The sequence below is a fragment of the Aliihoeflea sp. genome (assembly GCF_052435475.1).
Taxonomy (GTDB): domain Bacteria; phylum Pseudomonadota; class Alphaproteobacteria; order Rhizobiales; family Rhizobiaceae; genus Aliihoeflea.
Genome location: NZ_JBQVMV010000009.1, coordinates 1 through 55,158, shown reverse-complemented (window position 1 = coordinate 55,158; position 55,158 = coordinate 1). Strand labels below are relative to the sequence as shown.

Annotated in this window: 56 protein-coding genes and 1 tRNA gene (1 of these 57 only partly in view); 27 read left to right on the top strand and 30 right to left on the bottom strand. The window is 64.9% G+C overall.

Annotated elements, in window-relative coordinates:
- The 6 genes in view from ACT6QU_RS11900 to ACT6QU_RS11875 are tightly spaced (at most 56 nt apart) and all read right to left on the bottom strand, a layout consistent with a single transcriptional unit that may run on beyond the window.
- Positions 1-692, bottom strand: the 5' portion of a protein-coding gene (locus tag ACT6QU_RS11900) for a DeoR/GlpR family DNA-binding transcription regulator (protein WP_444564652.1). The gene continues 73 nt to the left of window position 1, outside the view; only the first 692 of its 765 coding nucleotides appear in the window; its start codon is at positions 690-692; the stop codon falls past the left edge of the window.
- 56 nt (positions 693-748) lie between these two features.
- Complete coding sequence (locus ACT6QU_RS11895) at positions 749-1,756, bottom strand: aldose epimerase family protein (protein WP_444564653.1); 1,008 nt, start codon at positions 1,754-1,756, stop codon at positions 749-751.
- A complete protein-coding gene (locus ACT6QU_RS11890; protein WP_444564654.1) occupies positions 1,753-2,757 on the bottom strand; it encodes an Ldh family oxidoreductase in 1,005 nt (334 codons plus the stop codon). The genes ACT6QU_RS11895 and ACT6QU_RS11890 overlap by 4 nt, the downstream gene beginning before the upstream one ends.
- A complete protein-coding gene (locus tag ACT6QU_RS11885; protein WP_444564655.1) occupies positions 2,754-3,686 on the bottom strand; it encodes a hydroxyacid dehydrogenase in 933 nt (310 codons plus the stop codon). Before ACT6QU_RS11885 ends, ACT6QU_RS11890 begins: the two co-directional genes overlap by 4 nt.
- Before the next feature lies 1 nt (position 3,687).
- Positions 3,688-4,869, bottom strand: coding sequence for a UxaA family hydrolase (locus tag ACT6QU_RS11880; RefSeq protein WP_444564656.1), 1,182 nt, complete (start codon positions 4,867-4,869; stop codon positions 3,688-3,690).
- Between the two features lie 10 nt (positions 4,870-4,879).
- Positions 4,880-5,167 carry a UxaA family hydrolase gene (locus tag ACT6QU_RS11875; RefSeq protein ID WP_444564657.1) on the bottom strand — a complete coding sequence of 96 codons (288 nt, stop codon included), beginning with the start codon at positions 5,165-5,167 and terminating at the stop codon, positions 4,880-4,882.
- Positions 5,168-5,299: 132 nt separating this feature from the next.
- Here ACT6QU_RS11875 and ACT6QU_RS11870 point away from each other — a divergent pair, with 132 nt between their 5' ends.
- Genes ACT6QU_RS11870 through ACT6QU_RS11860 form a run of 3 tightly spaced genes read left to right on the top strand, consistent with a single transcriptional unit; the run spans position 5,300 to position 6,649 of the window.
- Positions 5,300-6,082 (top strand): GntR family transcriptional regulator, encoded by a 783-nt coding sequence (locus ACT6QU_RS11870; RefSeq protein WP_444564658.1) that lies wholly within the window; start codon positions 5,300-5,302, stop codon positions 6,080-6,082.
- 47 nt (positions 6,083-6,129) lie between these two features.
- Positions 6,130-6,420, top strand: coding sequence for a BrnT family toxin (locus tag ACT6QU_RS11865; protein WP_444564659.1), 291 nt, complete (start codon positions 6,130-6,132; stop codon positions 6,418-6,420).
- On the top strand, positions 6,386-6,649 hold the full coding sequence (locus ACT6QU_RS11860) for a BrnA antitoxin family protein (protein WP_444564660.1): 264 nt from the start codon (positions 6,386-6,388) through the stop codon (positions 6,647-6,649). The genes ACT6QU_RS11865 and ACT6QU_RS11860 overlap by 35 nt, the downstream gene beginning before the upstream one ends.
- A 10-nt stretch (positions 6,650-6,659) precedes the next feature.
- Here the strand turns inward: ACT6QU_RS11860 and ACT6QU_RS11855 are convergent, their stop codons facing one another.
- From ACT6QU_RS11855 to ACT6QU_RS11840, 4 genes are read right to left on the bottom strand one after another with little or no spacing between them, the layout of a single operon-like run.
- Complete coding sequence (locus ACT6QU_RS11855) at positions 6,660-7,772, bottom strand: Gfo/Idh/MocA family protein (RefSeq protein ID WP_444564661.1); 1,113 nt, start codon at positions 7,770-7,772, stop codon at positions 6,660-6,662.
- Between the two features lie 10 nt (positions 7,773-7,782).
- Complete coding sequence (locus ACT6QU_RS11850; RefSeq protein WP_444564662.1) at positions 7,783-9,180, bottom strand: L-fucose/L-arabinose isomerase family protein; 1,398 nt, start codon at positions 9,178-9,180, stop codon at positions 7,783-7,785.
- The gene (locus ACT6QU_RS11845) at positions 9,180-10,220 is read right to left on the bottom strand and encodes a tagatose 1,6-diphosphate aldolase (protein ID WP_444564663.1); all 1,041 of its coding nucleotides are present in this window, start codon (positions 10,218-10,220) and stop codon (positions 9,180-9,182) included. The genes ACT6QU_RS11850 and ACT6QU_RS11845 overlap by 1 nt, the downstream gene beginning before the upstream one ends.
- Positions 10,217-11,122, bottom strand: coding sequence for a PfkB family carbohydrate kinase (locus tag ACT6QU_RS11840; protein WP_444564664.1), 906 nt, complete (start codon positions 11,120-11,122; stop codon positions 10,217-10,219). The genes ACT6QU_RS11845 and ACT6QU_RS11840 overlap by 4 nt, the downstream gene beginning before the upstream one ends.
- A 179-nt stretch (positions 11,123-11,301) precedes the next feature.
- Between ACT6QU_RS11840 and ACT6QU_RS11835 the strand changes: the two genes are divergently transcribed.
- The 5 genes from ACT6QU_RS11835 to ACT6QU_RS11815 all read left to right on the top strand — a co-directional run bounded on the left by ACT6QU_RS11835 (position 11,302) and on the right by ACT6QU_RS11815 (position 17,979).
- The gene (locus tag ACT6QU_RS11835; protein ID WP_444564665.1) at positions 11,302-12,390 is read left to right on the top strand and encodes an ABC transporter ATP-binding protein; all 1,089 of its coding nucleotides are present in this window, start codon (positions 11,302-11,304) and stop codon (positions 12,388-12,390) included.
- A gap of 51 nt (positions 12,391-12,441) precedes the next feature.
- On the top strand, positions 12,442-13,701 hold the full coding sequence (locus ACT6QU_RS11830) for an ABC transporter substrate-binding protein (protein ID WP_444564666.1): 1,260 nt from the start codon (positions 12,442-12,444) through the stop codon (positions 13,699-13,701).
- A gap of 227 nt (positions 13,702-13,928) precedes the next feature.
- Complete coding sequence (locus tag ACT6QU_RS11825; protein WP_444564667.1) at positions 13,929-14,777, top strand: carbohydrate ABC transporter permease; 849 nt, start codon at positions 13,929-13,931, stop codon at positions 14,775-14,777.
- 1 nt (position 14,778) lies between these two features.
- Positions 14,779-15,609 (top strand): carbohydrate ABC transporter permease, encoded by an 831-nt coding sequence (locus tag ACT6QU_RS11820; protein ID WP_444564668.1) that lies wholly within the window; start codon positions 14,779-14,781, stop codon positions 15,607-15,609.
- 93 nt (positions 15,610-15,702) lie between these two features.
- A complete protein-coding gene (locus ACT6QU_RS11815; protein WP_444564669.1) occupies positions 15,703-17,979 on the top strand; it encodes a mechanosensitive ion channel domain-containing protein in 2,277 nt (758 codons plus the stop codon).
- Between the two features lie 6 nt (positions 17,980-17,985).
- On the opposite strand, the gene ACT6QU_RS11810 is transcribed toward ACT6QU_RS11815, so the two are convergent.
- From ACT6QU_RS11810 to ACT6QU_RS11795, 4 genes are read right to left on the bottom strand one after another with little or no spacing between them, the layout of a single operon-like run.
- Positions 17,986-19,995: a response regulator gene (locus ACT6QU_RS11810; RefSeq protein ID WP_444564670.1), complete on the bottom strand. Its 2,010-nt coding sequence runs from the start codon at positions 19,993-19,995 to the stop codon at positions 17,986-17,988.
- A gap of 1 nt (position 19,996) precedes the next feature.
- Positions 19,997-20,440: a response regulator gene (locus ACT6QU_RS11805; protein ID WP_024588813.1), complete on the bottom strand. Its 444-nt coding sequence runs from the start codon at positions 20,438-20,440 to the stop codon at positions 19,997-19,999.
- On the bottom strand, positions 20,409-22,646 hold the full coding sequence (locus ACT6QU_RS11800; protein WP_444564671.1) for an ATP-binding protein: 2,238 nt from the start codon (positions 22,644-22,646) through the stop codon (positions 20,409-20,411). Before ACT6QU_RS11800 ends, ACT6QU_RS11805 begins: the two co-directional genes overlap by 32 nt.
- A 37-nt stretch (positions 22,647-22,683) precedes the next feature.
- Complete coding sequence (locus ACT6QU_RS11795) at positions 22,684-23,292, bottom strand: biliverdin-producing heme oxygenase (protein WP_444564672.1); 609 nt, start codon at positions 23,290-23,292, stop codon at positions 22,684-22,686.
- Positions 23,293-23,482: 190 nt separating this feature from the next.
- Between ACT6QU_RS11795 and ACT6QU_RS11790 the strand changes: the two genes are divergently transcribed.
- The 4 genes from ACT6QU_RS11790 to ACT6QU_RS11775 all read left to right on the top strand — a co-directional run bounded on the left by ACT6QU_RS11790 (position 23,483) and on the right by ACT6QU_RS11775 (position 26,858).
- Positions 23,483-23,713, top strand: coding sequence for a hypothetical protein (locus tag ACT6QU_RS11790; RefSeq protein WP_444564673.1), 231 nt, complete (start codon positions 23,483-23,485; stop codon positions 23,711-23,713).
- A 151-nt stretch (positions 23,714-23,864) separates the two neighbouring features.
- Positions 23,865-25,355, top strand: a complete 1,491-nt coding sequence (locus tag ACT6QU_RS11785; RefSeq protein WP_444564674.1) for a sensor histidine kinase — start codon at positions 23,865-23,867, stop codon at positions 25,353-25,355.
- A gap of 31 nt (positions 25,356-25,386) precedes the next feature.
- Positions 25,387-25,800, top strand: a complete 414-nt coding sequence (locus tag ACT6QU_RS11780; RefSeq protein WP_029660726.1) for a response regulator — start codon at positions 25,387-25,389, stop codon at positions 25,798-25,800.
- Between the two features lie 5 nt (positions 25,801-25,805).
- Complete coding sequence (locus ACT6QU_RS11775) at positions 25,806-26,858, top strand: sensor histidine kinase (RefSeq protein ID WP_444564675.1); 1,053 nt, start codon at positions 25,806-25,808, stop codon at positions 26,856-26,858.
- 16 nt (positions 26,859-26,874) lie between these two features.
- Here the strand turns inward: ACT6QU_RS11775 and ACT6QU_RS11770 are convergent, their stop codons facing one another.
- Positions 26,875-28,047: a DNA topoisomerase IB gene (locus ACT6QU_RS11770; RefSeq protein WP_444564676.1), complete on the bottom strand. Its 1,173-nt coding sequence runs from the start codon at positions 28,045-28,047 to the stop codon at positions 26,875-26,877.
- A gap of 73 nt (positions 28,048-28,120) precedes the next feature.
- On the opposite strand from ACT6QU_RS11770, the gene ACT6QU_RS11765 reads away from it, so the two are divergent.
- Both ACT6QU_RS11765 and ACT6QU_RS11760 read left to right on the top strand, forming a co-directional pair.
- On the top strand, positions 28,121-28,351 hold the full coding sequence (locus ACT6QU_RS11765) for a hypothetical protein (protein WP_024588821.1): 231 nt from the start codon (positions 28,121-28,123) through the stop codon (positions 28,349-28,351).
- Between the two features lie 115 nt (positions 28,352-28,466).
- On the top strand, positions 28,467-29,888 hold the full coding sequence (locus tag ACT6QU_RS11760; protein ID WP_444564677.1) for an amidase: 1,422 nt from the start codon (positions 28,467-28,469) through the stop codon (positions 29,886-29,888).
- A 20-nt stretch (positions 29,889-29,908) separates the two neighbouring features.
- Here the strand turns inward: ACT6QU_RS11760 and ACT6QU_RS11755 are convergent, their stop codons facing one another.
- Positions 29,909-30,640 (bottom strand): SIMPL domain-containing protein, encoded by a 732-nt coding sequence (locus tag ACT6QU_RS11755; protein WP_024588823.1) that lies wholly within the window; start codon positions 30,638-30,640, stop codon positions 29,909-29,911.
- Between the two features lie 119 nt (positions 30,641-30,759).
- Here ACT6QU_RS11755 and ACT6QU_RS11750 point away from each other — a divergent pair.
- Positions 30,760-30,835: transfer RNA gene (locus ACT6QU_RS11750), tRNA-Ile, on the top strand.
- Between the two features lie 100 nt (positions 30,836-30,935).
- On the opposite strand, the gene ACT6QU_RS11745 is transcribed toward ACT6QU_RS11750, so the two are convergent.
- Positions 30,936-32,960 (bottom strand): transcriptional regulator, encoded by a 2,025-nt coding sequence (locus ACT6QU_RS11745; RefSeq protein WP_444564678.1) that lies wholly within the window; start codon positions 32,958-32,960, stop codon positions 30,936-30,938.
- Positions 32,961-33,203: 243 nt separating this feature from the next.
- Between ACT6QU_RS11745 and ACT6QU_RS11740 the strand changes: the two genes are divergently transcribed.
- From ACT6QU_RS11740 to copM, 3 genes are all read left to right on the top strand, one after another.
- Complete coding sequence (locus ACT6QU_RS11740) at positions 33,204-34,289, top strand: PLP-dependent cysteine synthase family protein (RefSeq protein ID WP_444564679.1); 1,086 nt, start codon at positions 33,204-33,206, stop codon at positions 34,287-34,289.
- Between the two features lie 19 nt (positions 34,290-34,308).
- Positions 34,309-35,802 carry a pyridoxal phosphate-dependent decarboxylase family protein gene (locus ACT6QU_RS11735; protein ID WP_444564680.1) on the top strand — a complete coding sequence of 498 codons (1,494 nt, stop codon included), beginning with the start codon at positions 34,309-34,311 and terminating at the stop codon, positions 35,800-35,802.
- 108 nt (positions 35,803-35,910) lie between these two features.
- Positions 35,911-36,285 carry a CopM family metallochaperone gene (gene copM / locus ACT6QU_RS11730; RefSeq protein WP_444564681.1) on the top strand — a complete coding sequence of 125 codons (375 nt, stop codon included), beginning with the start codon at positions 35,911-35,913 and terminating at the stop codon, positions 36,283-36,285.
- 74 nt (positions 36,286-36,359) lie between these two features.
- Here the strand turns inward: copM and ACT6QU_RS11725 are convergent, their stop codons facing one another.
- From ACT6QU_RS11725 to ACT6QU_RS11710, 4 genes are all read right to left on the bottom strand, one after another.
- On the bottom strand, positions 36,360-36,716 hold the full coding sequence (locus ACT6QU_RS11725) for a hypothetical protein (protein ID WP_444564682.1): 357 nt from the start codon (positions 36,714-36,716) through the stop codon (positions 36,360-36,362).
- Positions 36,717-36,830: 114 nt separating this feature from the next.
- A complete protein-coding gene (locus ACT6QU_RS11720) occupies positions 36,831-37,430 on the bottom strand; it encodes a GNAT family N-acetyltransferase (protein WP_444564683.1) in 600 nt (199 codons plus the stop codon).
- Between the two features lie 3 nt (positions 37,431-37,433).
- Positions 37,434-37,847 (bottom strand): ketosteroid isomerase-related protein, encoded by a 414-nt coding sequence (locus tag ACT6QU_RS11715; RefSeq protein ID WP_444564684.1) that lies wholly within the window; start codon positions 37,845-37,847, stop codon positions 37,434-37,436.
- A 67-nt stretch (positions 37,848-37,914) separates the two neighbouring features.
- Positions 37,915-38,361, bottom strand: coding sequence for a YcgN family cysteine cluster protein (locus tag ACT6QU_RS11710; RefSeq protein WP_444564701.1), 447 nt, complete (start codon positions 38,359-38,361; stop codon positions 37,915-37,917).
- Positions 38,362-38,540: 179 nt separating this feature from the next.
- Here ACT6QU_RS11710 and ACT6QU_RS11705 point away from each other — a divergent pair, with 179 nt between their 5' ends.
- Complete coding sequence (locus ACT6QU_RS11705) at positions 38,541-40,466, top strand: OmpA family protein (RefSeq protein WP_444564685.1); 1,926 nt, start codon at positions 38,541-38,543, stop codon at positions 40,464-40,466.
- Positions 40,467-40,734: 268 nt separating this feature from the next.
- On the opposite strand, the gene ACT6QU_RS11700 is transcribed toward ACT6QU_RS11705, so the two are convergent.
- Positions 40,735-42,396 (bottom strand): Na/Pi cotransporter family protein, encoded by a 1,662-nt coding sequence (locus ACT6QU_RS11700; protein WP_024588835.1) that lies wholly within the window; start codon positions 42,394-42,396, stop codon positions 40,735-40,737.
- A gap of 269 nt (positions 42,397-42,665) precedes the next feature.
- Between ACT6QU_RS11700 and dnaG the strand changes: the two genes are divergently transcribed.
- Both dnaG and rpoD read left to right on the top strand, forming a co-directional pair.
- Entirely contained in the window at positions 42,666-44,585 is a 1,920-nt protein-coding gene (gene dnaG / locus ACT6QU_RS11695; protein WP_444564686.1) for a DNA primase, read from the top strand.
- Positions 44,586-44,912: 327 nt separating this feature from the next.
- The gene (gene rpoD / locus ACT6QU_RS11690; RefSeq protein WP_024588837.1) at positions 44,913-46,931 is read left to right on the top strand and encodes an RNA polymerase sigma factor RpoD; all 2,019 of its coding nucleotides are present in this window, start codon (positions 44,913-44,915) and stop codon (positions 46,929-46,931) included.
- A 66-nt stretch (positions 46,932-46,997) separates the two neighbouring features.
- Here rpoD and ACT6QU_RS11685 read toward each other — a convergent pair whose 3' ends face one another.
- The 4 genes from ACT6QU_RS11685 to ACT6QU_RS11670 all read right to left on the bottom strand — a co-directional run bounded on the left by ACT6QU_RS11685 (position 46,998) and on the right by ACT6QU_RS11670 (position 48,449).
- Complete coding sequence (locus tag ACT6QU_RS11685; protein WP_444564687.1) at positions 46,998-47,138, bottom strand: hypothetical protein; 141 nt, start codon at positions 47,136-47,138, stop codon at positions 46,998-47,000.
- On the bottom strand, positions 47,138-47,395 hold the full coding sequence (locus tag ACT6QU_RS11680) for a hypothetical protein (RefSeq protein WP_444564688.1): 258 nt from the start codon (positions 47,393-47,395) through the stop codon (positions 47,138-47,140). The genes ACT6QU_RS11685 and ACT6QU_RS11680 overlap by 1 nt, the downstream gene beginning before the upstream one ends.
- Positions 47,395-47,655, bottom strand: a complete 261-nt coding sequence (locus ACT6QU_RS11675; RefSeq protein ID WP_444564689.1) for a hypothetical protein — start codon at positions 47,653-47,655, stop codon at positions 47,395-47,397. Before ACT6QU_RS11675 ends, ACT6QU_RS11680 begins: the two co-directional genes overlap by 1 nt.
- Positions 47,656-47,858: 203 nt before the next feature.
- Positions 47,859-48,449: a helix-turn-helix domain-containing protein gene (locus tag ACT6QU_RS11670; RefSeq protein WP_444564690.1), complete on the bottom strand. Its 591-nt coding sequence runs from the start codon at positions 48,447-48,449 to the stop codon at positions 47,859-47,861.
- 68 nt (positions 48,450-48,517) lie between these two features.
- Between ACT6QU_RS11670 and ACT6QU_RS11665 the strand changes: the two genes are divergently transcribed.
- The 5 genes from ACT6QU_RS11665 (at position 48,518) to ACT6QU_RS11645 (ending at position 50,334) form a co-directional block, all read left to right on the top strand.
- Complete coding sequence (locus tag ACT6QU_RS11665) at positions 48,518-48,940, top strand: VOC family protein (protein ID WP_444564691.1); 423 nt, start codon at positions 48,518-48,520, stop codon at positions 48,938-48,940.
- A 111-nt stretch (positions 48,941-49,051) separates the two neighbouring features.
- A complete protein-coding gene (locus tag ACT6QU_RS11660; protein WP_444564692.1) occupies positions 49,052-49,342 on the top strand; it encodes a GYD domain-containing protein in 291 nt (96 codons plus the stop codon).
- A gap of 53 nt (positions 49,343-49,395) precedes the next feature.
- Positions 49,396-49,824, top strand: coding sequence for a GFA family protein (locus tag ACT6QU_RS11655; RefSeq protein ID WP_444564693.1), 429 nt, complete (start codon positions 49,396-49,398; stop codon positions 49,822-49,824).
- 56 nt (positions 49,825-49,880) lie between these two features.
- Positions 49,881-50,159 (top strand): HlyU family transcriptional regulator, encoded by a 279-nt coding sequence (locus ACT6QU_RS11650; RefSeq protein ID WP_024588844.1) that lies wholly within the window; start codon positions 49,881-49,883, stop codon positions 50,157-50,159.
- Complete coding sequence (locus ACT6QU_RS11645; protein ID WP_444564694.1) at positions 50,152-50,334, top strand: hypothetical protein; 183 nt, start codon at positions 50,152-50,154, stop codon at positions 50,332-50,334. The genes ACT6QU_RS11650 and ACT6QU_RS11645 overlap by 8 nt, the downstream gene beginning before the upstream one ends.
- Positions 50,335-50,615: 281 nt before the next feature.
- Here ACT6QU_RS11645 and ACT6QU_RS11640 read toward each other — a convergent pair whose 3' ends face one another.
- Entirely contained in the window at positions 50,616-51,065 is a 450-nt protein-coding gene (locus ACT6QU_RS11640) for a GatB/YqeY domain-containing protein (RefSeq protein ID WP_444564695.1), read from the bottom strand.
- A 296-nt stretch (positions 51,066-51,361) separates the two neighbouring features.
- Here ACT6QU_RS11640 and carA point away from each other — a divergent pair, with 296 nt between their 5' ends.
- Positions 51,362-52,561, top strand: coding sequence for a glutamine-hydrolyzing carbamoyl-phosphate synthase small subunit (gene carA, locus ACT6QU_RS11635; protein WP_444564696.1), 1,200 nt, complete (start codon positions 51,362-51,364; stop codon positions 52,559-52,561).
- Between the two features lie 45 nt (positions 52,562-52,606).
- Here carA and ACT6QU_RS11630 read toward each other — a convergent pair whose 3' ends face one another.
- The 3 genes from ACT6QU_RS11630 to ACT6QU_RS11620 form a co-directional block, all read right to left on the bottom strand.
- Entirely contained in the window at positions 52,607-53,146 is a 540-nt protein-coding gene (locus ACT6QU_RS11630) for a hypothetical protein (protein WP_444564697.1), read from the bottom strand.
- Positions 53,147-53,245: 99 nt separating this feature from the next.
- Positions 53,246-54,148: a KPN_02809 family neutral zinc metallopeptidase gene (ypfJ, locus tag ACT6QU_RS11625; RefSeq protein WP_024588849.1), complete on the bottom strand. Its 903-nt coding sequence runs from the start codon at positions 54,146-54,148 to the stop codon at positions 53,246-53,248.
- A gap of 58 nt (positions 54,149-54,206) precedes the next feature.
- Positions 54,207-55,022 (bottom strand): 2-keto-4-pentenoate hydratase, encoded by an 816-nt coding sequence (locus ACT6QU_RS11620; protein ID WP_444564698.1) that lies wholly within the window; start codon positions 55,020-55,022, stop codon positions 54,207-54,209.
- Between the last annotated feature and the right edge of the window lie 136 nt (positions 55,023-55,158).

Here is a 55,158-nt window from a genome sequence, read left to right as displayed (position 1 = left end):
TCGGTGACGAAGCTCGAAACCTGAGACAGATGCGCGATCCGCACTGGGGCGGTGCGCTCGAACTTGGTGGAGTCGGCGACGAGGATGACGTGCCGCGCATTGGCGATGATCGCCTGCGCGACTTTCACTTCACGAAAGTCGAAATCGAGCAGCGCTCCATCCTCGTCGATCGCCGATGCGCCAATCACCGCATAGTCGGCCTTGAACTGGCGGAAGAAGTCGACCGCCGCCTCGCCCACCACGCCGCCATCCGAGCCGCGCACCACGCCGCCCGCGATCACCACCTCGATGGAGGGCTGCACCCGCATCCGGTTGGCGACGTTGATGTTGTTGGTGATGACCATCAGCCCCTTATGGTCGCCCAGCGCCTCGCTGACGGCCTCGGTCGTGGTCCCGATATTGATGAAGAGCGACGCATTGTCGGGGATCAAGGTCGCGGCGGCACGGCCGATCCCCTGTTTCTCGTCGGCAGCGATCCGGCGCCGCGCCTCATATTCCATGTTCTCGATGCCCGAGGGGATCACCGCCCCGCCATGGATGCGCGCGAGAAGCCGCTTGTCGCAAAGCTCGTTCAGATCCTTGCGGATCGTCTGCGGCGAAACATCGAAGCGGACGGCAAGGTCATCGACGAGGACGCGGCCGCTGTCCTTGGCGAGTTGCACGATTTCGGCATGGCGTGGAAGAAGGAACATGAGGGCTGTCAGCTTTCGTTTTTGCTTTTTCTAATGCAATTCGAAACCCGACGCACCTACTTCGAGAACCGGTACTCGGTCTTTTGCTCATAGACTTCGCCCGGACGCAGCACCGCCTGCGGAAAGTCGGGATTGTTCGGCGCATCGGGCCAGATCTGCGGTTCGAGGCACAGGCCCGCAAATGCGCCGTAGCTGCGTCCATCCAGCCCGCCCCCGTCGATGGCAAGCTTGTGCCCGCCATAGAACTGGAGGCCCGGCTCGCTCGTCCAGACATCCATCACCAGACCCGACTGCGCACCCTCCAGCCGAACCGCGCGCGTCAGCGGTCGTCTTGCATCGGCGAGACACCAATTATGGTCGTAAATGAATGGCGCGCTGCCCCGCTCCCATGCGATTTCACGCATTTCCTGAAAGTCGAAAGGGCCACCAGCGACCAATTCCGTGCCGCCGGTCGGAATCCACTCCTCGTCGACGGGCACGTAGCGCGCGGCGTCGATCGTCAGGCGATGCCCCAGCACATCGCCCGCACCGCCATCGTCGAGATTGAAATAGGAGTGGTGGGCGAGATTGCAGAGCGTCGGCGAGTCGGTGCGCGCCGTCAGCCCGACCTTCAGCGCGCCGTCCGCGAGCGTGTAGAGGCATTCGATATCGAGATTGCCCGGAAAACCCATCTCGCCATTTCGGTCGGCCAGCGTCAGCCGCACGAAATCGGAACCCGCCTCCGCGATCGACCAGACCCGCTTGCCGATCCCCTTGATGCCGCCATGCAGGAGATGCTTGCCGAGGAAATTGGTATCGACCTGAACCCTCCGCCCGTCCAGTTCGAACCGGCCATGCCGGATGCGGTTGGCATAGCGTCCCGCGATCGCGCCGAAAAAGGGCGAGCGGACGGGATAATCCTCGAAGCGCTCGAAGCCGAGCACCAGCGGCGGCTCGTGTCCCTCGAAGCGCAAATCCTGCACGACCGCACCCCAGGTCAGGATTTTGGCCGTCAGTCCGCCGCCGGCAATGGTGATGCGCCGCACTGTCTCGCCATCCGTGCGGCCGAATTTCTCGACGCTCATGCGGCCCCGATCACGCCGATCTCGTCGATCAGCGCCTGTTCGACAGGGATACCGTCCCTCGTAAGCCTTTCGCGCAGGGCGATGCGGCGATGTCCGGGCACGCGTGCGCCCTCGCTGCCGGCGATCTGGTCCGCCATCTCGGCGAACCGCGCCAGCGCATGTCCCTCGAAAACACCCGGATCGATGGCGATGATCGCCTGCCCGGTTCCCGGCGGATCGCCGTCGGCGTCGAAGAACGAGGTCTGCTCGTAGCCGAAATTCGCGCCGGTCAGCCCGGCGCACAGGAGTTCCACCATCAGCGCCAGCGCCGTCCCCTTGGCGTCGCCGAGCGGGATCATCGTGCCGGCGAGTGCGGCCCTGGGGTCGGTTGTCGCCCGGCCCTCGGCATCGAGCGCCCAGCCTTCGGGAATGGGCTCCTGTCTCTGGTTCGCCGCCATGATCTTGCCGCGCGCGACCTTGGACAGCGAAACGTCGACGATGATCGGATCGCCGCCTTTCGTCGGGCAGGCAAAGGCGATCGGGTCGGTGCCGAAGAGCGGACGACGCCCGCCCCATGGCGCCATCGCCGCCGGCGCATTGGCGAACATCAGTGCGACCAGCCCCCGCGCGGCCAGCGCTTCGACGGCCAGCCCCGCGACGCCGGCATGGTGCGAGCGATGGATGCCCGCAATCGCGATCCCCTGCTCCGGCGTCATTTCGGTCAGTTGATCGGCGGCGAGCTCAAGCGCCGGATAGGCGAAGCCGAACGCGGCATCGATACTGACCACCCCCGGCCGCACGCGCTCGGCGCGCGCCGCCGCATGGCCCTTGACCTTTCCGGCCCGCGCCTGCGCCGCATAGGCCGGAACGCGCCGCAAGCCGTGGCCGCCCTGGCCGACCAGTTCGGCGCCAACGAGCGCCCGCGCAACCGCGTCGGCATTGTCGATCGACGTGTCGCTGGCCGTCAGCGCGGCGGCGATCAGCGCATGGGCTTCGCCGACCGACAGAACGCGCTCGCTCATCTTTGCGTCTCCAGATGCGCGATCACGAGCCCGGCGATCATGTCGGAGACGCGCACATTCGATTCGTCCGTCACGCCCGCGATATGCGGTGTCAGAACCAGATTGGGAAGCCCCATGAACTTCGCGCCATCTTCAGCCGTCAGCGGTTCGGTCTCGAACACGTCGAGCGCCGCGCCGCCAAGCTTTCCGTCGCGCAGCGCATCGGCCAGCGCCGCCTCGTCGACCACCCCGCCCCGCGCGGCGTTGATCAGCACCGCATCGCGCTTCATCAGCCCCAGCCGCCGTGCGTCGATCATGTACCGCGTCGCGTCGGTCAGCGGGACATGCAGCGATATGACGTCGGAAAGCTCCATCAGCCCGTCGAGCGAGACGTTGCGCGCGATCTGCCAGGCGGGATGGCCGGTATCGAGATGCGGATCGTAGGCGACGAGGCTCATGCCGTAATCATGCGCCCGCCACGCCACTTCCTGCGCGATGGCGCCGAAGCCGATCAGCCCCAGCGTCTTGCCCGCAAGCTCGCGGCCCATCATTCTTTGACGCGGCCACTCGCCTGCCGCCACCGCATCGCTCGACATGTAGGCGCGCCGCAGGAGCAGCATCGCATTGGCGATGACATATTCGGCGACGGCGAGATTGTTCGCGCCCGTCGCCGGATGCACGGCAATGCCGCGCACCGAACACGCGTCCATGTCGATATTGTCGAGGCCGACGCCGAGCCGCCCGACCACTTTCAGCTTCCCGGCGCTTTCCAGAAGCGCGCCGCGCACCTGCGTCCGGTTGCGCACGACCAGCGCCCGCGCCGGCCGGACCGCCTCGGCCAGCCTTTCAGGCTCATCGACCAGCTTCGGATCGTAGAGCGTGTCGAACCGCGCGGTCAGCCGCGCGACGGCCGCCTCGTCCATGAATTCGCAGATGACGATGTCGGCCATGTCACGCGCTGCGATAGAGCTTGGTCATCGAGAACTCGCGGTGACCGAGCGCTTCGGCCGCCGTGTTGCGCCCGTTCGCCGTGCGCACGATCATGTCGATCAGTGCGTCGCCCGCCTCGTCGATCGTCATCTCGCGCCGCAATATGCCCGACACGTCGACATCGACATGCTCGCCCATCGTGCGCACCGTGCGTGGATTGGCGGTGATCTTGACGACGGGCACGATCGGATTCCCGATCACATTGCCCTGTCCGGTCGGGAAGGTGTGGATCACGTAGCCGCCCGCCGCCATCAGCGTGACGCATTCGGCCGCCGCCGACGAGGAATCCATGAAATAGAGCCCGTTGCCCGATTTCGGCATCTCGGCCGGCTCGAGGATGTCGATATATTTCGACGTCCGCCCGATCTTCTCCAGATTGCCGAGCGCCTTTTCCTCGATCGTCGTCAGCCCGCCCTCGATATTGCCCTTGGTCGGCTGGCTTTCGGACAGATCGTCGGTCTTGAACTGCTCGATGACGTCGTCCTGATACGCCTTCCACATCCTGTACCAGCGCTCGCCGACCTCCGGGTTGATCGCGCGCGCCTTGGCGATGTGCTCGGCGCCGGTGATCTCCGACGTCTCGCCGAAGCAGCCATAGATGCCCTCGGGCAAGAGCTTGTCATACATGTTGCCGACCGTCGGGCAGGAGCCGAGCCCGGTCGTCGTGTCGCTCTCGCCGCATTTGGTCGAGACCCACAGTTCCGAGATCGAGCATTCCTCGCGCTGAAGTTCGGTCGCGTAGTGGACGAACTCCTTCGCCTTGCGGCTCGCATCCATGATCGTCTTCAAATCGCCGTTCTGCTCGATCGAGAACCCGGCCACCGGCTTGCCCGTTTCGGCAATGCCGTCGACGATCTTGCTTGTCCAGCCCGGCTCGATGCCGATGACGACGACGGCGGCGACGTTCGGGTTCGCACCGGTGCCGATCATGGTGCGGAAATGCAGTTCCAGATCCTCGCCGAACTGCAACCGTCCATAAGCGTGCGGCAGCGCCATCGTGCCCTTGATGTTGTTGGCGACCGCTTCGCAGGCGGCATTGGAAATGTCGTCCACCGGCAGGATGATGACATGGTTGCGCACGCCGACGCGGCCATTGTCGCGCCGATAGGCCTGGATGGTCCGATTGGAGTACTTCGATGCCATGGGTCGACTCCTACCAGCGCTTGGTCTTGAGATTGTGGACATGGACGTGGCAGCCCTTGGCGACGTCGGCGACGAACTTGCCGATGTCCTCGCCATACTTGATCGCCGTGTCGCCGCTCTTGATGTCCGATAGCGCGACCTTGTGGCCGATCGGCACGTCCGCCTTCGCCTCCAGTTCGAAGCTGGAATTGTCGTGCGTGACGACGCCGAGCATCGTCGTGCCCGCCGTCAGCCCTTCGACGACGACGACGCCGACATTGTCCTTGTGCTCGTGAACGAGCAGATGGGGAATTGCCATCCTGACCTCCTCGAAACCTCAAACCCGCGCTGGCGGTGCGGCGATAGCTCTTGTATAAGATAAAAGACCGAGCGCGCAATCGGGAAACAATGCGCAATTGGCCAAACGAAAAATCATTTCGCGGAGAGGCGGGTGACGGGCGCACGCATGGAAGAATCGGACGGGGATGTCCAGGAAGAGCGCTTTCGCGCCGAACGGACGGGCAAGCTCGGCTACCAGCCGCTCTACAAGCGCGTGAAGGCGCTGCTCGTCGCGCGCATCGCCGACGGCCGCTGGCAGGCAGGGCAGTCGATCCCGAACGAGTTCCAGATCGCCGAGGAGCTGAACGTCTCCCAGGGCACGGTGCGCAAGGCCCTGCACGAGATGACGCTCGACAATCTGCTCGTGCGCCGGCAGGGGCGCGGCACCTTCGTCACCTCCTATGACGACGAACGCATCCTGTTCCAGTTCTTCAAGCTGACACCAGACGAGGGCAGCCGCGAATTCCCCGATTCGACAGTCCTGTCGCTCGAAAGCGGCACCGCCAACGTGGCCGAAGCCGATGCGCTCGCCATTCCCGCCGGCAACCCTGTCTGGCGTCTCGTGCGCCGCCGCACGCTCGGCGACAAGCCGCTGATCATCGAGCGCATCGTCTTGCCCGCCGAACTCTTTCCCGAACTCGACCGTTTCGAGACCATCCCCAACAATGTCTACGGCCTCTATTCCAGCCGCTACGGCGTCACGGTCGCCCGCGCCGTCGAACGCCTGAAAGCCGTCGGCGCCGACGCCCACGACGCGCGCCATCTCGACTGCCCCTTCGGCATGCCCCTCCTCGAAGTCGACCGCCGCGCCGTCGGCCTCGACGACCGCATCGTCGAGTGGCGCATATCCCGCTGCCTCACCGAAGCACATCATTATCTGTCGGATTTGAAGTAGCTTGCCGCCCGCACCACGCATTGAATGTAACTACAAAGTGTGCTTACATGACTTTTGCATGGGATGAGGCGAAGAACCGGACAAACATCGCCAAGCACGGGCTGAGTTTTGCAACCGCCTGTCGAATTTTCGAAGGTCCAGTCCTGACGGCAATCGATGACCGGTTCGAATATGGCGAAGTTCGCCGCAACAGCATCGGCGCGATCGAAGGCGTGTTGGTGATCGTGGTGACCCACACCGACCGGGACGGCACAACCCGCATCATCTCCGCGCGCCCCGCCAAGCGCGTTGAAAGGAACACCTATGAAGAAGCGCTACGACAGGGAACTGACCCTTGAGCAACTGGCCGCCCTGCCGGACGACCAGATCGAAACCAGCGACATTCCCGAACTGGACGAGAATTTCTGGAGGAATGCGAAGCTGGTGGAGCCGGACACGACGCAGCAGGTGACCTTGCGGGTGAAGAAGTCCGTCCTCGATGCCTTCAAGGCGACCGGCAAGGGCTACCAGACCCGCATGAATGCCGTGCTGGAAACCTACGTCCGCACCTTGCACAAGCAGCGTTGACCGGCAGCGATCACGCCACCTGACGGTCGCGCCACCCTTCCGCGAACTCCACCGCCTGCCCGGTGCGCGCCGAAAGCTCCGCCGCCGCGCCCATCTCGACCGAGCGCAGCCCGTCTTCGAGCGACACCTCCGGTTGCCCGCCATCCAGCACCATCTGCTGGAACAGGCGGTGCTGATAGAAGGTCGAGCCGTGATGGTCGCCAGCGGCGAGGATTTCGGGGTCGACCTCAACGACGCGCCGCTGCGGGCCCTTCGGTTCGCGCGGAGAAATCACGATTTTGGCCGCCCGCTCGCCCGCACCCGGCCAGAACCGCGCCGGCCCCGGCACGAAAGCCTCGATCTTGCCCGCCGAGCCCATCGCCGAGACGTGCTCCTGGAACCAGCTTCCTTCGGAAAACATGCACAATTCCAACATCGCCCGCATGCCGTTGGCGAAGTCGGCGATCACATAGGCATTGTCCAGAATGTCCGGCGCGCGGCCGTCATAGGCCTCGTCCTTGTGATTCACGTCCTGCGCCCCCGAAGCATAGATCCGCACCGGCTCCGACTGCGTGACGAGCCGCATCAGGTCGAAGAAATGGCAGCATTTTTCGACCAGCGTCCCGCCGGTCTCGGCCGCAAAACGGTTCCAGTGGCCGACCTTGTGCAAGAACGGGAATCGATGCTCGCGGATCGTCAGCATCCTGGCCTCGCCGATCGTCCCGGCGCGGATTTCCTCGATCATCCGCGCGATCGGCGGCATGTAGCGATATTCCATCGCGACCCAGACCGGCGCCTTTCGACCGGCAGCCGCAGCGAGGATATGCCGGCTCGTCTCAGCCGTCGAACAGAGCGGCTTTTCGACGAGGATCGGCAGGTCCGCCGGCATCACGTCGAGCAGGATGTCGTGATGCGTGTGGTTCGGGCTGGCGATCACCAGCACGTCGGCGAGCCCCGCATCCATCAGCGCGCGGTGGTCGGCGAACTGCCGCGCGCCGCCGGATAGCGCCGCCGCGCGCTCGCGCATCCCCTCGTCCGGATCGCTGACGGCGACGATTTCCGTGTCGGGCAGAAGCATGATGTTGCGGATGTGCTCCTGCCCCATCATGCCCGAACCGATGATCGCGTAGCGCAGTTTCGACATGCGAGTTCCTTTAGAATTCGAGAACCGGCAGGCCCATTTCGGCCGCCAGGGCGCGCAGCGCCGGCCGGTGGTCGCCATAAACGAGGCTCAAATGATGCTCGAGCCCAGCCCCGACGATCGTCTGCGCCACGGCCTCGATCGGCGCATCGAAGGCGAGCACGCCAGCCGTGCCGGAAAAGGCGAGCGGGCGCCGTTTCATCTCGCCGCCCGCGATCACCATCGTCGGATGCCCGCGCGCCTGGCTGATCCGCGCGAAGGTGACGCGGCCGGGCTTCAACGGAAACTCGAACAGAAGCGGCATCTTGCGGTTGGAATGGATCGCCGCCTTCGCCGTCACGGTCTCGTCGCGCATCGACACCGGCGCCTGCCCGCAATGCCAGACGACGCCCGTTCCGTCCTGTGCATCGAGATCGACCAAATCGACGAGGAACGCCGCGTCCCCGGTCATCTCCTGCAGGAACAGGTTCGTCAGCGCCCCATGGACGTCCGCCTCGCAGGCGCACGGCACGCGCCGCTCGCCCATCATCCCGACCGGCCCGCAGACCGCGCCGCCATATTGCGTGAACATTTCCGGCCAGCAGCGCACGGCGAATGCCGCATAGCCGCCTTTCGAGCGCACGTCCTCCAGCGCCGCGCGCAGGCGCAGCGACCGGTCGAGCTGGTCCTGGTCGACGCTGTCGAGATCGTCGAGCGTCGCGCCGGCCTCCGCCCGCGCCTCGCCGACGGCCCCTTCTCCAGCGCCCCGCGCGGAGGCAAAGAGCGCATCGAGCGCGATCGGCTCGACCGAAACACCGGCCAGGCTTTCGAGCCGCTCGGGATCGTAGTCGCAGGTGAAGAACCCGTCCGGCCGCTCGCCGATCCGCCCGATCCGGCTGCCCGCAATCCGCGCCAGAAGCGCCCGCGCCCCGGCCCGCTCGCCTTCGCCTGCCTCCGCCGTCACCAAGGGCTGCGCCTTTGCCTGCCGCTTTCTGGCCAGAAGATCGGCAGCCAGAGCGCCGACATCCGCCGTCGCCGGATCGGCATGAACCCAGCCGAACGCAACGTCGTTCAGGCCCAGTGCATGCGCCGCAAGATTGAGCCCGCAAAACGCATTCAGCCGCAGCCGCCCGCCGGTGCGCGGCTCGGGAAACGACCAGATCGCCAGCGGCGCATCCGCCTCGTCGGCGATCTTCACGGTCATCGTCGCGTCAGTGAACGTCACCTGCACGATGAGCAGCAGATCGAGCGCTCGGCCCTTCATCACAGCCAGCGCCCTTTCCGTCGCCGGCGCGTCAAACAGCAGCGCCTCGCCGCCGACAAGTTCGTGCCCCGCCGCCGAAAGCTCGCCCTTCAGACTACCGTAGAGCTCCTCGGCGTAGGCGACGTCGAAGGTCGCGCGCGCCAGCGGTAGTAGCCCGATCCGCGCCATCACACGCCTCCCATACCGGAATAGGAATGCCGGAACGACGCGTTCGCGTCGGCGATTTCCGCCTTGCCGCCATAAAGCGGTGTGTCGAACCACGGCATGGCATGTTCGTCCGTCAACGCATTGATCCGCTTCACATAAGGCAGGCTCGTGTGCCGCAGACCCGAACGGATCGCGTCCCAGTCCGGAAACGCCTTGAACGGCTCCGACCAGATCGCCCGCCCCGCCAGATACCCGGACGCACCCGCCGCATAGGCATGCTTCAGCACCGCCTCGAATTCCGCCATTCCTGCGCCCGCCGAAAGCATCACCCACGGACGCCCGGCGATCCGTCCCATCTCGTCGAACAGCTTCTGCGTCGCCGCATCCGTCCCGTCGCCGATGCCCTTGGCCGGCACCGGGCTTTCCAGCTTGAAGATGTCGATGCCGAAACCCGGATCGGCGAAGCGCCGCACGCTTTCGAGCACGTTGTCGGCCTGCTTCGCCGCCATCTCCACATAGTCCTTCGTCTGCTCCGCCTCGCCCGGCAGCGGATAGACGAGAAGCTCGAAAAGATAGGGAATGTCATAGGTTTGGCAGGCTTCGCCGATTCGCTTCGCGAAGTCCTCCTGCGCCCGGCGATTGGCCGCATCCGCATCCGGCCGATACCAAGCGAGCACCTTCACCGCGTCGCCGCCGGCACGCTTGATCTTCTCGACCGACCAGTCGTCGATCTCGTCCGACAGCCGCCCCGTCTCCGTCTCGCGGAAGAGCGAATCCTCCAGCGTCACGATCATGCCCTTGGCGGGCGAGGCGACGGAGAGCCCACGTGGCAGCGCGAAATGCGGGTCCATCAGCACGGCCGACGTCTCGGCCTGCAGCTCCTCCACCAGCATCAGCTTGAAGCCGGCAACATCCTCATAAGGCGCTTCAGCCTTACCGCGTATCGCCTTGATCGGATTCTTGATCGGCGGCCGCTGGTCGACGGCCAGCATCTTGAACCGGCCCTTGTCGTCGGCAAGCCGCCGCAGGCCCCAGAGCTTGCCCGCCGATAGTGTGGTCATGCCTGCATTCCTTCGTGTTCGTCCAGAAATCGGTCGAGTTCGGCGCGTGTCGGTATGCCCGCCCTACCGCCGAACCGAGTACATTTGATTGCCGCCGCCGCCGAAGCGAAGCGGATCGCCGCGCGCGTCTCCAGCCCCTCGGCCAGCGCCACGGTCAGCGCGCCGTGCCAGACGTCCCCGGCGCCGAGCGTATCGACGACCGCGACCTCGAAGGCCGGCTCATGCGCGATATCGTCGCCGTCGAAGAACAGCGTCCCCTCCGCGCCGATCGTCACCGAAAGATGCGCCGCGCACCGATCGCGCAACCGCGCCAACCCTTCCCGTGGATCGTCCGTTTCGGTCATCTCGCGCAGCGCCTGCGCCGACAGCGCGACATGGCTCGCCGCATCGAGGAGTGTCGCATCGAAGGGCGGCCGGTCGACGTCGAGCACGGCAGGCAGGCCCGCCGCACGCGCCAGATCGAAGAGGTGCCGTGCGCCCTCCTCCCAGCGAATATCGCCCATCACCGCGCCCGTTCCGGCCGGCAGTTCGTCCGGCAGCCAGTCCGTCGCGGTCGGAATCGACCAGTCGCCATAATTGACGATCATCCGCTCGCCCGCCGCGTCGACGAAGACCGAGGAGAGCGGCGAGCGATGCCCGGCGAACCGCCGCAGCCCGGCACAATCCACGCCCTCCGCTGCGAGCCCGTCGATGATCTGCCCGGCCACCACATCATCGCCGATGCGGCCGATCATGTGCGCCTTGTGCCCCAGCCGCGCCGCGGTCGCCGCCGCGTTCGCCGCCAACCCGCCGCCCACCACTTGCATGTCGCGGGCACGGTATTTCTCGGCGCGGTCCGGCATCCGGTCGACCGAAAACACATAGTCGACGACCGCGATGCCGATGAAGAAGATGTCGCTCATGCACCTGTCGCACTGTTCGCGCGGATGACCTGCGCTATCTGCAAGCGCCGTTGATGAATGAACGGTAACAGGTCTTGTATCTTTTACAAGACATGCCATGATCAGCCTTGATCGGTGCCCTTGGACGGCGCCGCACTTGCGAATATGGTCCCGAAAAGAGGACCCTTTGGGAGGTGTGCGTGGCAGGCGTCGAAATCCGCCAGGTCGTCAAGCAGTATGGCCGCGTCGAAGTGCTCCACGGCGTGGACCTTTCGGTGCGCGACGGCGAGTTCGTGGTCCTCGTCGGCCCGTCCGGCTGCGGCAAGTCCACGCTCCTGCGCATGATCGCGGGGCTGGAAGGCATCACCGGCGGCGAGATCGCCATCGACGGCACAATCGTCAACGACATGCCGCCGCGCGAGCGCGACATCGCCATGGTCTTCCAGGATTACGCGCTCTATCCACACAAGAGCGTCTACGACAATATGGGCTTCGGCCTCAGGATGCGTGGCACGTCGAAAGCCGAGATCGAGACGCTGGTGCACGAGGCCGCCGACATTCTCCAGATCCGGCACCTGCTCGAGCGCCGTCCCGGCCAGCTTTCGGGCGGCCAGCGGCAGCGCGTCGCCATGGGCCGCGCCATCGTGCGCCGCCCCAAGGTCTTCCTCTTCGACGAACCGCTCTCAAATCTCGACGCCCAGTTGCGCGCCGAGATGCGCGTCGAGATCAAGAAGCTGCACCAGCGCTTCGGCACCACCATCGTCTATGTCACCCACGACCAGATCGAGGCGATGACACTCGCCGACCGCATCGCCATCATGAAGGACGGCCATCTCCAGCAATATGGCACGCCGGACGAGGTCTATAACCGCCCGGCGAACCGCTTCGTCGCCTCCTTCATCGGCGCGCCGCCGATGAACATGACCCCCGCCAGCGTATCGGCAGATGCGCAAGTGATCCGCCTGTCGTCCGGCATGGACGTCACCCCGCGCGGCGCCAATCTCGCCGCCTGCGCCGGCCGCGACATCGTCATCGGCCTGCGCCCCGAGCATGTCGCGCTCGGCCATGACGACCCGTCGCGCACGCCCGTTTCCGGCCAGGTCGAGCTGGTCGAGCCGCTGGGTTCGGAAACGCAGGCGACCGTCCGCGTCGGCGAGGCCCGCTTCACCGGCCGCTTTTCGCCGGAGGCCGGGCTGAAGCATGGCCAGGACGTCACGCTCGGCCTTGCGCTCGACCGCGCCCATTTCTTCGACGCCGAAACCGGCGAGGCCATCCGCCTCGCCGCTTGATCAGAGCATTCCGGCCCGCTTGTCGGGTCCGCAACATCAGGGAGTAGAGACATGACGAGACTGATTACCGGAACCGCCCTCGCCGCGATCATGACCATGTCGGCCAGCTCGGCCTTCGCGCAGACCGAGCTGCGCATCTTCACCGGCGGCCAGCAGCGCCCCGACGTGATGCGCCAAATCCTCGACGCCTATCAGGAGCAGAACCCAGATGTGACGGTCGAAATCGAAGTCGGCGGCGCGACGTCCGAGCAGCAGCAGCAGTACCTCAACACCGTCCTCGCCTCGCAGGATTCGACACTCGACGTGGTGCTCATCGACGTCATCCGCCCCGCCCAATGGGCTGCCGCCGGCTGGGCCGAACCGCTCGACGACTATCTCGGCGACGAGCGCGACGCGATCATGGACCGCTACCTGCCCGCCTATCGCGAGGCCAACATCGTCGACGACCAGGTGATGGCGCTGCCCTATTTCGCGGACTCGCAGTTCCTCTATTACCGCACCGACCTTCTGGAAAAGCACGGCGTCGAGCCGCCGAAGACCTGGGACGAGTTGAAGGCAGCCGCGCTTAAGATTCAGGAAGCCGAGGGCAACCCGAACCTCGCCGGTTTCCTCACCGCCGGCGCGCCGATCGAGGGCACGGTCTGCACCTATCTCGTGCCGTACTGGGGCGCGGGCGGCGAGCTTGGCGGCGAAGGCGGGGCGATCACACTGTCGGCCGAACAGGCGGCACAGCCGTTCGAGCTCTGGGGCGACTTCAAGGAAGCGGGCGTACTGCCCGCCAACATCGCCGAAATCCCGACCGACCGCATCCGCCAGGATTTCCAGGCCGGCAATGCCATCTTCGCGATGAACTGGGGTTATGTCTGGAACCGCGTCCAGAACGACGAGGACAGCCAGGTCAAGGGCAATGTCGGCGTCGTCACCCTGCCCGGCTTCACCGCCGACACGCCGGCCACCTGCATCGGCGGCTGGCAGCTCGCCGTCTCCGCCTTCTCGGAAAACAAGGAAGCGGCGGTCGAGCTGGTCAAGTATCTCTCCAGCCCCGAAGTCTCCAAGCAGCAGGCGATCCTTGCCTCGCACATGCCGGTCTTCCCCGAAGTCTACACGGATGCCGAGGTGCTGGAGGCCAATCCGTGGTTCGAGGACGCGCTGCCGGTCGTCGAAACCGCCCGCTCGCGCCCCGTCAGCCCGGCCTATCCGCGCGTCTCGGAAGTCATCCGCACCAACATGAACGCCTTCCTCGCCGGCACGCAGGATGGTGCGGCGTCGCTCCAGGCGATCGAACAGGGGCTTTCCGAGGTCATGCAGTAGGGATTTGAGACGTTGAGCTTGAACGCCCCCCTCTGGGCTGCCGCCCATCTCCCCCGCAAGGGGGGAGATCAGTCTCGTCGCCGAAACCGCGTAATCTCCCCCCTCGCGGGGGAGATGCCCGGCAGGGCAGAGGGGGGCGCTTCGTGCTGACGTCCAACAGTAAAGCCACATCCAAACCCCTCCCCCTCTCCCGCCTCGAAAAATCAGAGCGCCGACTCGGCCTCCTGATGATCCTGCCGGCGTTTCTGCTGCTCTTCGCCGTCGTCCTCTTCCCGATAGGCCGGCTGCTCGTCACCTCCACCCAGCAACTGCGCCTCACCGAACCATGGCTCGGCACGCCCTTCATCGGCCTCGCGCACTACCAAAAGGCGCTCGCTGACCCGCGCTTCTGGGAAACGACGCTCAACACCTTCATCTATATCGCCGTCACCGTGCCGGGCGCGATCGTCGTCGGCCTCGGCCTTGCGCTCCTCGCCAACCAGCCCTTCAAGGTCAAATGGCCGGTGCGCCTTGGCCTGCTCTTGCCTTGGGCGCTGCCGCTGGTCTTCGCGGGCCTGATCTTCCGCTGGTTCTTCGAATTCAACCAGGGCATCGTCAACAATATCCTGATGTGGGTCGGCCTGCCGAAGCTTGCCTGGCTCACAGATCCCTTCCTCGCCACCATCGCCATCTGCATCGCCATCATCTGGAAGACGTCGAGCTTCGTCGCGCTGATCCTGCTCGCCGGCCTGCAGACGATCCCCAAATCGCTCTATGAGGCGGCCGAGATCGACGGCGCGTCGAAATGGCAGCAGTTCATCGAGATCACCTTGCCGATGCTGCGGCCCGCCATCATCGTCGCCGCGATCTTCCGCACCATCACGGCCATCCAGACCTTCGACATCCCCTACGCGATGACCAATGGCGGGCCGGGAAATTCGACCGAGACGCTCGCCATGTACATTCACAAGACGACGATCGACTTCCTCGACCTCGGCTACGGTTCGGCGCTTGCGGTGCTGATGTTCGTCGTCTCTCTCGTCATGACCGCCGGCTATTTGCGCTACACGCGCCGCGACCCACGGCAGGAGGCGTGAGATGATGCGCCTCCCCCGCCCCCGCGTGATGGTCCTGATTGCCGGCCTCATCGTCGTCGTCAACGGCTTCGTGCCGGCGATCTGGATCGTGCTGACCTCGCTGAAGACCGAAGCCGAACTCCTGCGCCTGCCGATCACCATACTGCCCGACAAGCTGACCTTCCAGAACTACACCCGCGTCTTCACCGACCAGCCGATCCTCACCTTCATGTGGAACTCGGTCGCCGTCGCCACCTTGTCGACGCTGCTCTGCGTCACAGTCTCGGCGCTTGCCGCCTACGCGCTGGTGCGCCTTCGCCTGCCCGCGCCCGGCCTAATCCTGTCGGTGCTGATGGCGATCGCAATGTTCCCGCTGATCTCGCTGATGGTGCCGCTCTTCCAGGTCATGCGCACGGTGGGATTGTTGAACACGTGGTGGGCGCTCGTCCTGCCCTATGCGGTGCTTTCCATGCCGGTCTGCACCATGGTGCTGATCTCCTTCTTCCAGGACATCCCCAAGGACCTTGAAAGCGCCGCGATGATCGACGGCTGCTCGCGGCTCGGCGCGCTCTGGCACGTCGTCATTCCGCTGACGGCGCCCGGCGTCTTCACCGCCGGCATCCTCGCCTTCGTCAACGCGTGGGACGAGTTCCTGCTAGCGCTGACGCTGTCCTCGCGCGTGTCGAGCCGCACGCTCCCGGTCGGCATCACGCTCTATCAGGGCGAGTTTTCGTTCCCGTGGCCCATCATCTCGGCCGCGCTCGTCGTCGCCATCGTGCCGATCTCGATCATCATCGCGCTCTTCCAGGAACGCGTCGTCGGCGGCCTGACGCAGGGCGGCATGAAGGGTTGAGCCCATAAATCATCGCGGCGGGGTTGACCTCCACATTTGCCCCGCCATGCTTATGGTCTCTCAGCCTTCCGATCATCGAGACCTCCGTTCCAGATGCGAATCCTTGCCTGCGCCTTCCTCGCCTTGTTCCTCATCATCGGGGGCGCGAGCGCCCAGTTCACGCCGCAGTCAGAAGCGGCCCCGGCCGAGGAGGCGCCCGCAGCGAGCGTCGACGACCTCATCCGCCTTCTCGAAAACGAGACCGCGCGCAATGAACTGGTCGAAAGGCTGCGCGCCGCAGGCGGGGCAGAGAACAGCGCCGAAGCCGAAGCGCAGGCCGCAGAAGGCACCGCCGATCCGACCATTGCGCGCCAGATCGCCGAATACACGCGCGACATCGCGGAAGGCGTCTCCGCGACGGTCGGCGCGGTCGTCGACCTCGGAGCCGATGTCGGCGACGTCTTTTCCTCCGCATCCACCCGCGACTATGGCGAGATCACGCGCGTCGCGACCAATGTCGCGATCCTCGCCGTCGCCCTGTTCGCCAGCTATTTCTTCCTGCGCGCCTTCGCCAGCCAGGGCCAAAAGGCGATCTCCAACCGCGTCGCCGGGCGCGGCTGGTTGGCCCGCATCATGGGGCTCGTCGGCGCCACAGCGGTCGATATCGCCGCGGTCGCCGCCGCCTGGGCGATCGGCTATGCCATCTCGCTCTATTTCCTCACCGGTCCGACCGGCCGCATGGGCATCAATCAGACCCTGCTGCTCAACGCCTTCCTCGCCGTCGAACTGACCAAGGTCGTCGTCCGCGCCATCTTCGAGCCGCACGGCCCGGCGCTGCGCCCGCTGCCCATGAACGACACTACGGCAGCGTACTGGTATTTCTGGGCCGCGCGCATCATCGGCCTCCTCGGCTATTCCTTCATGTTCTTCGCACCCGTCCTCGCCGATATGGTCAGCCCGACCGCCGCTCAGGCGCTGCGCGTCCTCGCCATGCTCACCGCCGTCGTCATCGGCATCCTCATCGTGCTTCAGAACAAGCACGCCGTGCGCAACGCCATGACCTGGCGCGCCAACAACGGACGCCACGACGCCTTGTCGAAGTCGCTCGCCTTCCTCGGCGCCTATTGGCACATGATCGCCATCGCCTATCTGATCGCGATCCTCATCGTCTGGCTCGCCAATCCCGCCGAAGCCTTGCCCTACATGCTGCGCGCGACGGTCCAGTCGATCCTCGCAGTCATCGTCGGCGTCGTCATCATCTCGTTCATCTCGCGCTTCATCCATGTCGGCGTGCGCCTGCCGGACGACCTGAAGCAAAGGCTTCCGCTGCTCGAAACGCGCCTCCACGCCTTCGTTCCGCGTGTCATGCAGGTGGTCCGCACCGTCACGCTGATCGGCGTCGCCATCGCCATCGCGCAGGCCTGGGGCCTGATCGACTTTCTCGGCTGGGTCGCGTCGGAGGGCGGGCAGCGCGTCACCGGCTCGGTCATCTCGGCCGTCATCATCCTGCTCGTCGGTTTCCTGATCTATCTGGCGATGTCATCCTGGGTCGAATACCGCCTCAACCCCAATTTCGGCACGGTGCCGACCGCGCGTGAAAAGACGCTGCTTTCGCTGTTCCGCAACGCCTTCACGGTCGCGCTGGCCATCTTCATCGTCATGCTCGCGCTCGCGCAGATCGGCATCAACATCGCGCCGCTTCTGGCCGGCGCCGGTGTGCTCGGTCTTGCGATCGGCTTCGGCGCGCAGAAATTCGTCCAGGACATCATCACCGGCATCTTCATCCAGCTCGAAAACATCATGAACGAGGGCGATGTCGTCACGGTCGGCGCGACGTCGGGCGTGGTCGAGAGGTTGACGATCCGCTCCGTCTCGATCCGCTCGCTCGACGGCACCCTGCACCTGATCCCGTTCTCGTCGGTCGACATGGTGTCGAACTCGATGAAGGGCTTTTCCTACCACGTCGCCGAGATCGGCGTGGCCTATGACAGTGACATCGCCGAGGTGAAGGCAGCGATGCAGGATGCGTTCGACGGCCTGATGCAGACCGACGCCAAGACCGCGATCCTCGAACCGCTCGACATTCAGGGCGTCACGCTCTTCGGCGATTCGGCCATCAACGTTCGTGCGCGCATCAAGACCCTGCCCGGCTCGCAATGGGGCATCGGCCGCAAATACAATGAACTGATCAAGGACGCCTTCGAGCGTCGCGGCATCGAGATCCCGTTCCCGCAGGTCACCTATCACGTCGGCGTCGACGGGCAGGCCGATGCGCTGTTGACGTCCAAGACGCGCAAGCGCCGCAAGCAGAAGCCGGAAAAGATCGTCGACCAGCCGAGCATCGACCGGCCCGAAGCCGCCGACGCACCCGACGCAGCCTCGCGCTCGTAGCGGTCGTCAGTCGCGTGTGCTGATCGCCCTGATCTTGCGCTCGAACTCGCCCATGTCGAACGGCTTGGAGATCAGGTCCATATTGTCGCCGAGAAAGCCGGCACGCGTGCGTGCTGCTTCCGCATAGCCGGTCGCGAACAGGATCGGCAGTTCGGGCAGGTGCCGGCGCACATGGTCGGCAAGCTGGCGCCCATCCATGCCGGGCAGCCCGACATCGGAAACCATCAGGTCGATCTTGCGCCCGCTCTCGACGATCTTCAGCGCCGATGGCGCGTCATAGGCTTCGAGCGTCTCGAAGCCCATGTCGTTGAGCGCATCCACGACGAGCATCTGGACGATGGCCTCGTCCTCGACCACCAGAACCGTCTGCGCCTCGACCTTCAGCGGCGGCGTCGCGCCGTTGCCGGCGTGCCGCCCGTCCGCGGTCGTCGCTTCGCCGTCGCACGGCATCACGATCTCGATCGCCGTGCCCTTGCCTTCCTGCGAATGAATCTGCGCGAGCCCGCCGAGCTGTTTGGCGAACCCGAACACCATCGACAGCCCGAGCCCGGTTCCCTGACCGATCGGCTTGGTCGTGAAGAATGGATCGAACGCCTTCTCCTGCACGTCCTTGCTCATGCCCGTGCCTGTATCGGCAACGGTCAGCACCACATAGTCGTCGGCCGCCAATCCGCCCCTCGACGCGGCATCGCCGGCGATCCGCCTGTTGCGCGTCGAGATCGTCAGCACGCCGCCATCGGGCATCGCATCGCGCGCATTGATGGCAAGGTTGAGGATCGCGCTTTCGAGCTGGTTGGCGTCGGTCAGCGCCGGGCATGCGTCGCGGGCAAGGTCGAGATCGAGCCGGATAGACTCGTCGAGCGTACGCCGCAGCATGTCCTCGAGCGAAAGAACGAGATCGTTGAGCTGGGTCGACTTGATGTCGAGCGACTGGCGCCGCGAAAAGGCAAGCATGCGCTGCGTCAGCGCGGCCGCGCGGCCCGCGGAGGTGATGATCCCTTCCAGATAGCGTTCGATCCCGTCATTGCGGCCCGACGAAAGCCGCCGCTGAAGGAGTTCCGCGCTGCCTAGAATGCCGGCGAGCATGTTGTTGAAATCATGCGCGATCCCGCCGGTGAGCTGGCCGATCGCTTCCATCTTCTGCGACTGGCGCAGCGCTTCCTCGCTTTCGCGCAGTTCGGCGGTGCGCTGCGCCACTTCGGCTTCGAGCATCTCGCGCGCGAGCTTGGAATCCGTCACGTCGACCGCGCAGCCACTATAGCCGAAGAACCTGCCCGCCGCGTCGTGACGGGGGATCGCCTCGCAGCGCAGCCAGCGGATTTCGCCGCTCCTCAGCGTGCGAATTTCGGCGCGAAAGGGCGCGCGTTCTTCGAAAGCGGCACGAAACGCTGCCTCGAACGCGGCAATGTCGTCCGCATGGACGATCGAGCGCCAGCCCTCGCTGACGATGTCTGCCGCCTCGCCATACTCGGCCGCAAATTTCCGGTTGGCAAACTTGATGCGCCCTTCGGCATCTACCGACCAGATCAGTGCAGGCGCACTGTCGGCGAGGTTGCGGAACCGGTTCTCGCTTTCGGCCAGCGCGTTGACGGCGCGCGCCCGCTCGCGCTTCTCCCGCGCCTCATCGAGTGCGCGCCGGACCACCATCGGTATCCGGTCGAGATCCTTCTTGGTGACGTAGTCCGTCGCACCGGCACGCACCGCCTCGGTCGCGAACTGCTCTCCGGCGACGCCAGAGACGAAGATGAACGGCACGCCGGGAAACCGGCCCTCCGCCAGCTTGAAGGCCGCCATCCCATCGAAATCGGGCAGCGAATAATCGGCGATGATGAGGTCGTACTCGCCCGCATCGATCGCCGCTTCGAATTCGCGCTTGCGGCTCGCTCCCACGATCTCGACCGGCATGCCGATCTTCCCCAACTCATGCTGGATCAGCTCGGCGTCGATATGACTGTCTTCCAGGAGAAGAATGCGGATCTGCGCGGCGCCGACGATGTCGGCAAGGAGCTGGTTCAAGTCAACGGCCTCCGGGATAGGGCTCGTTGAGAACGGCCCATACGAGCCCCAGGTTCCGGATTGCCTCGAAGAAGGCGTTGAAGTCGACAGGCTTGACCACGAACGAGTTGACCCCCTGCTCGTAGGACCGGACCACATCGGTCTCTTCGCGCGAAGAGGTCAGCATGACGATCGGGATGTTGCGGTGGCGCGGATGGCTCTTGACCTTCTCCAGCACCTCGATCCCGTCCACTTTCGGCAGCTTCAGATCGAGCAGGATGACCGCCGGCTGTTCGCCGTCGCGCGCCGCGTGATCGCCTTCGCAGAAGATGTAGTCGAGCGCCTCGACGCCGTCGCGCGCGATGACGATCTCGTTTGCGATGTTCGTCTTGCGCAGTGCGGCGACGGTTAGTTCGATATCGGCCGGATTGTCCTCAACCAGCAGGATCGGTCTCAAGCTTGCCACGTTCGTTTTCGCCTCTTCGATCGGGCAGTTCGATTGTGAACATCGCCCCTTTGCCCAGCGTCCCTTCTGCGCTTATCGATCCTCCATGGCGGTCGACGATGCGTTTCGTCAAGGCCAGCCCGATGCCCGTGCCGTCGAATTCGTCGGAATGGTGCAGCCGCTGAAAGACCTGGAACAACTTGCCCACATAGGTCATGTCGAAGCCGACGCCATTGTCCGCGACACTGTACCGCGTCGAGCTGTCCGCATTGCGGCTGCCGGCGATGGTGATGATCGCCGGATCGCTGTCGCGCGAATATTTCATCGCGTTCTCGACGAGGTTGAACATCGCCTGGCGCACCAGCGACGGGTCGCCCCATGCGACCGGGAGGTCCTTATCGACCTGCCATTCGATCCGCCGTCCTTCCAGCTCGTGCGAAAGGCCGCGCTGGATTTCCTCGACCACCTTGTTCATGTCGATGCGCGACATCTTGAGGCCGGTGCGTCCGAGCTGGGAAAATTGCAGAAGATCGTCGACGAGCTGTCCCGCCGTTACCGCGGCCTGCGAGATTCCTTCCAGATAATGGCGCGACAGGTCCTTCAGCCCCGTCTCTTCCTCCTTCAGCAGTTGCGCATAACCCGCGATGTGCCGGAACGGCGCGCGCAGATCGTGGCTGATGGAATAGGAGAACGCCTCCAGTTCCTTGTTTGAGCGCTGCAGTTCCTCGGTCATCTCCGCCCGCTCCTCGGCGCGCTGAAGAACGAGATCGACCACCGACTGGCGAAAATCCTCGGCGCTGTGGAGTTCCGCGCTCGACCACGGCACGGCACGGCCCCGCACCGTCTCCTTCCAAATCTCGAACGATGTGCGCGGACTGATCCGCATCGCGCGGTCGTCGACCGTCTTGGCCGGCTCGCCGCCCCACTTGACCGTGTGCTTGAGTTCCGGCCGGAACCACATGATGAAGCTCGCATGGCGCTGGGAGATCGGCACCGCGACCACCCCGCTCGCGACATCGGCGATCGTCCTGCCCGCAGACCAGTGCTTGCCGAGTTCGCGCGTGGCGAAGACCCGATCGACATCCATTCCCTGCAGCCAGCGCGCCAGGTCCTTGATCCGGTCCGAAGGCGGAACCTGTCCAGTGGTCAGCACCATGCCTTCCGTGATCACCGCCGCGCCCTCGGCATTGGTCAGTTTCAGCCATTGCTGCGAACGGGCGACAAGCCCTTCCTGAAAGACCGGCGTCCGGGCGAGATGCGAGACAAGTTCGGTCTCCACGCACTTGAGCGCCAGCCGGTCCGCACTCTCCCGGCGACGCTCGTGGAAGGCGATCTGGTGTCCGACGATGCGCCCGAGAAACTCGCACGCCGCCCGGATGCGGGCATCGACCTCCATCGGGTTCCGGTTGTGGCAGGAGATCAGCCCCCACAGCGCGCCATCCACCACGAGCGAAATCGACATGGACGCACCAGTGCCCATATTGCGCATATATTCCAGATGGATCGGCGAGACGCTGCGCAGCGCGGCATCCGAAAGGTCGAGCGGAGCGCCGTCCACCGGCGAAGTCGCCGGTTCGATCGGCACCGGATCGTAGCTGGAACTGGGGATCAGCCGCAGCCGGTTGAGCAGATAAAGCTCCCGCGCCTGGGCGGGAATGTCGGTCGCCGGAAAGCGCAGGTCGAGATAGGAAGGCAGTACACCGTCGCCATCCTCCGCGATCACGGTCCCGTTCCAGTCCGCATCGAAGCGATAGATCATCACCCGGTTGAACCCGGTCAGGTCACGAACTTCCCGGGCCGCCTCGGCAAGGACATTGTCGATGTCCTGGCTGCTTTCGATACGGTCGACGAAGCGCTGCATCCTTGGATAAGGATTGGAGGCGAGGATATCCGGATCGGTTTCCTCGAACTCGACGATCACGCCCTGCGCCGTGCCATGAGCGGAAACCAGCAGGCACTTGCCGCCGATCTCGATGGGCTTCAGGAACGGGTCGCCGGCCGCGTTCGCCCGCAACGCGGTCAGCGCCGCGGCCAACGGTCCGCTGTCGAGCTTCGCGCCCGCTTTCGCGTCGAAGCCGAGAAATTCGGGAGCGTTCGCGCTGGCCTGCAATATGGTGGCCAGACCCGCGTCGAGCACGATCAACGCTCCATGCGGCTGAATCCCGCCGGGGATGCGGATCGGCTCCTGCGCGCACAGATCGAGGTCGGTCGGGACTTTGACGTTCATGCGCGGGGTGTGCTCCAGATGTGCGTTCGGCACCGTTTCACGATTGGTTGGGGGCGGCAATGCGATTTGCGTTTTCGACAGACCCAACGGCTTCGACCGCAGGGCGTTGCATGGCGCCGAGGATTCGGCCGGCGGCTCGCCCATAAAGCGTGAACGCCATGCAGGCGCCGTTCGCCAGTCCATCGCGCGTTGCATCTTCGTCGGGCAGGCGCTCGAGCTGGCTCAGAAAATCCTGCCACAAGGGCAGCCCGGCCCCATGCAGCAGAAACGCATTGCGCCCCTCCTGCCCTGCCGCCTGCCGTGCCAGCAACCTGCCCCCGAGCCGCGACCCCTCCAGCACATAGAGCACGCCCATCTGCGCTTCGGTGCTCTCGATCGGCGCCAGCGTCTCGCTGTACTCGGGCCCGATGCCGCACGCGCGCAGATCGGCTTTCAGCGCTTCGCTGCGCCGATGGCGCGGCCAGGCCGCAAAGCGCGACGCGACACCGCCCGCCTCGAGCGCGACCTCGAGCGGCAGGAGCGCGGCCGCATGGATGCGCAGGAAAGCCGCGTAGTCGTCAGGCTCGCCAAGGTCGAGCTGCGAGATCGCCGTATCGAGTTCGTGATGAAGGTCGCGCGTCGCCTCGCGCAGGAAGAATCGATGCAACTGGAGCCGCCCGTCTGTCTCTTGTCGCGGCGACCCTATGCGCTCCGGCGGCGAATGCGAAGCGCAACCCGCTTAATTAGCAGGAACCAAAATGCAAGATCGCACATTATTGCAGCGCGAAAAGGGACATCGCATCCGCCGCCAAGACTGATCCGCCGGCGGATTGCCCATAGTTTGAGAGGAAATATCCATGTCTGATCGTGGACCGACGATTATCAATACGGGTCGTGGTGGCGGTGGCGGCGGCTGGGCCGTTGCGCTCGTGCTCGCCATCGTCGTCATTATCGGCGGCGTCTGGCTGCTCGGCGGCTTCGGCGGCGGCGGTGGTGCCGACGACGTCAACGTGACCATCGACACGCCCAACGTCGATGTACCGGACGTGGACGTTCCGGACGTGGACGTGACGACCGACGGCGACTGATCATCACTGTCAAATGATTGAACGACACACCCGCCGGTTCAGCCGGCGGGTGTTTTTCCATGTGACTAGGTCCCCGGTATAAAAAATCTAGTGGCGTTTCACGATCCGATGCGCCATTGCTCGCTCAGGGACTCTGGGCGAAAACGTTTGAATGCCGATTGCAAATAAAAACTTCGTCAGGTCGACTGCGATCCTGCTGCTTATTGGCATGCTCGCACTGGTGGCGATCGTCGGCACGTCGATCTGGCTCGTCGAGCAGACGCAGCACCATTTCGACGAGGTGATCGAGGCCCGTCAGGCGCGGTCCGCGACGGTCGACCTGCGCAGCGCGCTTCAGGACATCGAGACCAGCCAGCGCGGTTACATCCTGACGCAGGAAGAGCGCTATCTCGAACCCTACCAGGCCGCGCGCGGAACGGTGATGGAGCGCTATGAGCGGCTGCGCACCATTCTCCTGCCCTATCCGCAGGCGACCGAGCCGATGGAACGCCTGCTCGAGGGCATCAATCTCAAGGTCGCCGAGATCGACGAGACGATCGACCTCGTGCGCCAGGGCAACGTCTCGGCCGCCGTGGATATCGTCCGGACGGATCGCGGCAAGGAGATCATGGATGAGGCGCGCGAGCTCTTCACCGCCATCGTTCGCGCCGCCGATGAACGGCTCGACGCGGGCGCCGAGAGCCAGCGCGACACGGCGAACTGGCTGCGCCTGACGACGCTTCTCGGCGCGCTCGTCATTCTCGCGGTGGTCGGAACGGCCGTCTGGATGGCGCTTCGCTATACCCGCGAACTTCTCAATGCACGCGAGGAAGTCAAGGAACTCAATGCCGGCCTCGAGCAGCGCATCGCCGAGCGCACCGAGGACCTCGTCCGCGCCAATGAGGAAGTGCAGCGCTTCGCCTATATCGTGACGCACGACCTGCGCGCGCCGCTCGTCAACATCATGGGCTTCACCAGCGAGCTCGACTCGACCATGAAGACGATCCAGACCTACGTGCTGGCCGATGGCGAGCCCTTGAGCCAGCAGGAAATTCAGGACGCCCGGCTCGCCGCTTCTGAAGACCTGCCCGAGGCGATCGGCTTCATCCGCTCGTCCACCCGCAAGATGGACGCGCTGATCAACGCGATCCTCAAGATTTCGCGCGACGGGCGCCGTCCCCTGAAGCCGGAGCGCATCGACTTGAAGGAGCTGATCGAGGCCAACGCCAACACGATGCAGCATCAGGTCGCCGACAGCGAAGGCCGCATCGACGTCGATGTCGCCGTCCCGCCGATCCTGTCCGACCGCCTGTCGCTGGAGCAGATCATCGGCAATCTCCTGGACAATGCGGTGAAGTACCGCGCATCCGATCGCCCGATCGAGATCGACGTCTCCGCCCGCAAGATGAGCGGTCGCCAGATCGTCATCGACGTCAAGGACAATGGCCGCGGTATCGCCGAGCAGGATCACCAGCGCGTCTTCGATCTCTTCCGCCGTTCCGGCACGCAGGACAAGCCCGGCGAAGGCATCGGCCTCGCCCATGTTCGCACGCTGGTTCGGAACCTTGGCGGCGATATCACCCTTGAGTCCGAGTTCGGACGCGGAACCACGTTCCGGGTGACGCTGCCCGAAAAACTTCCCACGGTTCAAAGGAGTGCATGAGTTGACCGACGGACAGCCAGTGACGATCATCATGATCGAGGACGACGAGGGCCATGCGCGCCTGATCGAGAAGAACATCCGCCGCGCCGGCGTCAGCAACCAGATCATCCCGTTCACCGACGGCACGTCCGCGCTTTCCTATCTCTTCGGCGCCGACGGTTCGGGCGAGGACAGCGCACGCCGCCAGCTTCTGATTTTACTCGACTTGAACCTGCCGGACATGACCGGTGTCGACATCCTCGAAAAAATCAAGAACAACGTCCACACCAAGCGCTCGCCGGTCGTCGTCCTCACCACCACGGACGACCAGCGTGAAATCCAGCGCTGCTACGATCTGGGCGCGAACGTCTACATCACCAAGCCGGTCGACTATGACGGTTTCGCCAATGCGATCCGCCAGCTCGGCCTGTTCTTCTCGGTGATGCAGGTTCCCGAGACCGCTTGAAGCCGATGACCGATCCCGTCCGCGTCCTTTATGTCGACGACGACCCTGCCCTTGCGCGCCTTGTCCAAAAGCGCCTCGAGCGCCAGGGTTTCGTCGTCGAGCATTCGGGCGACATCGCCGATGGCCTGACGCGCGTCGACGCGCAGACATTCGACGTCGTGGTGCTGGATCATTATCTGGCGTCGGGGACCGGGCTCGACATGCTGGCCGCGCTCAAGAAGCGTCCGGCCGCACCGCCGGTCGTCTATGTCACCGGGTCATCCGAAGCGACCGTCGCCGTCGAGGCGCTGAAGGCGGGCGCCGCCGACTATGTCCTGAAGAGCGTCGGCGACGAATTCTTCGTCCTCCTGTCGAGCGCGATCGACCAGTCGATCGAAAAGGCGAGGCTGCAGCGCGAGAAGGAGAACGCTGAAAAGGAGGTTCGCGACGCGCGCGACCGGGCGGTCATCCTGCTCGCCGAAGTCAATCACCGCGTCGCCAATTCGCTCGCGCTCGTCGCGGCTCTCGTTCGCATGCAGACCTCCGCCGTCTCCGAGCCCAAGGCCAAGGACGCGCTGGCGGAGACACAGGCGCGCATATCGGCCATCGCCGGCCTCCATCGCCGGCTCTACACGTCCGATGACGTGACCATGGTCGACCTCGATGCCTATATCTCGACCCTGATCGCCGAACTCGACACCTCGATGAAGGCGGCCGGCCACGCCTCGCGCATCCGCGCAGATCTGGAACCTCTGACGGTCCCCACCGACAAGGCAGTCTCGATCGGCATGATCGTCACCGAACTCGTCACCAACGCCTATAAATACGCTTATCCCGGCGACGCCGAAGGCGAGGTGCGCGTCTATATCCGCCGCGCGGGCGACGATTCGGCGATCCTGCGCGTGGAAGACGACGGGATCGGCTGGAACGGTGAAGGCCAGCCCAAGGGAACGGGGCTAGGCTCGCGCATCGTCAAGGCGATGGCGACCAGCCTCAACACCTCAATCGTCTATGGGGACGGCATCGGCGGCACCCGCCTGACGATGGACCTGCCGATCGGCCGTCCCGTCCAGCACTGAGCATGGTTAGCCGCGCTCAGGCCGAAACCTCCGTCGAAAGCCAGCGCAGCACCAGCGCCTCTTCCTCATCCAGCCCATCGATAGGCTTGCGATAGCGTTTACGCGCTTCGGCCAGTTCCTCCATCAGCCGCCCGGTCGACCAGGAATCGACGACACGCGGATGAATATAGCAACGCCGGCAGACCGCGCGCGTGTTGCCCAGCCGCGCCGCGACCTTGTCGATCAGCCCGTTGAGAACCCTCGCCGTCTCGGTTTTCGTTTCCGGCAGTTCGACCGTCGAAAAAAGGGCGGCCGCACTGGTCGTCCCGCCCCAGGTGCGAAAATGCTTGGAGGAAAACTCCTCGCCCGTCGCCTCGCGGATATAGGCGTTGACGTCTTGCGAGCGCACCATGCGCCGCTCCCCCTCCTCGTCGCGATACTGGAAGAGATGCTGGCCGGGCAGGTCCAGAATGTCCTTCATGATCCGCGCCATGCGCTTGTCGACGAGCTTCAAATTCCATTCCTTGCCCGACTTGCCCTTGAAGGCGAAGCGCAGCTTGGACCCCTCGACCTCGACATGGCGCGCGCGCAGCGTCGTCAGGCCGAAACTCTTGTTCTCGCGCGCATAGGCCGGATTGCCGACGCGGATCATCGTGTTGTCGAGAAGCCAGACGATGGAGGCGAGCACCTTCTCGCGCGGCAGCCCGCGCTTGCGCAGATCCGCTTCCATCTTCTCGCGCAGCCGCGGCAGCGCCGTCGCGAAGTCGACCAGGCTCTGATACTTCACGTCGTCCCGATATTCGCCCCAGCGCGCGTGGTAGCGATATTGCTTGCGCCCCTTCAAATCGCGCCCCGTCGCCTGGATATGGCCAAGCGGGTCGGGCGAAATCCACACATCGCTCCATGCCGGCGGGATGACCAGCGCCTTGATTCGCGCAATCTCGTCGCGGTCCGTCAGCTTCGCCCCTTCCGGTGTCAGGAACGAAAAGCCCTTGCCGGCCCGCTTTCTCCTGATGCCGGGTTCCGCATCGCTGACATAGGAGAGGTCGTCCGGTCGGCGCAGCGCGATCGGCAGATCGTCTGCCGGCCTGTTTTCTCTGGAAAGGGTTTCGAGCACGCCGCATCGCTCCTGGTCGGTTTCGCCAAATGCGCCGGATGCTTCGAAGGTTCCTTTCAGGAAGCGCGTCGCGTGGGAACCGCGCCTGTCCATTCGCGTTTCCATCCGCCCGCCCCAAAAGGCTGGCCGCAAAAGACGATCACAAGAAGACATAGGCATACCCCTCATGGACCATCGCGACCGGCTCATTCTCGCTCTCTCCGCCTTGATCCGCGCAGAGCGCGAAGCCCGCAACGCCTGGGACTCGGCACTCGCCGCCAATGCCCTTGCGCCCGAAATCATCGACGCCATCGGCAGCGATCCGAAGCGCCTGATCGGACATGAAGACCTCGAACTGGCCGAGGCATTCGTGTCGCCCTCTGCGACGCGCAGCCGCGCCACCGCGCGCTTCGCCTGATCATTGGAGGTTGTTCGTTCTGGCCCGGCGGTTTCGCCGGGCTTTTTGCTGTCTGGCCCTTGGACGTCCTTTCCCGCCCCGCTATCAGGGAACGGCAATTTGGGAGGCACATGGAATGACGTCCGAACTGATCCGCAAATCCGCCTGTGAAATCGTCGATGGGCTGCGCACCGAAAAATGGTCGCCGCGCCAACTGCTCGACGCACTGGAAGAACGGATCGCCGCCGTCGACCCCGCCGTCAACGCGCTGCCCACTCTCGCCTTCGAGCGCGCCCGCAAACATGCCGATGACCTCGCCGGGCGCCCGGTCGCCGAGCGCGGCCAGCTTGCCGGTGCGCCCGTCGCCATCAAGGACCTGACCGAGGTCGAAGGCGTGCGCACCACCCACGGCTCGCGCATCTTCGAGAATCACGTCCCTGCCCGCTCCGATGTCATGGTCGCGAATCTGGAAGACGAAGGCGCCATCATCTACGCCAAGACCGCGACGCCCGAATTCGGCGCCGGCGCGAACACCTTCAACGACGTCTTCGGCGCGACGCTCAATCCATGGAACACGTCCCGCTCGGCCGCCGGCTCGTCTGGCGGCTCGGCCGTCGCGCTTGCCACCGGAATGGCGTGGCTGGCGCAGGGCTCGGACCTCGGCGGCTCGCTGCGCAACCCGGCAAGCTTCAACGGCATCGTCGGCCTGCGCCCCTCGCCCGGCCGCGTCGCCGCCGATCCGGGCATGCTCGTCGACGATATCCTGTCCGTCGAAGGCCCGATGGCCCGCACCGTCGAGGATCTCGCGCTCCTTCTCGACGCCATGACCGGCGAACATCCCGCCAATCCGATCTCGCTGCCGCGCGACGGCACCAGCTTCCGCAAGGCCGCGCAAAGCCGTGCCCTGCCGAAGCGCGTCGCTTTTTCCGCCGATCTCGGCGGCATCACGCCGGTCGATCCGGAGGTGGCGGAAATCTGCCGAGCTGCGGCCTATCGCTTCACCGAGCTCGGCGTCGAGGTGACCGATGCCCATCCCGACCTTTCCGATGCGCGCGAAACCTTCCAGACGCTGCGCGCCGTCAGCTTCGCCACCGGCCACGCCGCCAAGCTCGAAACGCATCGCGATCTTCTGAAGCCGGAAGTGATCTGGAACATCGAGAAGGGTTTGGCGCTCACCGTCGGCGACGTCGCGAAAGCCGAGGCACGCCGCGCCGGCATCATCACCCGTGCCCTCGCCTTCTACGAGAAGTACGACCTCCTCCTGACGCCCGCGACCATCGTCTCGCCCTTCCCGGTCGAGAACCGATACGTCACCGAATGCGCCGGCGTGAAATTCGACACCTATATCGACTGGCTGACCATCGCCTTCGCGATCACGCTGACGACCGGCCCCGCGCTGTCGCTTCCCTGCGGTTTCACGCGCGAAGGACTGCCGGTCGGCCTGCAGATCGCAGCCCGACCGCGCGGCGAGGCGCGGCTCCTGGCCGGAGCCGCCGCCCTCGAGCGCCATCTCGATCTCGGCACCGTCGAGCCGATCGATCCGCGCCCGGGAAACTGACGCGCTCTAAGCTGAGCGCCTTATTCGGGCGCTTCGCTGCCGCCGATGGCGAACGTCACATCGACATGGACGACATAGCTGTTCTCGCCCGTCTCGACGGGAACGGAGCCGCCCGAATCGGCCGCCATCCGCATCATTGCGCGCTCCTGCATCGGCATTGGCGGCGGTGCAGTGCGCTCCGACATCCCGATCACGTCGCCCAGCGTCACGCCGGCCGCTTCCGCCAGCGTCCGTGCGCGGCCCATCGCATCCTCGACGGCCTTGCGACGTGCCTCGGCGGTCGCGGCCGACGGATCGTCGTTGACGAAGGAGATCGACCCGCCCTGATTGACGCCCAGCGTCACCGACTGGTCGAGGATCTCGCCCACCTTCTCGATGTCGCGGATGCGGATCGTCAGATTGTTGGTCACCTGATAGGCGACGATCCGCGGCTGTTCCGTGCCGTCATTGTTTTCCGGGTAGACGTAGCGCGGGTTGATCGACAGCCCCGCCGTCTGCAGGTCGCGATCCGCGATCCCCGCCTCCTTCATCGCCGCGATCACGTCGGCCATCGCCTCGTTATTGTCGTCGAGCGCCGCGCGCGCGGTCTCGGCCTCGCGCAGAACGGCAAGGTTGACGATCGCCATGTCCGGCGCAACGGCAGCCTCGCCCATGCCGGAGACGACGATCTTGGGAAAGGGCCGCTCTTCCTGTGCGTGTGCGGCAAGCGGCAGGGCAAGCGCGAGGATGGCGGTCGAAACGAGAAGGCGCATGAGGTAACTCCCGGAATATGCGGATCGAATTTGAATGCGTAAGCAGCGATTATGGGCGCATTGCGGCGCCGCAAAGCTTGTGCACCCGGCCAAAAGCCACTAATGCCAACACCCGTGTGGGGCCTGTAGCTCAATGGTTAGAGCCGGCGGCTCATAACCGCTTGGTTGGGGGTTCGAGTCCCTCCGGGCCCACCATCGCTTCAACCGCGGCCCCGCCAGCGTCGCGACCGGATTGCGATGACGCCGGGTCAAAGCCGCACCGTCGGAATTTAGCCCCGAAACCTTCTCGGCGACGTCAATCCAGACCCACGCGACTTGCGCCGGTGCGAAACAGCGCCTCTGCCTCCGGCGAGAATCGAAAGGTGGAGAGAAAGTCGTTCACACCGAAATTCGGCAATGATTTTCGGATCATGGCCGCGAACACCCGCCCTTCATCGGCGCGTCCGGCAAGTGCCAGGCAATATGCGGCGATCGCCAGGATGATGTTGTGGGCATTGGGCCTCGCAGAAGCCTTGATCGCCCATTCCGCGGCCTCCTCATATTCCCCAAGCCGCACATGCGCCATGGCGCGGGCGCCGAGCATGCCGAACAGCAGCGGATCGAACGGGCTCAAACTGCGCGAATGATCCGACGAGGCGATGGCGGCGGCGGGATCGCCGGACTGGGATTGCACGAAGGAGAGCGCGTAGTGGCCGAGTGCGAAATTGGGGCTGAGGTCCACCGCCCGCTCCAGTTCGGCGACCGCCTGGTCCTGATTGCTGCGCAACCACAGCGCCCGCCCCATCGCCCAATGCGCCGCGGGGTCGTGATCGTCGACGATCAGGCTTCGGCCGGCCGCCTCGTAGGCGAGATCGGCTTCCTGGTCGCGATCGGCCCAGTGCTGGAAGGCGTTCTGCCAATGCGTGAACGAGATGCCCGCATAGGCACGGGCAAAGGTGGGATCGGCCTCGCTCGAGCGCTTGAAGAACTGAAGCGCCAGATCGTTGTCCGTCTTGGTGAAACGGTACATGTGCCAGAGTCCGCGATGATAGGCCTCCCAGGCGTTGAGCGAATTGGGCGGCTTCAGGATGGCGCGGTTCTTCTCGGCGGTCTCGACCTCGCTGGCGATGGAGGAGACGATCATGTTGCAGATGTCGTCGAGGAGGAGGAAGGCGTCGTCCGGTTTGAGGTCGAATTCGTCCGACCAGACGATCCTCGTGGTCCGCGCCTCGACCAGTTCCACCGACACCAGGATGCGCCCGGCGCTTCGCCGCACCATGCCGGTGGTGAAATAGTCGACATTCAGCCGTTTCGCCGCATCCTCCGGCCCGGTGCCTCGTTCCGAAAGTGCGAATACGGAGCCGCGGGCGATGATGAACAGGTTCCGCAGCTTGGCGAGCCGCGTGATGATGTCGTGGGTCAGGCCATCGGCAAAGCCGGCCTCGCCATTCAGCCTGTCCGGCTCCGCGAAGGGCATGACGGCAAGCGATGCCCGCTGCAGTCGCGCCTGCTCGATCGCCGGCGTCTCCTGATGGGCATGTTCGATCGCGTAGACCGGCGCTCGCTCGGAAGGCTTGGCAGGCGCCTGATCGTTGCGCATTTCCTGCCACGCCCGCCGGATCGGGTCGAACTCCATATCCTCGGCCTCGAACAAGCGTGCGATCGCGGCGAGGTGCTGTTCGGCCTCGGCGGCCAGCCCGCACGCAAGCAGAGTTCTTAAAAGCAGGATTTGCGCCCGCGCGTCGAACGGGGAAAGCTCGACCCAGCGCTCCACATGCGGCCGCGCCTCGCGTGGATCGTTCGGCAAGAGTGCCACCAGTCGTTCGAGCAGGGCCGCATGGCTGGCGCGATAGCGGCTGCGCTGGGTTGCCACCCAATAGTCGAGTTGCGGGCTGCGTTGCAGGTCCAGGCCTTCCAGGAAATCGCCGGCGAAGAGGCGGCAGAGCCTGCTCAGGCTGGCAAGATCGAGCGTCTCCAGTCCGGCCCGCATTGCTGCTTCGACCTGCACCGCGTCGACCATGCAGTCCGTCAGGTCGAGCGAGATCATGTCGCTTCTGGAAGTGACCCGGGCACGTCCCGGCTCGTCGAGGATCGCCCTCAGCCTGCTCAGGCACCAGCGCAGTTCACCCTTGGGATCGTTCGGAACGTCGCCGAGAAGCTCGCAAAGACGCCCGCGGCCAACGGGGTGCGCGGAAACGGACAGATACGCCAGCAGCGCCCGCACCTTGCGCGAAGGCGGAAGGTCGACCGGAACGCCGCTGCGAACCACGGAAAGCCGCCCGAACATCGATATCGTCAATGCGGCGGCAGCGGGCTCGTCGCACAGTGCAAGCGTTTCCATGCACGTTTCCACGCTTCCAACCACGCTCCCACCCGCGGCTCGACTTTACCACCATGGCCGGGTGATCGCATCCGGCTTCTGCGCATGGAGGAGAGCGCACTGACCGGATCAGCACGACCGGGTCATTCGGCGTAGAATACACCGACCCAGCGGATGATCGCCGCATTAACTGAGCCTCGTGATCGGCATCGTCGCCTTGGGCCGCCGTCCAGCAGAAAACGACACACACACAGGAGATCGATCATGCACATGCACGAAGCGATACGCACCACCACCGGCAGGGGCCGGCTGTTCGACAGCATCCTCGATACGGTCGGCGACACGCCGACCGTCAGGATCAACAATCTGGGCGTCGACCACGCCACGATCTACGTGAAGGCCGAGTTCTTCAATCCGGCCGGATCGGTCAAGGACCGGCTCGCGCTCAACATCATTGAGGACGCCGAGCGGCGCGGCCTGCTGAAGCCCGGACAGACCGTGGTCGAGGCGACGAGCGGCAACACAGGCATCGGGCTGGCGATCGTGTGCGCCCAGAAGGGATACCCGCTCGTGGTCACGATGGCCGACAGCTTCTCGGTCGAACGGCGCAAGCTGATGCGAATGCTCGGCGCCAAGGTCGTGCTGACGCCCCGCGCGCTCAAAGGGTTCGGGATGTACCAGAAGGCGGTCGAACTGGCCGAGGCGAATGGCTGGTTTCTCGCCCGCCAGTTCGAGACGGCGGCCAACGCGGATATCCATGAAATGACGACCGCGCGTGAGATCATCAATGATTTCGCCGGGTCGCGCCTCGACTATTTCGTGACCGGCTACGGGACCGGCGGCACCGTTGCGGGCGTCGGCCGCGTGCTGCGACGCGAGCGTCCGGAGACCCGGATCGTGCTCAGCGAGCCGGCCAACGCGCAACTCCTCGGCAGCGGCCATGCGCAGGAGCGCGGCCGCGACGGCGCACCGGGAGCCAGCCATCCCGCCTTCGAGCCGCATCAGATCCAGGGCTGGACGCCCGACTTCATCCCGAGCGTCCTGCAGGAAGCGATCGACGGACACCTTTACGATGAAATTATTCCCATCGCCGGCCCCGAGGCCATGAAATGGACGCGCGACCTGGCACGCGGGGAAGGCATTTTCTGTGGCATCTCTGGGGGCGCGACCTTTGGCATCGCCCGCCAGGTCGCCGAACGCGCGCCGGCCGGCTCGGTCATCCTGTGCATGCTTCCCGATACCGGCGAGCGATATCTGTCGACGCCCCTTTTCGAGGGCATCGAGACCGAGATGGACGAGGAGGAACACGCGCTGTCGTTGTCGACGCCGGGCTTTCAGTTCGCGGCTTGAGGCTCGAAAGGAGCATATGATGGACGCGGTTCGCTCATCCCTCGCAATTGCCGCCGAAGAGACGCTCGACCCGGTCGACTGGCCCGAAATGGCCGGAATCGCCCATCGGGTGGTCGACGAGGCGGTGGCATATCTCAGGGACGTGCGAACGCGTCCAGCCTGGAGCGATATGCCGGCGGATGTGAGGGAACGCTTCACCGAGCCGCTGCCGCGCGAACCTCAGCCTCTCGGCGAAATCCTTCGCGCCGTATCCGAAAACGTCATGCCCTACCCGATGGGCAACGTGCATCCGCGCTTCTGGGCCTGGTATATGGGCTCCAGCAACATGACTGGCGCCCTGGGGGATTTCATCGCCGCCATCCAGGGCTCGAATCTGGGCGGCGGCAATCATGCCGCCGTCCTCATCGAACGGCAGGTCATCGACTGGTGCAAGCAGATGGTCGGATTTCCAGCCGGAGCCAGCGGAATGCTCGTCAGCGGCGGCTCGATCGCCAACCTCGTTGGCCTCACCGTTGCGCGCAACGTCAAGGCGGGCATCGACATCCGCGAAGAGGGCGTGGCGGCGCTCGCCCGCCCGCTGCGCTTCTATGGTTCCGACCAGATTCATTCGTGCCATCGCAAGGCGGTCGAAACGCTGGGTCTGGGCAACCGCGCCCTGCGGCGCATCGCAAGCGACGCCGAATTCCGCATCGACCTTTCTGCACTCGAGGCGGCCATCGCGCAGGACAGGGCGGCGGGCCTTCAGCCAGCGTGTATCATCGCCAATGCCGGTGCCGTGAATACGGGCGCCATCGACGATCTGGAAGCGCTGGCCGCACTCGCCGCGAAAGAGGATTTGTGGCTCCATGTCGACGGGTGCATCGGCGCACTGCTGGCGATAGCGCCGCGCGGGCGTCGGCTCGTCGCCGGGCTTCAGCACGCCGATTCGGTGGCGCTCGACCCGCACAAATGGCTCCATGCGCCCTTCGATGTCGGCTGCTGCCTGGTGCGCGACGCCGCCGCGCATCGCAAGACTTTCGCCACGATGCCCGAATATCTCCAGCCGGCGCCACGGGGGCTTGCCACGGGCGACTGGCTGCATGAGTTCGGCCTGCAGACCTCGCGCGGCTTCCGCGCACTCAAGGTCTGGATGAGCCTCAAGGAGCATGGCGTCGAGAAATTCGGACGCCTGATCGACCAGAACATCGACCAGGCCCAATATCTGGCCCGTCTCATCGAGGGCGAACCGAGGCTCCGTCTGGTGGCGAAGGCCCCAATCGACATCGTCTGCTTCCGCTACGATCTGCAAGATCTGGACGAAGCGGCCGTGAAGGCCCTGAACGTGGAGATCATGCTGCGGCTTCAGGAGAACGGCACCGCCGTGCTTTCAGACACGACGCTGCGCGGCAGGCACTGCCTGCGCGCCGCGATCTGCAACCACCGCACGCGCTATGCGGACATCGACCTGCTCGTCGATGAAATCCTGCGCCTCGGAAGCGAACTGGAACGGCAGATCCGAGGTTCAGCGCGCTAGCCCGCCGTCCCATCCGCCCCGGTGCCCCCCAAGAATTTCCGGTTGAGCTTCCACCTGCTGGAACTTCTATCTTCTATCCGATTGCATCGAACACGAGGATGGTTCCCGATGAAGCTTGCCCGAACTATTGCCCTGACCACCCTGCTCGCCCTCGGCGCCGCCGGTGTTCACGCGCAGACCGCGCATGACGGCCATGCCGGCCACGGCGGCGCGCAAAGCGAATCCGCATCCACGACGGCCTACCGCGCGGCGATGGACCAGATGCACGAGGACATGGCCGCGATGGCCTATTCGGGCGATGCCGACATCGACTTCGCACGCGGCATGATCCCGCATCATCAGGCCGCGATCGACATGGCGCGCATCCAGATCGAGGAAGGCGACGACCCGGAGATGCGCGCGCTTGCCGAGGAGATCATCGCGGCGCAGGAGCGCGAGATCGCGCAGCTCGAAGCCTGGCTCGAGGCGAACGACACCGAATAGTCCCGAACGTGCGAAAGGCGCCGGACCATGCCGGTCCGGCGCCTTTCGTCTTCCGCGGACCAGTCTCGCGGCTCTTATCTGATGACCGGGCAGTTCGGCGCGCGGGCGAAGACGATCGCCGTGCGGCCGTGGCGCCAGGCGCGGCCGGCAACGCGGATCACGTTGCGGTTGGCGTTGACGACGCGCGGATTGCGAAGGCCCATCCGCGCCGCCTTGTGAACCGCCTGACCGGGGGTGCAGGCCTGGCGATGATGGCGCGGGCCGCCGCGATGCCAGCGGTCGCCGCGATAGCCGCCGCCCCACTGGACGGTGACGTTGCCGGCATTGCCGTGGAACTGAAGGCCGGTCGCGTTGGCCTGTGCGGGCGCGGCGGCAAGGGCGCCGAGGCCGATCAGCGCGGAAAGCGCGGCCGTCTTTGCGAATTTGAACATCTTGTCTCTCCTCGTCGATGATGCGGATCAGGACATCTCATGTCGCTCAGGGCGATCGGGAGAGAATGGCGCCGGGAAACTGAACATGTTCGGAACCCCGCATTCATGCGCGGTTCATGTCGAAGTGTCGAACTCCTTGATCCAGTATTCCATCGGCTTCTCGCTCGCCTCGTCGGCGCCGACATCCCGCCACGAGTAATGCGTCTCCAGCCCCTCGATCCGGCGATAGCCGCGCTTGCGCCAAAAACCGTCGAGCGGGACGTAGTCGCCGGGCCGCATCGGATGATCCACCGGGCGAACCACGGCCGAAAAGACGCATTTGACGAAATTCTGCTCGCGCGCCGCCCGCTCCCGCTCTTGGAAGAAGCGCACGCCGATGCCCGTCCCCCGATACCCCTCCTTGAGAACGGATTCGCCGAAGTAAAAGAAGTCGTCGATGTCGAGGCCGCGCTCGCCGAAGGGCGCGGCGAATTCGCCGTGATGTTCGCCAAGCGGCGACGCCGTCGCCGCCCCCACCAGCGCCTCGCCGTCGAACGCACCGATCACCACCGCGCCCGGCCCTTTCACATATGTCGTCAGATAGTCCCGCTCATAGCCGGCATCCCCGTCGTAAAGATAGGGAAAGGCCCGAAAGACCTCGATGCGCAGCGCCGCCAGATCGTCGATCCGCGCCTCGACCTCGCCGCGCGCCAGCCGCCGGACGGTGACGGTCACCGTTCAGCCCTTCGAGACCGCTGCGATCCAGTTCTTGAGATTGTAATAGGTCGTCACCCGCGAGATGCGCCCGCCATCGATCTCGAACAGGATCGCGCCCGGCACGGAGTAGCGCTGGCCGTTCGCCTCGGGCAGGCCATCGGCGGTCGCCAGATATTCGCCATGCACGGTGAACTCGGCGGCGCCACGGCTGCCGGTCTCGTTGGTCATGATGACGATGTCGGCCAGCTCTTCCTTGTAGTGGCGGTCCATCATGCCGAGGAACCATTTGAACTTGTCCTTGCCGATCTCGCGGCCACCCTCGTTGATGTCGTGCGCGACGTCTTCGTCGAGGCACTCGAGCATCGCCGCGCCGTCGCCGGCATTGAAGGCTTCGAGATAGCGCTCGATCAGGACTTTGGTTTCGGTCTGGCTCATCGGGGGTTCCTTCGTTCGAGGTCGAGGCCTGTGAGGTAGGCTGCGCACCCTCCTGCGCGCAAGCGCCTTATGGCTCCTCGTCCAGCATATGGTCGAAATAGTCGTCGACGCTCTCCATGTCGGTTTCGAGCGCGGTCACCTTGCCGCGCACCGAAATGCCGGCTTCGTGGACGGTCTCGCGCGAACCCGAGACGAGGTGGTGCCACCACTTCAGGTCGTCGCCATTTGCGACCAGACGATAGGCGCAGGTCGAGGGCAACCAGGGCAGCGTGCGCACCTTGTGCGGCGTCAGCTTGACGCAATCCGGCACCTTGGCCAGCCGGCCGGGATAGTCCGAGCAGCGGCAATTGCCTGCGTCGAAGAGCCGGCAGCCGATGCTGGTCCAGTAAATCTCGCCGGTGTCCTCCTCCTCCAGCTTCGACAGGCAGCACTTGCCGCAGCCATCGCACAGCGATTCCCATTCAGGCGTGGTCATCGCCTCGAGGGTTTTGGTTTTCCAGAAGGGTTCGGACATGGCGCCGATGTGGACCCGCGCCCTTTCGCGGTCAAGCGGCAACGTCCGCGATCTCGATCGATTTGCCGCCGCAATGCCGCCAAATGGCCCCGGAAGAGCCTGTTTTCCCGCCAAACCGGAACAAAAAGCTGGTCTTTCTGTTGAAGCCGGGTTGGGACCCATTTCAGGAGCACACTCTAATGAAGAGACAGTCGCGGATACTGGCCGGGACGGCCCTCGGGCTGATCATGGCCACCGCTCAGCTAAGCGCGGCGCCTTTCGCCGGCGCACAGGCCGATTTCGACGCCATGCAGAAGGATGGGCAGCTCAATGCGCCGGTCATCCTCGCACAGGCGCCAACCGAGGAAACCGAAGAGCAGCGCCTGCAGCGCGAAGCGCAGGAAGCTCAGGAAGCCGCCGAAGAGGCACCCGTAGAGGAAGAAGCGCCCGCGGAAGAAGCCCCCACGGAAGAGGCGCCCGCCGAGGAAGCCCCGGCTGAAGAGCCTGCTGCCGAGGAGGCTCCCACCGAAGAGCCGGCTGCCGAGGAGGCTCCGGCCGAAGAAGAGACCCCGGCCGAAGAACCCGCCGCTGAGGAAGAGCCGGCTGCAGAAGAGGCTCCGGCTGAAGAGCCCGCCGCCGAGGAAGCTCCGGCTGAAGAACCTGCGGCTGAGGACGCTCCGGCAGAGGAAGCTCCTGCCGAGGCTCCGGCCGCTGAAGAAGCACCGGAAGCTGAAGAAGCCCCAGTCGAAGAAGAAGCGCCGGCTGAAGAGCCTGCTGCCGAAGAGGCTCCCGCCGAGGAAGCCCCTGCGGATGCGGCTCCGGCTGACGAAGCCCCTGCCGAGGATGCCGCTCCGGCCGAAGGCGCGGCTCCCGTCGAAGGCGGTGCCGCCGTCGAGGGCGAAGCTGAAGTCGAAGGTGCCGTCGAACAGCCGGCCGAAGCCGGCGAGGCCCTGCAGGTCGAAATTCCGCCGGAACAGGCCTTCGAGGAAACCGACGATCTCGCTCCGATCCTCGATTCGCAGAAGGTCGAGCCCGCCGAGGCCGAGGCTGCATTCGAAGCCGAAGCCGCTGCTGACGGCGAAACTCCCGAGCAGATCGAGGAAGAGCGCGCGCGTCGTGCCCGTCCGGCCGGCCCTGCCCCGACTTCCGAGCAGGACGCCCAGGTTCTCGAACAGCCGATCGAGATCCAGTCGCTGCGTGCCGAAGAAGGCCGCCGTCTGGAGGAGACCGAGATCCGCGAGCGTCGTCGTGAGCGTCGCGAGGGAGCCGAGGTCGTTCGTGAGATCGACAACCGCTTCATCGTCAACTTCAACAACACGACGGTGATCCAGAGCGACGACCGCCCGCGTCTCGTTCGCGAGTCCGAGGTGTATTACGAGGAGCTGCCGCGTGGCCGCACGCGTGAAGTGATCGTGCGTCCGAACGGCGTCGAGATCGTCACCATCCGCGACCGTTACGGCGACGTCATCCAGCGCTCGCGTTTCGCGCCGGACGGCCGTGAATACGTGCTCGTCTACGCCGACGATCGTCGCTTCGACTACGATCGCCCGCGTCGCTGGCGTGACCCGGCCCGTGACCTGCCGCCGCTGCAGCTCACGATCCCTGTCAGCCAGTACATCCTGGAGGCCAATCGCGTCGAGGACCCGGACATCTATTACGAGTTCCTGGACCAGCCTCCGGTCGAACAGGTTCGCGAGGTCTATACGATCGACGAGGTGAAATACTCCTCGCGCGTTCGTGACATCGCACGCCGCGTCGATCTCGACACGCTGACCTTCGACTTCGGCTCCGCCTCGATCCCGCAGAGCGAAGTTCCCCGTCTTCAGGGCCTCGCCGACGCGATGACCCGGATGCTCGAGGAAAATCCGGCCGAGACCTTCCTGATTGAAGGTCACACGGATGCGGTCGGTTCGGATGAAGCCAATCTGGCCCTGTCGGACCAGCGCGCTGAAGCCGTGGCCGTCGCCTTGACGGACTTCTTCGATATCCCGCCGGAAAACCTGGTCACCCAGGGCTATGGCGAGCAGTATCTGAAGGTCGAGACCCAGTCGGAAGAGCGCCGCAATCGCCGCGTCGCCGTCCGCCGCATCACCCAGCTTGTCGCCCCGGTGGCACAGGCTCAGTAGGGTTCCTACATACAAGGTTCCCTGCCCCATCCCCCTCGGGCGTCAGCCCGGCGGGGAGAGGCATCAGAGCCCGGTCGTCCTCCAGCGACCGGGCTCTACTTTTTTCGGTACGCACGCACTCAGGACGCGTTGAGATTTAGGTCTGAGCGTGCCGAAAATGACGGATTTCGAGAACCGGAGCGGAATGTACATTTGGGTACATGAGCACCGGAAGCGCAGAGAGCTGCCATTTGCAGGCCGCTCCGGCCGGAATATCGACGTGCCCGACCTAGACGGCCTTGAGGCGGCTGTCCCGCAGCAGCCCATGCTCTTCCAGCACCGGATAGGCGATCGAGGCGAGCAGCGAGTTGATCTGCTTCAGGTCGCGGATCGTGTCGAGATGGATCGAGCTCGTCTCCACGCTCTCCGCCGTTCCGCGCCGCAGCCGGTCGAAATGGCGCTGGCTGGAGCGCTTTTCGAGATCGCGCAGACGCTCCTTCTCCTGCACGAGCTGGCGTGCCGTCTCCCGGTCGCGCGAGACGAGCACGTTGAAGGCGAGGCGCGCATTGGCGAGCACCGCCGCGTGCATTTCGTGCAGTTCGTCCATCCCATCCGGCGAGAAGGCGACGCCGCGCTCCAGCTTCTTCTTCACCTGCGCCAGCATGTTGCGCACAATGATGTCGCCCACCTGTTCGAGCTTCACGCAGGCACCGAGCAGTTCCTGATAGCGCAACGCCTGGTCCTCGCTCATCTGCGAGGCGCTGATCCGCGCAAGGTAGAGCTTGATCGCCGCATGGCGCTCGTCCACCCGGTCGTCGAGCGCCGTCAGCGCCGCGATCTTCGGCTTGTCGGCCTCTTCGTAGAGCTCCATCACATTGGTCAGCATGATCTCGACCGTGTCGCAGATCGCCATCACCTCGCGTGTGGCATTGCCGAGCGCCAGCGGCGGATTGTCGAGGACAGTCGGGTCGAGCGAGGAAACCGGCTGGTCCTCGAGGTCGATCACCGCTTCGGGCTGCATCGCGGTCAGCGCGCTGCTGACCAGCCGGTGAACGATCCCCGCCAGCGGCAGCCCGACGATCACCAGCGCCAGGTTGAAGGCGATATGCGCGTTGACGAGCTGGATTTCGGGCGAGCCGCCGAGGAGGTCGAGCGGCGGATGGACGATCGCGATGACCGCCAGCGCCGTCACTGCGCCGATGCCGCGCAGCACCAGATTGGCGATCGGCACCGAGCGTCCCTGCGGCGCCATCGTGCGCGACAGCATCGCGGCGATCAGCCCGCCGCCGAGATTGCAGCCGAGCACCATGACGATGCCGAGTTCGACCGGTATCAGGTCGCGCGCGGCCAGCGCGACGATCAACAGAATCGCCGCGACGCTCGAATGGAAGAGCCACGTCATGATCGCCGCGACGATGAAGGCGGTAATCGGATCGGCGGCGAGGAAGTCCACGACCACCGGCAGGAGCCGGCTTTCGCGCAGTGGCTCCGACGCCTCGCCGATCAGCCGCAACGACAGGAGCAAAAGCCCGACCCCGACAAGGATACGGCCGAACTGCCGCCACGACCGCCGTTCCGTCGCCAGGAAAATGGCGGTGCCGGCAAAAAGGCAGATCGGCACCAAAAGGCTCAGATCGAAGGACAGCATCTTGACGACGATGGCCGAGCCGAGATCGGCGCCGAGCACCGCGACGAGCCCCGCTGCGCCGCCGACGATGCCCGATCCCACGAACGAGCCGACGAGCAGCGCCACCGCCGTCGCGCTCTGCAACGCGATCGCAAGTCCCGTGCCCGCAACGACGCCCGCGAGCGGGTTGCGCAGCGTCGCGCGCAGCCGCCGGCGCAGCACCTCGCCATAGGCACGCTCCACGCCGGTTCGCACCATGCGCGTTGCCCACAAGAGCAGCGCGACCGCGCCGGCAAGGTTGAGGAGAACGACCGACCCGCTCACGACCGGTCCTCCGGAAGGACGGCGGCCAGCGACGGCTCGAAGCATCTGCAAATGGAAATCATGAAATCAGCTTTGCTCTCGCGCGGTTCTGCCCGCGACTTTTTCTTTAGTCGATTAACAGGAATCGCATGCCGGCCCCGCGCACGCAAGCGCGGTCCGATAGTCCAGTTGCGACGCCCGCATAGTGTGAATCACGGGCATGAACCCGCATTCGCCTCGCGCCGCGCGCGGATCGGCTCTATATGCAGGACAAAGCGAGCAGAACCCAGATGCGATTTTCCCCTTCCTTCCTCGACGAGATCCGCGACCGGGTGCCGATCTCCTCGGTGATCGGCGCGCGGGTCACTTGGGACCGCCGCAAGACCAACGCGCCGCGCGGCGACTACTGGGCCTGCTGCCCCTTTCATGGCGAAAAATCGCCCTCCTTCCACTGCGAGGACAAGAAGGGCCGCTACTACTGCTTCGGCTGCGGCGTCTCCGGCGACCATTTCCGCTTCTTGACCGACCATGACGGCCTCGCCTTCCCCGAGGCGGTCGAGCGCATCGCCGACATGGCCGGCGTGCCGATGCCCGCCCGCGACGTCCAGCAGGAACAGCGCGAGCGCGAACGCGCCTCGCTCTCCGACGTCATGGAAATGGCGACGCAGTTCTTCCAGGACCGGCTGCAAGGGGCCGACGGCGCGAAAGCCCGCGCCTATCTGCGCGAACGCGGCCTCTCCGGCCCGACCCAGCAGAAATTCCGCCTCGGCTACGCCCCCGAAAGCCGCAATGCGCTGAAGGAGCATCTGGCAGCCAAGGGCGTCGACAAGGGCCAGATCGAGGCCTGCGGCCTCGTCGTCCACGGTCCCGACATTCCCTTGTCCTATGATCGCTTCCGCGACCGCATCATGTTTCCGATCGAGGACGCGCGCGGCCGCGTCATCGCCTTCGGCGGCCGCGCCATGGCAGCCGACGCACCCGCGAAATATTTGAATTCCAACGACACCGAACTCTTCCACAAGGGTCAGGTGCTCTACAATCTGGCCCGCGCGCGCTCCACCGTCGCGCGCGGCGGCACCATCATCGCCGTCGAAGGCTATATGGACGTCATCGCGCTCGCGCAGGCCGGCGTCGAGAACGCCGTGGCCCCGCTCGGCACCGCATTGACCGAAAACCAGCTCGAACTCCTCTGGCGCATGTCGGGCGAGCCTGTCCTCTGCTTCGACGGCGACCAGGCCGGCATGAAGGCAGCGTTCCGCGCCGCCGACCTCGCTTTGCCCCTCGTCCAGGCCGGTCGCACGCTGCGCTTTGCGCTCCTGCCCAACGGCCAGGACCCCGACGATCTCGTCAAGGCGGAGGGAGCCGACGCTTTCCGCGCCATCGTCGCGGACGCGCGCCCGCTGGCCGACATGCTGTGGCAGCGCGAGACCGGCGGCTCGACCTTCGACACGCCCGAGCGCCGCGCCGAACTCGAAAAGCGCCTGCGCGAACTGACCTTCCAGATCAAGGACGAGGACGTCCGCCGCCACTACCAGCAGGAGATGCGCGACCGCGTCATCCGCTTCTTCGGCGCGAGCCGGCCGAAAAATCCGCGTTTCGAAAAGGGCGGCGGACAGGGCCGTCCAGGCATGCCCGGCCAGATGGGCAAGCAGCGCTTCGCCGTCTCCGAGACGCTGGCCCGCTCCTCCATGGTCCGCCGCGCCGCCACGGCCATGCCGCTGCGCGAGACGTCCATCCTCGTCACCCTCGTCAACCACCCCGACCTCGTCGACGAGTATTTCGACGAGGTCGACCGCCTGTCGATCACCAGCGCCGAGCTGCGCCAGTTGAAGGCCTGCGTCGTCGACGCCGCCGCGCATGGGCTCACGGCCAGGGCCGGAACGCTCATCGAGCACGTGCGCACCTGCGGCATCGAGGACATCTGGGAACGGGCGCTGTTGCAGGTCAAGGGCGCAGGCCTGTGGACCGCCCTGCCCGAAGCCGCGCTCGACGACGCCCGCGACGCCTTTCAGCAGGCCCTATACTTGCAGCAGGCGGCTCAGTCTCTACATAGGGAGTTGAAAGCAGCCGAGACAGCACTCGCGACCGAGCCGACGGATGAGAATTACCGTCATCTCGTCGACGTGCAGTCCCAGTTGCGCGACGTGCAGGCAACCGAGGCGCTGATAGAAGGCTTCGGGGTCCAGTCGGGTCGAGCGGGCCGGGCCTGACGACGGGCCGACCAGCCGCAAAACCGGCAATTGATTCGCTTTTTTGCGGCGAATCATGTCACAGCCGCTTGACCTTCCGCCGGAATGACGGAATCAGGACGACCACGAACCTTAACGAGCGGCTTGCCCGCGTTGAAGACGGATGATGGGACGGCACACTGGTTTTGAGCGGGTTGGGCACGCCGGTATCGATACCAGGGTTAACAGCGCATTTACGTGAACACGCGTATGCGCCATCGACGAGCGCGATCCGCGCACTAGCATCCATGTCCGTGACGAGAGCCGCTGAGGCTTCCAATGGCCTGATGGCCGCCTGGAGAACAACATATGGCGACTAAAGAGAAGGAAGAGGTCGAGAACGAGCGCGAAGGCGGGACCGACGGTCCGCTGCTCGACCTTTCCGACGACGCAGTCAAGAAGATGATCAAGCTCGCCAAGAAGCGCGGCTTCGTCACCATGGACGAGCTCAACGCCGTGCTTCCTTCCGAGGAGGTCACGTCCGAGCAGATCGAAGACACGATGGCGATGCTGTCCGACATGGGCATCAACGTCGTCGAGGATGACGAGAACGCCGAGGACGGCGACCGCGAAAAGGAAGGCGACGCCGAGGAAGACGCCAACGAACTCGCCGAGCAGACCGGCACGGCCGTCGCTGCTACCACGACCAAGAAAGAGCCGACCGACCGCACCGACGATCCCGTGCGCATGTATCTGCGCGAGATGGGCTCGGTCGAGCTTCTGTCGCGCGAGGGCGAAATCGCCATCGCCAAGCGCATCGAGGCCGGCCGCGAGACGATGATCGCCGGCCTGTGCGAAAGCCCGCTGACCTTCCAGGCCATCATCATCTGGCGCGACGAGCTCAACGAGGCGAAGGTCCTGCTGCGCGAGATCATCGATCTCGAAGCCACCTATGCCGGCCCCGAGGCCAAGCAGGCGCCGATCGTCGAGCGCAACCCGGAAGAAGACAACAAGCCGAAGACCGACGACCGGTCCAAGCGCCGTGAAGACGACGACATCACCAATGTCGGCGGCGATACGCGCGGCGAAGAGGAAGACGACGACGAGGACGAGGCCAATCTGTCGCTGGCCGCGATGGAAGCCGAACTGCGTCCGCAGGTCATGGAGACCCTCGACGTCATCGCCGGCACCTACAAGAAGCTGCGCAAGCTTCAGGACCAGCAGGTCGAGGCCCGCCTGGCCCAGACCGGCGCGCTGTCGTCGAGCCAGGAACGCTCCTACAAGAAGCTCAAGGACGAGCTGATCACGGCGGTCAAGTCGCTGTCCCTCAACAATGCGCGCATCGAATCCCTCGTCGAGCAGCTCTACGACATCAACAAGCGTCTCGTTCAGAACGAAGGCCGCCTGTTGCGTCTGGCCGAAAGCTACGGCGTGCGCCGCGAGGACTTCCTCCAGCAGTACCAAGGCTCGGAACTCGACCCGAACTGGATGAAGTCGATCGCCAACCTGTCGGCGCGCGGCTGGAAGGAATTCGCCAAGAACGAGAAGGACACGATCCGCGACATCCGCGGCGAGATCCAGAACCTCGCCACCGAGACGGCGATCTCGATTTTGGAATTCCGCAAGATCGTCAACCAGGTCCAGAAGGGCGAGCGCGAAGCGGCCATCGCCAAGAAGGAAATGGTCGAGGCCAACCTGCGCCTCGTCATCTCGATCGCGAAGAAGTACACGAACCGCGGCTTGCAATTCCTTGATTTGATTCAGGAAGGCAATATCGGCCTGATGAAGGCCGTCGACAAGTTCGAGTACCGCCGCGGCTACAAGTTCTCGACCTACGCGACCTGGTGGATCAGGCAGGCGATCACGCGTTCGATCGCCGATCAGGCCCGCACGATCCGCATCCCGGTCCACATGATCGAGACGATCAACAAGATCGTGCGGACCTCGCGCCAGATGCTGCACGAGATCGGCCGCGAGCCGACGCCGGAAGAACTGGCCGAAAAGCTCGCCATGCCGCTCGAAAAGGTCCGCAAGGTCCTGAAGATCGCCAAGGAACCGATCTCGCTCGAAACCCCTGTGGGCGACGAGGAAGACAGCCACCTCGGCGACTTCATCGAGGACAAGATGGCGATCCTGCCGATCGACGCCGCGATCCAGGCCAATCTGCGCGAGACGACCACGCGTGTTTTGGCCTCGCTCACCCCGCGCGAGGAGCGCGTCCTGCGCATGCGCTTCGGCATCGGCATGAACACCGATCACACGCTGGAAGAAGTCGGTCAGCAGTTCTCGGTCACGCGCGAGCGTATCCGCCAGATCGAGGCCAAGGCTCTCAGAAAGCTCAAGCACCCGAGCCGGTCGCGCAAGCTGCGCTCCTTCCTCGATAGCTAACCACAAAAAACCCGGCCTCGAGCCGGGTTTTTCATTTACGGAAGTCTCAGAAGGTGCCGCCGTCCATCAGGACTTGGCGCCGCCCTTCTTGGCTGGTGCACCCAGATCCTTGATCTGTTTGCCGAATGCCGGCTCGGGCGCTGCCGGCGCCTTTTCCTTCTTTGGCTTTCGAACTTCTTTGTTCGATCGCATCTGTCCCTTGGCCATCAGTTTTTCCCCTTCACGTCTGCGGCTTCGACCAATTCGAGCGCTTCTTCGCCGGCAACACGATCATAGCGTTCGCTTTCCGCCCGGATGCGGTACTGAAACTCATTGTTGCGAAGCGGCATACATCCCGTCACGCTGAAGCTCTCATCGGTTTGCAACGGCATGGCGAACCACGTCTTGAGATGGACGATCTGCCCCACCGAGAAGCGGTGGGTCGGTTGCGCGCGCGCGCTGCGCTCGGCTCGAAATCTGATCATTATGTCTCGCTATCCTTCGCGATCGCGGCTTCCAGATCGCCCGAGGCGATCTCCACGATTTGGGTGGGGCGGGATGCCCGTTCTATCGACGGCAGATGGATGTAGGTGGCAACGGAGCGGTAGGCGATCCACGACAGGCCGTCGATCGCTTCCTCGTCGTGATCGATGCGATATTCGCCCGCCGGCAAGGTCTGGTCGATGCCGGCCAATGTGAACGGCGCGGCAAAGCGCGTCGTGGACGATCTGGTCCGAGTGGTCACGATTACGGGTCCTTCCACCAGACCCGATATCGGCAACGGGAGGGCCAACGTTACCGCGGCGCTCCTTTGGAAATATCTGTCCGGTCGAAAATGGATGGAAGCCTCGTCGCCCGACGGCATCTTGCCGGCAGGTGGAAGTTTCCATTAGCAGCCATTAGGACTATGCCGCAAACTGGCCGCAATTAAGGCCGGGAGCAAGCAGGTTAGCGCTTCAGGCCCGCGAGCAGGGCCTGTATCGCAGTCCGCTGGTCTGCGGTGGAGGCGCCTTCCGCGATTTCCAGCGCCGCACGGTCGAACACCGCCGACAAAAGCGCCGCAAGTGCATCCAGCGGCACGCGGCGGATGGCGCCCTGTCGCATCGCGATGGCCAGACCTTCGCGCAAGGTCCGACCGCCATGGCGGGCATCGATTTCGTCCATTGCCCGGCGACCGAGCACGGCCGGCCCGTCAAGCAGCAGGAGCCGCGTGCGGCCCGGTTGCGCCATCGCCGCCATGAATGCCTCGCCACCATGAAACAGGGCGTCGCTGGCTGACAAATCCTCCGGTGTCGCGGCGTCTATCGCGCGTGCAACCGCCTCGGCCTCCACCTCGACGACCGCCCGGAACAGCGCCTGCTTGTCGGCAAAATGATGATAGAGCGCACCACGCGTCACCCCTGCCCGTTCGACAATCTCCGGCGTGCCGGTTTCGGAAAAGGTCTTTTCGACAAACAGCGCCCGGGCCGCCTCCAGGAGCGCGGCCCGGGTTGCCTCGGTCCGCGCCTGATTGGAGCGACGTGCAGCTTTCTCTTGCATACATACAGCCTGTATGTTAATTCAATTGACATGCAGATTGTATGTTTTTCCAGAGAGGAGTGAAAGCCATGAAATCCACTAGTTATTACCCCGTGATCATGACCGACGATGTCGCCGGATCGGCCGCCTTCTACATCGCGCACTTCCGCTTCAAGCCGGTTTTCGAAAGCGACTGGTACGTGCATCTCACCTCCAGCGAGCACCGTCGGGTCAATCTCGCGATCCTCGACGGATCGCACGAGACGATCCCCGCAATCGGCAGAGGCCGCGTTTCCGGCCTGATCCTCAATTTCGAGGTCAAGGACGTCGATGCAGAATATGCGCGCGTGCAGCAGGCGAACCTGCCGATCCATCTCGCCATTCGCGACGAAGCCTTCGGTCAGCGCCATTTCATCACCGCCGATCCGAACGGCGTCCTGATCGACATCATCAAGCCGATTCCGCCCAGCGCCGAATTCGCCGCGCAGTACGCGCCCGAAGCGATGCCGTAGGCTGTTCGATGGATCGCGCCCCGGTTGCAACAGGCGCATAATCGGCGGATCGAACTCTAGAGCGGCCCGCCGAGCCCGCTCGACGCTCCGGCGGCCCGCGGGAGGTGCAGCATGACGACCTATATCGTTCTCGTGAACTGGACGGATGAAGGCATCCGCAATGTCAGTGATTCGCCCAAGCGCCTCGACGCGGCCCGCAAGCTGCTGGCCGATATGGGCGGCACGTTTCGTGACATCTGGATGACGATGGGCGAGCACGACCTCGTCGCCATCTGCGAAGCGCCCGACGATGCGGTTGCGGCCCGCTTTGCGCTGAAGCTCGCCAAGGGCGGCAATGTCAGGACGCGCACGCTGAAGGCGTTCCCCGAGGCCGCCTACCGCGAGATCATCGCCAAGCTCTAGGGTTGCGACACGCGCCACGCCGGTCCACCTTGTGCGCGACAAGGGGAGCCGGGATGGACCAAAGCGCATATGACGACGTGACGGGCGGATGCCACTGCGGTGGCGTCCGCTTCAAGGTCAGGCTCGTCGACGGTTTGAACACTGCGCGACGCTGCACCTGTTCGCTCTGTGCAAAGCGCGGTGCGATCGCCGTCTCCGCGCGGGTGGACGATTTCGATATCGTTAAGGGCGCCGAGCTCTTGACCCTCTACCAGTTCAACACGATGGTCGCCGAGCACTGGTTCTGCTCCGTCTGCGGCATCTACACCCATCACCGCCGCCGCTCGAACCCGACCGAATACGGCATCAACGTCGCCTGCATCGACGGGCTCAGCCCATTCGATTTCGACACGGTCGTCGTCAATGACGGCCAGACCCATCCCAATGACCGCCCGTGGGGCACGGATGGTGTCGCTGGCGTTTTGCGATACGAGCCTCGATAAGCGCCGGATTTTTGCCGATCCCGCCTGTAAGCTGGACACGAATCGAGGAGAGAAAAATGTCGTTCTTCAAGAAGCTGTTCGGTGGCGGCGCCGCTGCCACGGCTCCTGCGGCCGAGCCCCAGGACTACAAGGGCTTCACCATCCGCCCGACCCCTTTCCAGGAGGGCGGCCAATACCAGACCTGCGGCGTCATCTCGAAGGAGATCGACGGCACGCTGAAGGAGCACAAGCTCATCCGCGCCGACCGCTTCCCCTCGCTCGACGACGCGACCGAGACCACCATCCGCAAGGCCCGCCAAGTGATCGACGAACAGGGGGAGCGGATCTTTGGCTAGGCTCGCCCTCGCAATCGCCCTCATCGCCCTGCCCGGCTGCGCGGTCTTCGGCGGCGCCGGCACGGCCACCGTCACCGACGGGCGCGTTGACGCGCGAGGCAGCGCCGCCTCGGCCGGCATCGGCGCGTCCGGGCCTTATGTCGGGACGACGTCGGGCCGCGTCATCGTCCGGTAAGGCCGGCATGCAACCTTGACGCGATTCTTAGGTTGTGGCGAAAAAACGGGAGTCGCTAGGGGCCTAGACGACTCCCGTAGAGGTCAGAAGGCCCGTCTTACCCTCCCAAAATCGCATATGGCGGTACGTTCGGGGAGAATTCGAGAAAAGCGAATGCTTCGAACCCTCACGAAATGTGCCGGGTTCTTCCGCAGGTTGCATCACCCAAATGGGTGAAAGTCGCGTTCAGGCAAAAAAAAGCGCGCCACCCGAAGGCGACGCGCCAGGCCGCGTGGCGACCGCTATTTCAGCATCGTCTTGACCATGCCGCTGGCCTTGGAGAAGTCCATCTGGCCGGGGAACTTCTCCTTCAGCGCGTTCATGCACTTGCCCATGTCGCGCAGTCCGTCGGCTCCGACTTCGGAGATGACCTGCGCGCAGGCCTGGCGCGTGTCTTCCTCGCCGAGCTGCTTCGGCAGGAAATCGCGGATGATCTCGATTTCCTGGCGCTCCTGCTCGGCCAGTTCCAGCCGGTTGCCCTCTTCGAAGGCGCGCGCGGATTCCTCGCGCTGCTTGACCATCTTGGCCAGGATCTGCGTGATTTCCTCGTCGCTGACGGCGTCCTTGCCCTGCCCGCGATTGGCGATGTCGCGATCGGTGATGGCCGCCTGGATCAGCCGCAGCGTCGATGTGCGCCGCTTGTCCTGGCTCTTGAGGGCCGCTTTCAGCGCCTGGGCGATCTTGTCGCGCATGGCTTCATCTCTCCTGTCGGGAAGCGGACCATAGCGCCCGCCGATTGCCGAGGCAATCAGTCCCCGTCTCTAACGCGTTGATTTGATTGATTCGTATAAGTTCGAACCGCAGTTTCCGGCAATTGACCCGGCTTTCGCCTTCACCTATTGTCCGCCACCTGCATGGACCGACTTGAGTCTTGCACGGGGTGTTCCCAAATGGGGCACGACCCGTGCGTTTCGTTGCGCCATATGGCCCGGAACGCGCCTCATTTCAAGGGCAAGGACTGCCCGCGCGACGTCGACTGGAGAAAAGCATGGCCGCTGGAACCGCCCCCTGGAGCATCGAGAAGCCCACCGCCGTCCTGGTGCTGGCCGATGGAACGGTCATCGAGGGCAAGGGCGCTGGCGCCACCGGCGAGCGCGTCGCCGAAGTCGTCTTCAACACCGCCCTCACCGGCTACCAGGAAATCCTGACCGACCCGTCCTATGTCGGCCAGATCGTCACATTCACCTTCCCGCATATCGGCAATATCGGCGCCAATGACGACGATATCGAGGATTTGACGCCCGCCGGCCGTCACGGCGCTGTCGGCGCGATCTTCAAGGCCGACATCACGGCGCCGTCCAACTACCGCTCCGCGGGCCACCTGAACGAATGGCTGGCAAAGCGCGGCATCGTCGCGATCTCCGGCCTCGACACGCGTGCCCTGACCGCCCTCATCCGCGAGCGCGGCGCGCAGAACGCCGTCATCGCGCACGACCCGTCCCGCAATTTCGACCTCGATGCGCTGAAGGCCAAGGCCGCTTCCTGGTCGGGCCTTCTCGACCTCGATCTGGCCAAGGACGTCTCGTCCGGCCAGTCCTCGGTCTGGTCCGAAACCCCCTGGGTCTGGAACGAGGGCCACGGTGCGCAAGGCGAGCCGGCGATGCACATCGTCGCCATCGACTACGGCGTCAAGCGCAACATCCTGCGCCTGATGGCCGGGCTCGGCGCCAAGGTCACCATCGTTCCCGCCACCACCGACGCGCAGACGATACTCGCCATGCAGCCCGACGGCGTCTTCCTGTCGAACGGCCCCGGCGACCCGGCCGCGACCGGCAAATATGCCGTCCCGGTCATCAAGGATTTGATCGCCGCCGACCTGCCGGTCTTCGGCATCTGCCTCGGCCACCAGATGCTGGCGCTCGCCGTCGGCGCCAAGACCGAAAAGATGCACCAGGGCCATCACGGCGCGAACCACCCGGTCAAGGACCACACCACCGGCAAGGTCGAGATCGTGTCGATGAACCACGGCTTCGCGGTGGATTCGAAGTCCCTGCCGCAAGGCGTTGAGGAGACCCACGTTTCGCTCTTCGACGGCTCGAACTGCGGCATCGCACTGACGGGCAAGCCGGTCTTCTCCGTCCAGCATCACCCGGAAGCCTCCCCCGGCCCGCAGGATTCGCACTACCTCTTCCGCCGCTTCGTGAACCTCATCCGCGAGCGCAAGGGCGAGCCCGCTCTGGCCGAATGAGCCCCGCCCGCGCGGGGCGTCACCACGCGCGGTATGCCCGCCCGGTCACTCGATCGGGATCATCAGATGCGCATAGGGCGTGCCCGCCCACATCACATAAGGCTGCGTGGTGTCGGGCTCGGGCGTGTCCGGATAGCCCTCCATCATGTCCATCGCATTGACGATCATGACGTGCGGGCCTGTCTCGATCCAGTTGTTGCCTTCTTCGGGACCCTGCGCGTAGGGGTCGGTGTTGCTGCCGTCGCTGCCGCCGGCAAGCATGTACATGAAGCCCACCTTGCCTTGCGGCGGCTCCGTCTTGCCGATCCAGGCCATCGCCCATTCCATCGAGTTCGCATCGCCGCACATGGGGTCCGGCCCCGGCGAGGCCGGATTGTCCGGCATGCACCAGAAGCCGTTCGTCCCTTCGCGCAAGGTGCGCATCTCGCCCTTGTCGTCCATGGCATAGATCGCCGCCCCGCTCGAAACCGCTGCGGGTGCTGCCGCTTCGGCGCTCGTGATGAGTTCGGCATCGTCTGCAGCGGCCGGGAAGGCCAGGGCGCCGCCTGCCGCGCACAGCACGGCCACGGTCAGAAGCCTGTTCATGGCTGTCCTCCTGTAGCCCGGGGCAAGGCCCCGACGGCCCGCCGGCCGGGCACGGCATTCTACCAGAGGCAGCATTCGAGGTGCACAACCCCGGATGGTCTAGATATTACCGCTGAACGTGTCGCACTCCTGCCAGCGCCCGCTGTCGTAGCCGCGCATAAACCATGTCTGGCGCTGCTCGGAAGAGCCATGTGTGAAGCTGTCGGGCACGACCTGTCCCTGCGTGCGGCGCTGGATCGTGTCGTCGCCGATCTGGTTGGCGGCATTCAGCGCCTCGTCGATGTCGCCGGTCTCGAGCAGGCCCTTCTGCTCGGTGAAATGCGCCCACACGCCGGCGTAGCAGTCGGCCTGCAACTCGACGCGCACCGACATCTCGTTCGCCTCGGCCTGCCCCATCTGCTGGCGCTGCTGATGGAAGCGCGGCAGCACGCCGGTCAGGTTCTGGACGTGATGGCCCACTTCGTGCGCGATGACATAGGCCTGCGCGAAGTCACCCGAAGCGCCGAAGCGGCTGGCGAGCTCGTCGAAGAAGGTCAGGTCGATATAGACCTGGTTGTCGTTCGGGCAGTAGAACGGGCCGACCGCCGAGGAGGCCTGACCGCAGGCCGAATCCACCGCGCCGTCGAACATGACCAGCGTCGGCTCCTGATAGGTCTCACCCTCGGTCTGGAAGATGCCGTTCCAGACGTCCTCGGTCTCTGCCAGTACCACGCCGACGAATTGCGCCTGCTCGTCATTGCCCGGCTGCTGGCGCGTCACCTGCCCGGAAGGCGGCGCCGAGCCGCCACCGCCCATCATGTCCATCGGGTTGATCCCGAGGAAGGAGAGGACAAGGAAGACCACGACGAGGATGACGATGCCGGACATGCCGCCCGCGCCTGCGCGCCCGATCGGGATCGGAATGCGCGGCCCGCCGCGCCCGAACCCGCCGGGCATGCGTGCCGGGCCCTGCCCGCGCCGGTCCGAGATGTTGGTGCTTTGACGGCGGCCTCTCCAGCGCATGCGAACCCTCCAGCGCGATTTGTGCGCCAGTCAACGGAATGCCCGCGTCGCGGTTCCGTCAAGCGGAAAAACGAACGTCCAGTCCGGCAAGCGGCAGCCCGTCGAGGCGGCTCGTCCAGCGTTCGCCGGGCGAAACGGGAAAGGCGCGCGTCACCGTTCCGGTGGTGATCAGGTCGCCCACTGCCAGCGCCCGCGACATCGGCCGCATCGCCATCCCGTCGACCATGCTGCGCAGCGCCGACAGCGGACCGCCCAGAACGTCGCCCGCCGTGCCGCGATCGACCACCACGTCATCGCGGGCGAGCTCCATGTCGAACGCTGCCAGTTGCTCCAGCCACCCGGCCCAGTCGCCTTCCACCGAAACAAGCTCGCCATGCAGGTACATTCCATGCAACGCGCAGGCCGCCACCGTATCGGCCGCCTTGAACTTCCATCTGGGAAAGATCGACTGCACGATCTCGAAGCCGTGCGTCACCGCATCGATGCAATCGAGCAGCGCCGCCTCGTCCATGCCGATCTCCGGCGCGCTTTTCAGCCGAAACGCGATCTCCGGCTCGATCCGCGGTTCGCAAAGCCCCGCAAGGCTGATCTCGCCGCCGGCCGCCACCTGCCGCACGGTGCGGTCGTACATCGGCCCCCAGATCGGCGCATGGACGTCGTATTCATCCCAGATATTGCTGTTGGTGAAGCCGATCTTCCAGCCGACGACGCGCTCGCCGCGCGCCACTCGCTCCGTCATCACAGCATCCGAAACCTGATAGGCGTCGGGCAGCGTAAAATCGGGATCGCCCCCGCTGAACGTCGCGATTGACCGTGCGCTGCTGATGGCATCCAGCACGGCACGCGCGCGCGTTTCGGTCATGTCGTTGGTCAATCGGACGCCCTCCCTGCGAACCGCGACAATTGCAGACAATCGACCGCGCGTCACGATCCTGACTAGGTGACCGACTCATAACTCCGCAACCATATGCGGATTGATGCGAGTTGGACCGAAGCGAGGAAGTTGTCGT

Bases quoted from the DNA above. Each gene is read 5' to 3' on its own strand.
- ACT6QU_RS11895 (WP_444564653.1), bottom strand. From the start codon at position 1,756: ATGAGCGTCGAGAAATTCGGCCGCACGGATGGCGAGACAGTGCGGCGC.
- ACT6QU_RS11890 (WP_444564654.1), bottom strand. From the start codon at position 2,757: ATGAGCGAGCGCGTTCTGTCGGTCGGCGAAGCCCATGCGCTGATCGCC.
- ACT6QU_RS11885 (WP_444564655.1), bottom strand. From the start codon at position 3,686: ATGGCCGACATCGTCATCTGCGAATTCATGGACGAGGCGGCCGTCGCG.
- ACT6QU_RS11880 (WP_444564656.1), bottom strand. From the start codon at position 4,869: ATGGCATCGAAGTACTCCAATCGGACCATCCAGGCCTATCGGCGCGAC.
- ACT6QU_RS11875 (WP_444564657.1), bottom strand. From the start codon at position 5,167: ATGGCAATTCCCCATCTGCTCGTTCACGAGCACAAGGACAATGTCGGC.
- ACT6QU_RS11865 (WP_444564659.1), top strand. From the start codon at position 6,130: ATGACTTTTGCATGGGATGAGGCGAAGAACCGGACAAACATCGCCAAG.
- ACT6QU_RS11860 (WP_444564660.1), top strand. From the start codon at position 6,386: ATGAAGAAGCGCTACGACAGGGAACTGACCCTTGAGCAACTGGCCGCC.
- ACT6QU_RS11855 (WP_444564661.1), bottom strand. From the start codon at position 7,772: ATGTCGAAACTGCGCTACGCGATCATCGGTTCGGGCATGATGGGGCAG.
- ACT6QU_RS11850 (WP_444564662.1), bottom strand. From the start codon at position 9,180: ATGGCGCGGATCGGGCTACTACCGCTGGCGCGCGCGACCTTCGACGTC.
- ACT6QU_RS11845 (WP_444564663.1), bottom strand. From the start codon at position 10,220: ATGACCACACTATCGGCGGGCAAGCTCTGGGGCCTGCGGCGGCTTGCC.
- ACT6QU_RS11840 (WP_444564664.1), bottom strand. From the start codon at position 11,122: ATGAGCGACATCTTCTTCATCGGCATCGCGGTCGTCGACTATGTGTTT.
- ACT6QU_RS11830 (WP_444564666.1), top strand. From the start codon at position 12,442: ATGACGAGACTGATTACCGGAACCGCCCTCGCCGCGATCATGACCATG.
- ACT6QU_RS11825 (WP_444564667.1), top strand. From the start codon at position 13,929: ATGATCCTGCCGGCGTTTCTGCTGCTCTTCGCCGTCGTCCTCTTCCCG.
- ACT6QU_RS11820 (WP_444564668.1), top strand. From the start codon at position 14,779: ATGATGCGCCTCCCCCGCCCCCGCGTGATGGTCCTGATTGCCGGCCTC.
- ACT6QU_RS11815 (WP_444564669.1), top strand. From the start codon at position 15,703: ATGCGAATCCTTGCCTGCGCCTTCCTCGCCTTGTTCCTCATCATCGGG.
- ACT6QU_RS11800 (WP_444564671.1), bottom strand. From the start codon at position 22,646: ATGAACGTCAAAGTCCCGACCGACCTCGATCTGTGCGCGCAGGAGCCG.
- ACT6QU_RS11790 (WP_444564673.1), top strand. From the start codon at position 23,483: ATGTCTGATCGTGGACCGACGATTATCAATACGGGTCGTGGTGGCGGT.
- ACT6QU_RS11785 (WP_444564674.1), top strand. From the start codon at position 23,865: ATGCCGATTGCAAATAAAAACTTCGTCAGGTCGACTGCGATCCTGCTG.
- ACT6QU_RS11780 (WP_029660726.1), top strand. From the start codon at position 25,387: ATGATCGAGGACGACGAGGGCCATGCGCGCCTGATCGAGAAGAACATC.
- ACT6QU_RS11775 (WP_444564675.1), top strand. From the start codon at position 25,806: ATGACCGATCCCGTCCGCGTCCTTTATGTCGACGACGACCCTGCCCTT.
- ACT6QU_RS11770 (WP_444564676.1), bottom strand. From the start codon at position 28,047: ATGGACAGGCGCGGTTCCCACGCGACGCGCTTCCTGAAAGGAACCTTC.
- ACT6QU_RS11765 (WP_024588821.1), top strand. From the start codon at position 28,121: ATGGACCATCGCGACCGGCTCATTCTCGCTCTCTCCGCCTTGATCCGC.
- ACT6QU_RS11760 (WP_444564677.1), top strand. From the start codon at position 28,467: ATGACGTCCGAACTGATCCGCAAATCCGCCTGTGAAATCGTCGATGGG.
- ACT6QU_RS11755 (WP_024588823.1), bottom strand. From the start codon at position 30,640: ATGCGCCTTCTCGTTTCGACCGCCATCCTCGCGCTTGCCCTGCCGCTT.
- ACT6QU_RS11745 (WP_444564678.1), bottom strand. From the start codon at position 32,960: ATGGAAACGCTTGCACTGTGCGACGAGCCCGCTGCCGCCGCATTGACG.
- ACT6QU_RS11740 (WP_444564679.1), top strand. From the start codon at position 33,204: ATGCACATGCACGAAGCGATACGCACCACCACCGGCAGGGGCCGGCTG.
- ACT6QU_RS11735 (WP_444564680.1), top strand. From the start codon at position 34,309: ATGGACGCGGTTCGCTCATCCCTCGCAATTGCCGCCGAAGAGACGCTC.
- copM (WP_444564681.1), top strand. From the start codon at position 35,911: ATGAAGCTTGCCCGAACTATTGCCCTGACCACCCTGCTCGCCCTCGGC.
- ACT6QU_RS11725 (WP_444564682.1), bottom strand. From the start codon at position 36,716: ATGTTCAAATTCGCAAAGACGGCCGCGCTTTCCGCGCTGATCGGCCTC.
- ACT6QU_RS11715 (WP_444564684.1), bottom strand. From the start codon at position 37,847: ATGAGCCAGACCGAAACCAAAGTCCTGATCGAGCGCTATCTCGAAGCC.
- ACT6QU_RS11710 (WP_444564701.1), bottom strand. From the start codon at position 38,361: ATGTCCGAACCCTTCTGGAAAACCAAAACCCTCGAGGCGATGACCACG.
- ACT6QU_RS11705 (WP_444564685.1), top strand. From the start codon at position 38,541: ATGAAGAGACAGTCGCGGATACTGGCCGGGACGGCCCTCGGGCTGATC.
- dnaG (WP_444564686.1), top strand. From the start codon at position 42,666: ATGCGATTTTCCCCTTCCTTCCTCGACGAGATCCGCGACCGGGTGCCG.
- rpoD (WP_024588837.1), top strand. From the start codon at position 44,913: ATGGCGACTAAAGAGAAGGAAGAGGTCGAGAACGAGCGCGAAGGCGGG.
- ACT6QU_RS11685 (WP_444564687.1), bottom strand. From the start codon at position 47,138: ATGGCCAAGGGACAGATGCGATCGAACAAAGAAGTTCGAAAGCCAAAG.
- ACT6QU_RS11680 (WP_444564688.1), bottom strand. From the start codon at position 47,395: ATGATCAGATTTCGAGCCGAGCGCAGCGCGCGCGCGCAACCGACCCAC.
- ACT6QU_RS11670 (WP_444564690.1), bottom strand. From the start codon at position 48,449: ATGCAAGAGAAAGCTGCACGTCGCTCCAATCAGGCGCGGACCGAGGCA.
- ACT6QU_RS11665 (WP_444564691.1), top strand. From the start codon at position 48,518: ATGAAATCCACTAGTTATTACCCCGTGATCATGACCGACGATGTCGCC.
- ACT6QU_RS11660 (WP_444564692.1), top strand. From the start codon at position 49,052: ATGACGACCTATATCGTTCTCGTGAACTGGACGGATGAAGGCATCCGC.
- ACT6QU_RS11655 (WP_444564693.1), top strand. From the start codon at position 49,396: ATGGACCAAAGCGCATATGACGACGTGACGGGCGGATGCCACTGCGGT.
- ACT6QU_RS11650 (WP_024588844.1), top strand. From the start codon at position 49,881: ATGTCGTTCTTCAAGAAGCTGTTCGGTGGCGGCGCCGCTGCCACGGCT.
- ACT6QU_RS11640 (WP_444564695.1), bottom strand. From the start codon at position 51,065: ATGCGCGACAAGATCGCCCAGGCGCTGAAAGCGGCCCTCAAGAGCCAG.
- carA (WP_444564696.1), top strand. From the start codon at position 51,362: ATGGCCGCTGGAACCGCCCCCTGGAGCATCGAGAAGCCCACCGCCGTC.
- ACT6QU_RS11630 (WP_444564697.1), bottom strand. From the start codon at position 53,146: ATGAACAGGCTTCTGACCGTGGCCGTGCTGTGCGCGGCAGGCGGCGCC.
- ypfJ (WP_024588849.1), bottom strand. From the start codon at position 54,148: ATGCGCTGGAGAGGCCGCCGTCAAAGCACCAACATCTCGGACCGGCGC.